We start from the raw sequence: 57,671 nt of genomic DNA, 5'->3' as shown, positions 1-57,671 counted from the left end.
GGGTTGCATTTCCTCGAAAGGAGCCGCGTCGGAGGCCTGTATTCCACCCCCGGCCAACACGTGTGCCACCGGGTTGGTGATGTACAACGGGATATCATTCCCGACTTTACTCCACGCACCACGCAATTTCCCGAAGTTTACCCACCCCGGCAGTTTAAACAACTGATCTATCAACAGGGATACCCCGAAAGAGGGATAGAAAAAACCAGTTGATTCATGCGAGGTGAAAGCCAACGTCGAACTCCAGTCATTCCGGGCCGAAACATCCAGAAACAGGAATTTCCGGAACCCGAACTGAGCCGTGCCGAACACGGACTGTATCTGACGAGTAGCATCAATTCGCTGCGTGATGTACGCCGATGTCGTCATGTTGATGTTGGCAATATTAAACACGTTCGCGTATTTCAACGACGCTGTTTTCGAATCATACCTCAATTCGTTTACCTTGTTATTGTTTATGCTGGCCCCCAAAGAAACATTCAACGAGAAATCATTCCATTTTTTCTTATACGTACCGATCACGTCCCCGTAAGTCAACTCCTGCTCGTAATCCGATTCGATATACCGGCCATTACTCCCGGCAAGAGCGGGAGCCGTGGAGGCATAAAATTTCTGACGGAATTTATCAGTCACGTAATCCATGCTCCCCCGTGCCTGCACAGCGAGATCCTCCGTGATCCTCAGGTTCAGCCCCACGGAAACAATCGCCCGAACACGCTTGGCCCGACTCGTGATTCGATTGAGTATCCAGTAAGGATTTTGCTCGAAATCCTCGGTTGGGGCATGCCAGTTCTGCACGTCAAGATGACGTGTCTCATCCCGCACCTCAAAATGTTCCTTGTACTCGGAAATATCCTTCCCCCGGGGAAAACGATACAACCCCACCAATGGATTCATGTAAAAACCACCCGGCACAGGACTATTTTTTGTCACCTGACTCAACAGGTTCACGTTCCCGTCCACGTTCAGGCGTCCCTCGAAGAAACTCGCCGTTTCCCGAAGGTTTATATTATGTCGTGTCAAACGATGTGTCTCCAGAATTCCTTTTCCGGTCGTGTTCCCGTAAGAGAAATAGGTCTGCACCCGCTCATTTCCGGTAGTCAGCGCCAAAGTATTAATTGCCATCACTCCTGTCTTGAAAAAAGAGGTAATCGGATTACTCCCGCGTATATCTTCCCGTTCGCCCCAGCTCTCGACGACATCACTTTCCCCGTAATGATTTTGCAATTCAGGCAAACACATCGCCTTATCAAACGTCAGGTTGGAAGAGAACACCACTTCCTGTTTTCCGGCAAGTCCTCGTTTCGTGGTAATCAATATCACCCCGTTAGCCGCCTGCGTCCCGTAAAGAGCGGCAGCCGGAGCCCCTTTTAGTATGCTGATACTCTCGATATCTTCCGGGTTCAAATTAGAAATACCATCCCCCGCATCCCGGTTTCCGGCATCGGCCGTACCCCCGATAGCCGTGTTGGGCTGTTCACTGCTTTCATTCAACATCGGCACGCCGTCAATCACGTACAATGGCTGATTGTTCCCGGCAACCGAACGATTACCCCGCATGATCACTTTCGCGGAACCGCCTATTCCCGAAGCACTCTTGTTTACCTGCATCCCCGCAATCTTTCCCATCAGTGCCACGATCATGTTCGGGTCCTTCACCCGCACCAGTTCATCCTTGTTTACCCGAGCCGTAGCATACGCCAACGAGGTTTCCTGTTTACGGATTCCCAACGCCGTCACGATCACGTCATCCAATAACACGTACTCCTGCTCCAAAATGATTTGAAGCTTATCCCTCCCGTCATAAGAGACAAATTTTGTTTTATAGCCGACAAAAGAGACGAGTAATGTTCCTTTCGGATTCACCCGTATCGAGAATCTTCCGTCCCGATCCGTGATTACCCCATTAGTCGTCCCTCGTTCAAGAATATTGACCCCGACCATCGTCTCCCCTTCCGTGTCATAAACAACACCTTCCACGACAATTCTTTCCGGTTGCCCGTCTACCGAATCTATCAGATAAACAGCCTTTCCCGCATACTTTTCAGAAGAATAAAGCGTTTTCCCGAACAACAGGATCACACAAACAATAAGTCCACATACACCCAAACTTCTCATACAAACCCACTTAAACAAATAAATGAGGACATGTCAAAAGTCCGTTTTCTTTTCTAAAAACTCCAGTGTCAACTCCGCTGCCAACTTCTCCACTAATTACGAGACCGCTGAAAAAGTCCCATAACCTTGAACTACCACCCCTGGCCCCCTCCTTACACAGGCGGGGAAACCGCTTGGTAATCAACTCTCCCCCTGTGTAAGGGGGAGCCGGAAGGGGTAGTTGGTTCTCTCAAAACTGACTTTTTCAGCGGCCTCGTAACCAGCAGAAAAGCTGGTACCTCTAGTCAAAGACAGAGAGCAACTTAGCTCTCCCTCTATTTATAGAGGTAACACGGCGAAGCCGGGAGGGAGTTACAGAAAAACACTTTTGACACGCCCTCATCTATAAAAATTATTTCAACCCTCTCTTCATCAACAAAGGATCTTCCGTCGGATGCTGCCCACGGAATTTAATGTATTGCTTCATCGGATCATCATACCCTCCTTCCGACAAAACATACTTTCTAAATTTAGCCGCCAAATCTTTATTATAGATATCCCCGGAAGACTTGAATGCCTGGAACGCATCCGCATCCAAGACCTCTGCCCAAAGATACACGTAGTACCCGGCACAATATCCCCCATCAAATATATGAGAGAAATACGTGGAACGATAACGCGGTAAAATCTCCTTGATCAAACCGTATTTATCCATGGAAGCTTTCTCGAAAGCGTTTACATCAAAATCTTTTACCTCTGACTGGGAATACCAATCCATATCCAGCAAAGAAGCCGCGATATATTCCACGGTTGCAAACCCCTGGTTAAAATGACCGCTCTCCTGTATCTTCTGAATCAAGACATCCGGCATCGGTTCACCCGTCTGGTAATGTTTAGCATACATTTTCAATACTTCAGGTTCACTCGCCCAGTTTTCCATTACCTGCGAGGGCAATTCGATCATATCCTGAGGAATAGTCCCGGCAATCCGCTTGTAATCCCCCCGGATAAAGAACCCGTGTAGGGCATGTCCGAATTCATGGAACATGGTTTCCGTGTCATCCCAACTCAACAACACGGGAGCATCGCCCACGGCCGGGGAGAAATTGTACACCACGGATACTAGTGGCATCTCCTCCTTCCCGTCCACTTTCGTGTAATGACGGAATTCAGTCATCCAAGCTCCTGCCGATTTGCTGGCGCGAGTGAAATAATCCAAGTACAAAATCCCCAAAGAAGAACCGTCAACATCCTTCACCTCGTAAGTTTCAACCTCCGATTGGTACAAGGGAATATCGGTTCTCTTTTCCAAAGTAATCCCATACAACTTATTGGCAACCTGGAACATCCCGTCCCGTACATTCTCCAACTTCAAGTAAGGAGCCATTTCCGATTCATCCAAATCGTATTTCTGTTTCCGCAATTTCTCGGCATAATACCACCAATCCCAACTTTCCAACTTGGCTTTCAACCCTTCTTTATTAGCAATCGCCTGCATTTCTGCTAACTCTTGTTTGGCAACCTTCAAAGCGGGAGTCCACACCCGTCCCAAGAAATCATAAACCTCTTTCGGGGTCTTCGCCATGTTCACGTCAATCACGTAATCGGCATAGGTGTCGAAACCTAACAACTTCGCCTTCTCGGTTCTCAAATTCACCATTTTAGCCAATACCGCCTTGTTATCATTAGCATTGTTATTATTTCCCCGCATGTAGTATCCCTTGTACAACTTTTCACGCAAATCCCGATTCTTGGCATAGGTAAGGAACGGAAGCATGCTCGGTTTCTGAACCGTGAATACCCATTTACCTTCCATACCCCGGTTCTTGGCCTCGGCAGCAGCAGCGGCAATAGCGGTTTCCGGAAGTCCGACCAAATCGTTCTCGTTATCTACCACCAGCGTAAAAGCATTCGTCTCCTTCAAAAGATTGTCCCCGAACTGCAAACTCAACTTGGCCAGTTCACCATTGAGCTGCATCATTTTAGCCTTGTCAGCCTCGTTCAGATTAGCACCACCCCGCACGAAATCATCATAATACAATTCTAACGTGCGCAAGGCCAACGAATCCAATCCTAGCGTTTCCCGTTTGTCATACAACGTCTTGATCCGAGCAAATAATTTCGGATTCATGTTGATCTCATCCCCGTGAGCCGTAACCGCAGGACTAAGCTCCATGGCCAATTGTTGCATTTCCTCGTTCGTCATGGCAGCATACAAATTGAAGAAAATCGACGAAGCCTGATTCAACAACTCCCCGGACTTGTCAAGAGCGACGATCGTGTTCTCGAAAGTCGGTTCTTCCGGGTTGTTCACGATAGCCTCGATCTCGGCCTTGTGTTGTTTCATTCCTTCCTCGAAAGCCGGCTTATAATCAGCCAGCTTGATCTTATCAAAAGGAGGTGTCTGAAACGGAGTTTCAAATTTCTGCATCAGCGGGTTTCCCGGCTGTTTTGCACTTTCCTTGCAAGATGTCGCCAAAACGGTGACACTCAAAAGTAATATAACACTCTTTTTCATGAATAAATGATTTATATTTAAATGTATTTTTTCCTCGCTCACAAAAACAAGGTAAAGATATAGATTATTTTGATTACCTTCGTCGCCAACGTAAAAATACTAAAAATAACTCAGATATGATTAGAAATTTATCGCTATGCGTCGTGATTTTGCTCTCGGCAATCAGCACGACCTTATTCGCCCAAAAGGGAGGCCCCCGTTCCGGTTACAATTTTACCACGGTAGCCGATTTGAAAACAACCCCAGTCAAGAACCAGCAAAGCGTGGGTACATGCTGGGATTACGCGGCAATCTCGTTCCTTGAAACGGAACTCCTACGCAAAGGGAAACCCGTGTATGATCTGGCCGAACTGTTCGTGGCGAAAAATGCTTATTACGAAAAAGGATTACGTTACATCCAATTCCACGGGAAGACCAATTTCAGTGAAGGCGGACAGGCCCATGACGTGCTGGCCATGATAAAGAAATATGGTATCGTGCCCGAAAACGTGTACACCGGATTGCAATACGGACGGGATTTCCACATTCATTCAGAAATGGTGGCTGCCCTGCAAGGTATCCTCGACGCAGTAAACAAGAACCCGAACAGACAAATTACTCCCGTGTGGACGAAAGGTTTCATGAGATACATCGAGGCTTATCTCGGTGATGCTCCGGAAACGTTCACTTACGAGGGAAAAGAATATACCCCGCAAACATTCGCTCAATCCCTGGATCTGAACTTGGATGATTACGTGGAACTTACCTCGTATCAGATGTATCCTTTCTACGAAGAAGTGGAACTTACCATTCCCGACAACTGGATGCATGCCCGCTATTACAATCTCCCGATAGACGAGCTTATGGAAGTCATGAACAACGCCCTCAAAAACGGTTATTCCGTGTGCTGGGACGGGGATGTAAGCCATAGCGGATTCAGCCACCCGAACGGTCTGGCTATTCTCCCGACAAACAACCCGGAAGAAATGATTAATGCCGAAATCGACAAGTGGACCACCCTTAGCCAAAAAGACAGGGAACGCAAAATGCAATCCTTCGAATCTCCCATCCCGGAAATGAAAGTGGACGATGCCAAACGTCAATTCACCTTCAACAACCGTCAAACAACAGACGATCACTTGATGCACATTACCGGAATGTTGAAAGACCAGAACGGAACAATATACTATAAAACCAAGAATTCATGGGGAGAAGATCGTAACCCGTTCGGCGGTTACCTCTACATGTCCGAACCTTTCTGCCGCCTGCAAACCGTGGCTATCCTGGTTCACAAAGACGCCATCCCCAAAGCAATACGCAAGAAACTGGGGTTATAAAAATCAAAAACAGCATCGGAAACGGTGCTGTTTTTGATTTTAAAACGAATTATCATCCGCCAGCGACATGAATTTCTTACGAATCCACTGGGAGATTTTGGTCGTGATTTCAGGTCCGGAATACGGGATAAACTCCTCGTACATATCCGCCTGATCAAAATTATCAATCCCGACGGACAAGACTTCTATTCCTCTCTTTTTCCCTTCCCGCACGACTTCCCACACGTGTTCCCGAGCATCTTCCCCGTCGTATCCCGTGGCCGAAGGAGCCCCGTCGGAAATCATAAAAAACAACTTGTTCTTGGCGTCTGACTTAAACTTATCGAAACAGTACAGCATGGCATACCCGTCCGCATTGGCATTCAACGCTTGTTGGGAAAACAATTTCCCTAACTGCAATTTCTCTCCCCGTTCATGAAAGCGAATCACCTCGATTCCCTCGTCCCCGCACCGATGCCCGTAGATCGAATAATACACCACGTTCGGGTATTTATTAAAAGCTAACGCCAGTGCCGACGAGATCACGATCTGCGTGGGAATCTTATCCCCCGTACACATGGAACCCGAAAGGTCCAGAAGTATCACGACCTCCAATATCGCCGAAGGAGCCGTCACCTCCTCGAAGAATATATTCCGGTTATAGCGGGACTGGTACAACTCATCCTCATCCAGTTCCCCGGAATCCTGCTCGTAAATCACCCGAGTCCGATCCATCTTTCCCGAAAACATCGCCAGACTCAACTGTATCTTGGCAGCCAACTCCTTTGCCCGGTTCAACAAATCATCGGAAATCTCGGCCACATCCGCCTCGAACTCCTCAATCCGGTCACAGACGCCCAACGTCCCCTTCCATTCCAACTTGGAACGTTCCGAGCTCACGTACAACTGGGGGGAATAAACCGGTTCCGTGTTCAACGTCTTCCGTAAATCCCGGATAACCGACTCGGCCATTTTTATCTGTCGGTCCGCCTTGAAATCCTCGATCCCCTTCATCGCTTTCTTCATTTCCTGCAAAAAGAAATTATCCGGACAATACTCTTTTTGCACGAATAATTCCGTCAACAAAGCAGCATACCAAACAACCTCCTTGTAAGTCAGCTCCGCGTAATCCTTGATCGACTTCAATATAGCATTTACCTGTCGCACCTTCCCGTCATTCCCCGGAAAAGACAACACCTCCCGCATATAACTACTTTCATCCAACAGATTAGGATACAATATCTTGGAACAGATATAATCATACAAAGCCTCCGAACCGTCAACACCCCGGTGTATCCCATCCTCGCTTTGCCCGCCATAAAATCCCATGTAATTCTCCACGGCATTCAATCCCATCGCCAGCCCCATTTTACGAGCCGCGTACAGGTAATAGTGGTAACCGGGAAAATCCCGCACCAACTTGGACTCCACCCGTCGATCCTCGATAAAATGGATCATATCATAGTGCATCGGGGTATACCGTAACTCCTCTTCGGTCAATTCCGCCACCTCTTTCCCGGTATAAATCAAATGTCCCAACTCGTGTACGAAATAACCGAAGAAAACGAACACCCTTGTCTCATCCGACACCCCCAAACGCAACAACTTCAAGTTTAAAGCTATATACTTGGGATTCATCGACAAACTGGGCACTTTATTTGAAAGTACCAATTTGGGAATTTCCCCCGTCACGTGAAAAGCAATCTTCGCGCACACCGGGATCAATTTCAACAAATCCGTCGTCCCCAAATCCCGATCCAGCAAATTCCGAGCCGTCGGGAAATTCCCCCACCAATCCCGGTCTATAAACTGCTCTTCGTATATCTCTTCTATTCGTCGAAAATCCATGATCGTGCTTTCAAAGTGTCTGTATCAACGAACGAGCCACCGTCTCCTCTCCCGTGATCACGTAATTCGTGAGGATCACCCGCTCGATCACCTCGCCCAACATGTATCCTAACGGGATATAAGCCGCCGCATCCAGTACCTGACGGGTAGAAAGCGAAACAGACAAGGTCTCTTTCTGCTCGGCCAAACGCAAAACTTCAGCTACCTTTGCCAACTGTATAGCCGCATCTCGCGTCACCTTTGGGAAACGAGCCCGGATCAGGGCCGCCTCCTCTGCCGCTGTCAGGTAATTCAACCGAACCTTGATAAACCGATCTTCAAAAGCCGTATCCAAACGTTGCGTCGACACGTAAGCAAAACCCACGTTTCCCGCCGCCACGAAAAGCACGTTCGCACCCTTATTATAACGTTTCCCGGAATCCTCATCGTAAATATAAGACTGTTGCCGATCCAGTATCGTCATCAGGAAATTCGCCGCCACCATAGGCGTACGGGTCAACTCGTCCAGGAAGATCAATGTCGGCTTCGTCGACACGAAAGCCTTGAAGAACTCCGAACGTACGGCCTTCGTCTTCCCGTCATCCCCGATAATCAAACCGCCCACGAACATCTTCTTCGGCTTGAACGCCTGTCCCATATCAAAAGCAAAATACTCCATCCCCATCGCATCTGCCAACTCCTTGGCAATCGACGACTTCCCGCATCCCTTTGGACCGAGCAAAAAAGGATACCGCTTCAAATACAACGTGTGGCACAAAAACTCCCACGTCTGAACCGGAATACACAAATCATCCGAATGCTTCGGGGGAGTGAAAGGAAAAAGTGTAGCTTGTCCCGCTACAGGTGTGTTATTTATCATTAATATCTTTTCTATTCAAATTTCTGGTACGTGTACTCAAACTCCGACATCAAATTTCCCGCAGCATCATAGGCTTTCGAAGACAACTTATTTCCGGCTTCATCATAACGGTAATCTTTAGTTTCCCCGTCATATTTTCCATTAGAATAAGTCTTCATGGAAGCAACTCTTCCGGAAGAATCATAAGTATATTCATACACGGAACTCCATTCAATAATTTTCATCACAATTTCACTTTTTAAAAGCCGACCCGACGGATCATAAGTGTCACGATAAGTAGCCCTTAAATTTCCATTCTTGTCAAATTCATCAAAAGCTAACAACTGCCCGGCAACATTATATTGATAATTATCACGTTTATAATTCAACTCGTCATTCATATAGGCAAAAACACAATTCTCCAAATCCTGCCCGTTGTAGCTATATTCCGTCTTGTAAATCAACGGCTCTTTCTCCATACCACCCTCTTCTATCGTGAAATAAACTTTACGTTCTACCGACAATTTCCCGGAAGGAGTATAAGAATAATCCCAAAAGAATCCCTTCGTACCATCGGTTAATGCTGTTTCCCAATACACAACTCGTCCCAGTTCGTCATGCCGATAATTCCCACGTTCTTCCACCTTCACCCCGTCCTCGTAAAAAGCACAACCATTCTCGTATCCATAAGAATTATACGAATATACCTCTTTATACTCTTTCATTTCAGTCGAACCGTTACCTAACATATTGAAATGTCGGGAGACCTGTGTCAATACCACGTATCTCGGTTCCGAAGGTTTATCCTCCTCTTTCTTATCACATGCCCACACAACACATAACAAGATAAACAAAATACCCCATTTATTCATATTCCTATCTTTTTACAAAAAAGCACCTAGACGACAATTGTCCCTAGGTGCTTTTCCGGTATCTAAAAAATTATTCTGCCCAAAGTTGAATCAGGTTCAAAATGGTCTGCTCTGCACGTTTCATCGTGTCCAAAGAACAATACTCGAATTTACCGTGGAAATTCATACCGCCCGTGAACAAGTTCGGGCAAGGCAATCCCATGTATGAAAGACGGGCACCATCGGTTCCCCCGCGAATCGGGCGAACGATCGGGGTTACCCCGGCTTGTTGCATGGCCTTGAAAGCCTTGTCGATCACTTCCGGATGCGGTTCCACCATCTCACGCATGTTATAATACTGATCCTTCAAGGTCAGGGTTAACACACCCTCGCCATATTTCTCGGTCAAAAGCTCTACCACCTTTGTCATGAATTGTTTCTTGGCCTCGAACTTCTCCCGATTATGATCTCGGATAATATAACTGATCTCCGCGTTCTCCACCGAACCGCTCAAACCTACCAGATGATAGAAACCCTCATAGCCGTCAGTATGTTCCGGACGTTCCCAAGCGGGCAACAAGCTATTCACGTCAGCAGCCACCTGCAAAGCGTTAATCATCTTATCCTTGGCATATCCCGGATGCACGTTACGTCCCTGAATAGTCACCTTAGCACTGGCAGCGTTGAAATTCTCGAACTCCAATTCTCCCTCGAAACCGCCGTCTATCGTGTAAGCAAACTTGGCCCCGAATTTCTCCACGTTGAAATAATCCACCCCACGACCGACTTCCTCGTCCGGCGTGAACCCGATGCGAATCTTCCCGTGCTTGATCTCCGGGTGAGTCATCAAATACTCGGCAGCTGTCATGATCTCGGCAACACCGGCCTTATCATCAGCCCCCAACAAAGTAGTCCCGTCCGTGGTAATCAACGTGTGTCCCTTGAAAGCGGTCAATTCCGGGAAATCCTTCACCGTCATCATCAGGTTCTCGTTCAAACGGATATCCATCCCGTCATAATTCTCGATAATTTGCGGTTTGATATTCGCCCCACTCATATCCGGGCTCGTGTCCACGTGAGAAATGAAACCGATCACCGGACGATTCTCGTAACCGGGTGTAGCCGGAATGGTTCCCATAGCATAACTATGCTCATCCATTTCCACCTCGGTCAACCCTAGAGATTTCATCTCCTCAACCAGATATTTTAACAACACCTTTTGCTTTTCCGTGGACGGGAAAGTCTCGCTCATCTCGTCACTCTGCGTGTCGAAACTCACGTATTTCAAAAAACGATCTTTCAAATCCATCTTTATTATATTTTAGATTTATGATTTCATGATTCTGTGATTTCCGATTCAATGATTCAGTGATACAACTATTAGATTCATTAATCTCTGAATCATCAATCACGAAATCACTCAATATTCTTAGCCTTCATCGAGTCGTAAATAAAATAAAGGATGATCAGGATATACATCACGACAGCCAATATCTCTGCACCACTCCAAGTCATAAACCAATCGGCACCGCAATATTTCAGTATCGCGCTGATTACACCCATCAAAGCACCACCGGCAATAAACCCGGAAGCGATCAACGTACCGCGTTCGCGACGAGCCTTATTCACGTTCTCATCTTTACTACGAGTTCCTACATACCAGCTAACCAAACCTCCGATCAACAACGGGGTGTTCAAATCCAAGGGAATAAACATACCCAGAGCGAACGCCAAGGCCGGAACCCCGATCATCGTCAGAATCAATGCCAAGGCCGCCCCGGCAAAGTATAACAACCAAGGTGTTGCTCCACCTTCCATCAACGGCTTGATCACCGCAGCCATAGCGTTTGCCTGCGGGGCCACCAGCGCATTTTCTCCAACGAAACCGTAAGTCTGGTTCAACACCATCATCACCCCGGCAATCGTGGCAGCAGAAACAGCCGTACCCAAGAACTTCCAACCTTCCTGTTTAGCAGGAGTCGTTCCCAACCAATAACCGATTTTCAAGTCAGTAATAAAACCTCCGGCCATAGACAACGCCGTACAAACCACACCACCGATAATCATGGCCGCCATCATACCGCTTGTCCCGCTCAACCCGGCACTCACTAACACCAACGAACTCAAGATCAAGGTCATCAACGTCATACCTGATACCGGGTTCGAACCCACGATAGCAATAGCGTTAGCCGCAACCGTCGTAAACAAAAACGAAATGATAAACACGATCAAAGTAGCGATAATCGTGTGCGTCAAGTTTCCTAACACGCCGAATTGGAAAAACACGAAAGTAGCGATCAACACGGAAATAATTCCCGAAAGAATAAATTTCATTGAGATATCCCGTTGCGTGCGCTCCACGTTTCTTTCCACGTTTTTCTTACCACCCAGTTCACTGACAGCCAATCCCAACGCTTGTTTAATAATCCCAGAAGAACGGATAATACCGATAACCCCGGCCATGGCGATACCGCCAATACCGATGTGACGAGCATAATTAGAGAAAATCTGTTCCGGGGTCATATCCCTCAAAAGTATAGAGATTCCCTCTCCGACAGCCAACGTCTGCCCATCGGCAAAGTGACTGATAAAGGGTATCAACACGAACCACACCGTGAACGAACCGGCACAAATAATCGCCGCGTATTTCAACCCGATAATATATCCTAAACCGAGTACAGCCGCACCCGTGTTAATCTTAAATACCACTTTCACCTTATCGGCAAGCATTTCACCCCAACCCATGATACGGGTAGAGATTCCTTCCGCCCACCAACCGAAAGTACTCACGCAGAAATCATACAATCCTCCGATCAGACCGCTCACGGCCAATAATTTCGCCTGGTTACCTTTCTTCTCACCGGATACCAGCACTTCCGTCGTTGCCGTGGCCTCCGGGAAGGGGTATTTACCGTGCATATCCTTCACGAAATACTTCCGGAAAGGGATCAACAACAAGATACCCAAAATACCTCCGAACAAAGAGGAAAGGAATATCTGGTAGAATTGAGCCTCCAGTCCTAAAATATAAAGAGCCGGAAGCGTAAAAATTGCCCCGGCCACGATCACCCCGGAACTAGCCCCGATAGACTGGATAATCACGTTCTGTCCCAACATATTTTTCTTCCCCAGCATATTGCCCACGCCGACGGCAATAATAGCGATCGGGATAGCAGCCTCGAACACCTGTCCTACTTTCAAACCCAGGTAAGCCGCCGCCGCGGAAAAGATGATCGCCATGATAATACCGAATGTTACCGAATACGGCGTAACCTCCTTGGGTTTCGTGTTCGCCGGCATCATCGGCTTGTACTCCTCGCCGGGGGCGAGTTCCCGGTACGCATTATCCGGGAGTGAATTCAATTGTTTGTTTTCCTGCTCCATTGTTTCTTTATAGTAAGTGATTTATTTTTAACAGTCCCCCAAAGATAAACATTTTAACGAAAAACGACAGATTTCATCAATAACTATTTTAATCATTGAATAACATACTCATTTCTAAATCGTCACTTGACTTGTTTATGATCCCCAATATAACAGAAAAGAGATAACGACTAAATAAAATCGCTATCTCTTTTTATACTTTAGAAAGATAAAGATTATTTCTTCATCCCGATCTTCTCCAGCCACTTCAGGATTCCGTCTTTTGAATCAGCCACACGGTCACGGGAAACGGCATACCCGTCAAGCACCGTTGCCCCTTTTTCCAGTTCACGGATAGTCTTGATTGCCCCGGAGAAACGACTGCCACCATGCGTACAGAACGGCACGATGGTTTTCCCGCTAAAATCGTACTCATCAAAGAACGTGTAGAGCGGCATCGGCATATCATACCACCAATTGGGGAAGCCGATGAAGATAACATCGTAGTCTTTCAGATTCTCAATACGCGTGGCCAGTTTGGGACGGGCCCCGCTATCAATTTCTTCTTTGGCGGCATCAATCAGAGCCTTGTGCGAACCGGGATAAGTCCGGACGGTCTTGATCTCGAACAAGTCACCTCCCGTTGCTTCGCGGATAACGGTGGCAACGTATTGCGTGTTACCCAACACCTTGCCGTCAGAAACCACTCGACTGGCACCGGAGGAGGCGTCTACACCATCCGTCTCTGGAACAGAGAAGTAGGCAACAAGCACTCTCCCGTCAGCACGGGCAGAAACAGATGACTCCCCCTGCACCCCACTTAACACGTCTTCCGCAACAGTAATCGTATCTTCATGGCTACCAGCGAAACAATAGAAAGTAGCACTGAGAACGATTAACAACATTCCGATAATATATAATTTCTTTTTCATATTCTTCTATTTAAGAGTTATTCAATGATCCCGATTCTACGAAGCCATGCTTCCGTACCGCTAGCCCGGCCCGGCATGTCGATACCGCTGTCATCGGGACGTCCCGGCGTGGTGATATCATCCGCGTCCAGATCTTCGGGAAGCGTGGCAGGAATATGTTTAGAATCTGGGGTAAGCTTATAAATTTTCTGCATGGACTCGTTCAAATAAGTCGTGGAGCCGTAAGTGAAAAACGGGATAATAACCTTATCTTCCAGATCATAAGCATCCAAGAACGTGCAAACAACCATGGCCGGCTGGTGCCACCAGATGGGCGAACCGACGAAAATAGTGTCATACCCGGCTATCACGTCCGCATCCGGCAGGTTGGCAATAGCAGGACGACGGTCGTTGTAAGCTTCATCCTGAATCTTGTCCGAATCATCATAAGGATCGGAAGCATAGGCCGTGGCTGGCTCTATGCGATACACATCGGCTCCGGTTAGCTCCACGATGCGCTTTGCCACACCCAACGTGGTTCCGGTAGCGGAAAAATAAGTCACGAGGGTTTTGCTTTTACCTGAAAGCTGGTTGGGCATCTCTATCTCTTCTCTGGATTCATCATCCTTTGAACAAGCAGCTATTGCCGTCAAATAAAAAAATAAAACCGAAATGATTAATAATCTTTTCATACGCTTTATCTATTTATTATAATACTCTTCATCCGTTACCGGCTCATACCATCGTGCCGGACCTTTAGACACTTGCGTGCCAATGGCCACGTGCGTAAACTCTTTGTCGGGGGCCGCCCCGTGCCAATGCACCACATCGGGAGCAATCTTCACCACATCACCGGGCTTGAGAACCTGCACGGGTTTGCCTTTTTCCTGGTAACGCCCCTCCCCGGAAGTGCAGAGCAAAATTTGACCTCCCGGATGAGAATGCCAACTATTACGCACACCTGGAGCAAAGGTCACGTTACCTACCGTACAGTCGGTCGAATCAGCTTTCGTCACGAACATTTCAAGCCACGCATCCCCCGTGAAATTCGGGTTGTTTACCATCAATTCGCCTTTTGGGAAAACATCATGTCGTCTATCATTCTCCACGGATTGATTATTGCAACAAGCACCCATCAAGATCGTTACCGTGATAACACATAATTTATTCATATCATCTATCGTTTTTTATTTGAGATATTGTTTGAAAAAACGGTCCAATTTGGGCAAGGTGATTTCCAAATATTCCGGTCGGTCATACAAATCAACATGCGTGGCACCAGGCACGACGAAAAGTTCCTTTGGTTCAGCAGCTTTCGCGTAAGCATCCTCCGAGAAATACGCGGAAACGGCGTTCTCCCCCACGATAAACAACAACGGGCGCGGAGAAATCGTTTCAATCTGTGCGAAAGGGAAGAAATTCATCATCGGAGCGAGACTCGTGTAGGAATAGTAACCCGTTGAATTAGGATGCTGGCCACGTTGCGGATTATCGTAATAATCCAGAAAGTCGATGGCGTATTTCGGCGTATGCTCGTCCACCTTCTCAGGCAAGGCACGAATATCCTTGCGAGCCGCACCACCGTATTCCGCCGTGCGTTGCTCCCCGATGGCATCAAGCGACTGCATCCGCTGCTCGTAGGTCATCACGTCTCCTACCCCCTGACGGCGAGCACGTCCCATGTCGTACATGCTGATCGTGGCAAGAGCCTTAATACGGTGGTCTATTTGCGCCGCACTAACAGAATAGCAACCACCGCCACAAATGCCGATAACACCGATTCGCCCCGCATCCACCGCCGGGTGATTGCTCATAAAATCAACAGCCGCACTGAAATCCTCCACCCGAGTTTCGGGAGACTCGATACGACGAGGATAACCGCCACTCTCCCCGTAATAGGAAGCATCGAAAGCCAGCGTCACGTAGCCCAATTCCGCCAGCTTACGCGCATGTAATCCCGAAGTCTGCTCCTTCACCCCGCCAAAAGGGTGCCCCACGATAATAGCAGCATACTTTTTAGTCCCGTCATAATCCTCGGGCAAATAAAGATCGCCCACCACGTCTATCAAGAAACGATTGCGGAAGGTCACTTTTTGCATCTTCACACCGTTCTCCAACGTGTTGACCGGTGCGTCGGAGTAGGTAGCCAGCCCTTTACCTTGCAACAACTCGTTCAACACTTGCCGTCCACCGTCAGCCTCCCCTCGTCCAACATTTTTCTCGATCAAGGCAAGCAAATTATATAATTGATCGGGCGTAACTCCCACGTTCATAGCGATGCCCATGTGTCCGCAAAGCATCGGTTCCACGCCCTTGCCCAGGGCGGCAATCACGGCAACAGTAGCCAATTCCCTTTCCACATAAGTCAACACGTCCCGTTCAAAGAGGTCTGCAAAGAGATGTTCTTTGAGAAAAACCTCGATTTCAGGCGCTAACACGGCATAATCGGCTTTCGGTGCGTCAGCAGGCACCCCGGAGATTTTCGCAAGAATATCCCTCCCGCGTTCATACTTACCACGGGCGTCTGTGATCGGGGAAGCCTCACGTCCCCGGTTGTCCGTGATACCTTTTGCCTCACGCTCGTCCAACACGGTAACGAGGGTCTGCAGGCCACGCAGTGAACGCGGAAAACCGCAATAAGCATAGGTATGCACCAGTACTTCTTTCACCTCGTTAACGGTCATGCCGTCCGTGAGGCTCGTGCCTAACGCGACTTTCAGCCCGTCAAGATCTCCCACCGCCGTCAACGCGGCAAGCGTCACGATGTTCTGTTGTTTTTTATCCATCATTCGTTCCATTCTTGGAGTCTGTGCCACGACCTCTCCTGCCGGTGAAACCAAGCAAAGCAACAAGGCGGCAAATTTGTTTTTTAGTTTCATATTATTCTCTTTTTTAATTCATTACTTTATCCTGTACAAAATTACACCATGTGATTTAACAAGAGACTACCCAAATTACGGATTGATGTATAACTTTTACTGGTAACCTATATCCCCTTTCTATGTCCCGAATATTTTGTCCCTCGATAAGTGCTTGCAGCAACCGAACATGATAAAACTATAATGGTACTCTTAAATTCTATGAAATTTATAATGAAGCTTTACCACTCCATTTTCCAACACGGATGCATCCAACAGTTCCAACGCCTGCCCGGAAGCGGGAAATTCCTCTTCTCCACCCAAATATTCAAAGATGGAAGGAACACCCGCCAACCCGTCGATACCCGGATAAACAAGCAGGCTTAATTCATCCAGCAAGCCCGCTTTCAGAAAAGAGCCGTTTATCATTCCACCGCCTTGCAGCGTAAGTGATCTGATACCGAATTCCGCACGCAACTTATGCATGGCAAGCGGCAAATCACAACCGTCCGTCCCTGCAAACAGGTATGAAATGCCCATATCGCGCAAGTGCTTTAAATAGCTCCCAGACACCTGTTCGCCAAGGATAGTAACGATATTGTCACCGCGCACCGTATCGGACGTATAGGTAATTTCTCCGGTCGGGTCGGCCACGACAAAAAGCCTTTCAGATGCACGATGTCCTAAATAAGTTGTAACATCTCGCGTCTCGTCTTTTTCCGCATGAATGAACACCTCCGGGAAGTAGAGTTGTTGCAGGGTGTTCTTACCGAACATCCATGCTTGCGTCCTCAACTCTTTACCAACTTCGGCATACACGCCACAAATTTCGCCGGGAGCTTTCCCGTCATAAGGCCGCGTCCAGCGTTCGTTCAACAGTCGTCCATCCACGGACGAGAAAATATGACAAATAATTTTTGGTTTCATATTATCGTATTTTAGTTTGACTACAAAAGCGCGTGCAATAATTTAATAACAACTCGATGTGCGACACGATGATCGTGCTGCTGTGCCGGTCGATAGCATGGTGCAGCTCCTTACCTATCTCCCGCAAACATCCGGCGATAATCTGCTGTTCTCGTTCGGACAGGGTGCCACGGCAGCGACAACGACAAGGATAATTCCCGATATTCCGTTCCAACGGGGTGTCACAAAGCAGGTCCGGATGAAAGAGCACGCCCGTGTATCCCCGTGCCTGCCGATGTCCGGCGGAAGGGATCTCGAATATTTCTCCCGGATTGACCAGCCACAGCAATGTTCGCGACGGGGTAATCGTTTCCCCGTTGCCCTGCCGACAAACCAGCGCATAGAAATTGCACGGCATACGCAAGTCATCTTGCAATTCATCACCGGACAAGTCTGCAAGGCTAACCAATGGATGCAGCGTATCCTGTCCCGTGAGCTTGTTAAACAGGTCGATCGTGATAACATCATTCATGTTCTATTCCTCTTAAAAATTCATCTACGTTAATTTTACAACACAAAATTATCTCGTTCCACACGGAAAAATAGTATCCAAATTACGGATTGAAGTATAACTTTTACTGATTACAAGGGTTTGTTCGAGAAATATGTTATTTTTGTATTCAGACAAAAGACAAATATCTGGTATGGAAAAGATTGTAAATATAGAAACGGTCAAGGACTACAACGATCACTGGGGGATTGAAACCCGCCATCCTTTAGTCAACGTGCTCGAAGGTTCACAAATCGCAACTCCCGTACGCCACTGCCGGAAGAATTTCGGGCTGTACGTGATCTTCCTGAAAGACATCATGTGTGCCGATAGTTTGAAATACGGACGTCAGGAGTATGACTACCAGGAAAACACGCTTGTTTTCGTGTCTCCGGGGCAGGTCCTCGGAAATCCAGAGGACGGGTCGACATACAAGGCAAAAGGATGGTGCTTATATTTCAGTCCCGAATTACTGCACGGCACCCAGCTCGGACGACATATAAAAGATTATACCTTCTTTTCTTACGCGGTCAATGAAGCGTTACACTTGTCAAAACAGGAACGCCAGACCATCATAGACTGCATGATGAAAATTGACGAGGAGATAAAAGGGGGAACCGACAAACACAGCAATCTCATCATCGCCTCGGCCATCGAATTGCTACTTAACTACTGTACCCGTTTCTACGACCGCCAATTCATTACCCGGAAAAAGGCAAACAAGGATATACTCGGTACTTTCGAGGAGATGCTGGACAATTACTTTACCTCGGAGAACCCGAAACGCCTCGGGACTCCCACCGTTGCCTATTGCGCGGAGCAGTTGCACCTCTCTTCAAACTATTTCGGAGACTTGATCAAAAAGGAAACGGGCAAATCTGCACAAGAGTATATCCAGCAGAAAACGATGAACACGGCAAAAACCATGCTCGCGGATTCAAACAAAACAATCAGCGAGATAGCTTACGATTTAGGCTACCAGTACCCGCAGTATTTCAGCAGGGCTTTCAAAAAAATCGTCGGATATACACCTAACGAGTATCGCTTCTTGGAATAACCTACGGGGAATCAATCGGATTATACTCACAAGTTCTATCTTTTAGGACAAGTCAAGTAATTAGCACGAAGCATTATAGACAAACACGACAACATGAAAATTATGCAATATCTTGAAATTTTATCCACCGGAATAAGCATCATCAGCCTCATCATTGTTATCTACGGGGCAATCATCGCTTTCTGTGCATTTTTACGCAATGAAACCCGAAGAATCACGGGGCGCTATTCTTTCACCGCGACACGTGAGCTCCGGGCGGACTTGGGTACCTATCTTTTACTAGGGCTCGAATTTCTTATCGCTTCCGACATTCTCAAAACGGTTCTCGAACCCAGCTTGAATGAACTGGCGATCCTTGGCGGGGTGGTTATCCTACGAACCGTTCTATCCATATTCCTCAACAAAGAAATCAAAGAATTGCAGGCTCAAAAAGACCCGGGATAAAAGGATTCCCCGTTTACGAAGAAGATAAAACAAGTTGGGATCAAGCGTAGAATAAAACAAACGTTTTCCCGGCGATTTACTTAATCCAATGTCTGCACCCCACCCCCGTTCACGAACAGTACCTGTCCCGTAACCCAACTGGAAATCGGGGCCGCAAAGAAAAGAACCGCTCCGGCAATATCCTCGATCACCCCCAATCGCTTGATCGGCGTGTGGGCCAACATCTTGCGCTCGATCTCTGGAGTCATTACAGATTCCAACGCACGAGTCTTCACGGCCCCGGGACCGACGGCATTAATCCGGACATCCGGTCCGAAATCCATCGCCAAATTTGCCGTCATGTGATTCAACGCCGCTTTCGAAGAGGCATAAGCACTCATGTTCGGGCTCCGGTTGATACTTCCCATGGAAGTAATGTTCACGATCGAACCGTATCCCGCCTGTTTCATGTAAGGCACGACCAACTGGCACAAGCGCCATGAACTGAAAACATTCACCTTAAAAATATGTTCAAAATAATCCACGGTCACCCGGAAAGGATTCTCCCGGCCACCGCCACCAACTCCCACGTTATTCACGAGGATATTCAACTTTCCGAAGTCCACGATCGTGCGCTCCACGAGATTCATCAAATCCATATCTTTCGTCACGTCACATTTCAACGCCAAGGCCCGACGCCCCATATTCCGTATATCTTCAGCCACTTCCTCTGCATCTGCCAAGTTCACGTCACCAATCACCACGTCGGCTCCCGCTTCCGCCAAGATTCGCGCACTTCCGCAACCGATCCCATTGCCGCCTCCCGTCACAAGAGCGACCATCCCGGTCAAATTCAACATTTTATTCAAATCCATAATCTCTATTATTTAATTTTTACACCTTACGCTTTTTCCCTCCCAAGGGTTACCCCGGATCAAAAAAAATCGGGAAACGCGCAGCGAAAAATAGCATTATTACATAAAGACAAATATTTTACTCATATTTAACTTTTCAATCTACACGATCAAAGCCAGTCTTCCTCCAGTGTTCCTTCGATCAGAAAGGGGAAACCATTTTTCCTCGAAGAAATTAGGATTCCTCACCTTACATTTTGTAATTTTATCCAAGATCGAGGTGAGATCAAATCGTGATAAGGCAAAGTTCAGGCATCAAAGACGAGATATAGACAAGATAAAGACGAGACATAGACTAGTTAAGTCGTCTTTATTCCTATCATAAATCAGAAAAGAATATTCTCTTGGCCCCCAACATACCCCATTCACGCCCTGATCTAATCCTAAACAGGTAAATAAATTATTCATTTAAAAATCAAAAACATGGCAAAATGCAAATCGCCTCTTGGCAAACTTCAGGGAAAATACGGGAATCTTATCACTTACGATGTAAAAGGGCAAACTCGGGTTCGCTCGACACCCCTCGAATATCATGATGCAAACACGGAAGCACAACAAAAATCACGCCGCAGATTGACGATCATTGTCCGGTTTTATTCCCACCTAAAAGAAACTCCCATTATCGAAATCTGGCGGGTAGCGGCAATCCCCACCCCGTATGACCGGTATAGCTTATTCCGGAAATTGAATATGAACGTGTTCCTCCCGAACGGTAAAATCGGGGATTTCTCGAAACTACAAATGACACACGGAGAACTTCCCCAAGCACTCAACATGCAAGCAGAAATCGACCTGGAGGATCGTGTCACACTCACGTGGACAAATCACCTGGAACACACCACGTCCCATGACAATGACACGCTAGGAGTTATCGCCATTTACAACAATAACTCTTTCAGCCCGGCTCTCTTGGAAGGCATTTCCGCAACCCGAAAAGACGAAAAAGCAGTTTTCCACGTGGACCGGAAATCGGGCAAACCTTTACACCTCTACGTCTTTTTCGCCTCGCCCGGAAAAGATGCCTACTCGAACGACCAGTATTTCAAACTAACATTTAAATAACGCCTTTCTTCACGAGGGGATGTTAAAAATCTTTTTTAACTCCCTCCCCCTTCGGGGTACTCCCTCTATAAACAGAGGGCATGGAAAAAGTCGGATTCGCGAGCAACGACTACCCCCTCCGGCTCCCCCCTTACACAGGGGAAGAGCTGATTACCAAGCGATTTCCCCGCCTGTGTAAGGAGGGGACAGGGGTGGTAGTTCAAATAATTCTTTGAGTCATGAAGCATATTATTTTTATCTGCGTTATTTCATTCCTGATACCCGTTTACCTCCCGGCCCAGACCAAGGCAAACAAAGGGGACCGTGATCTCAAAACTGAAAAAAGTTTACTACAAAAGCACTTTTCAGACAAGACCAAATACAACTATCTGAAAAAATCACCACGCGTAACATTACGCGATAGCTTTTCTCTTGATAAAACCTTCCGGATGCAATTCAGTGCGGCGGACTCCATGCATTTAAACAAGTTAGCCCGCCACAAATTTGACATCGACTTGAACCGTGTCAACCCGAAAGTAGATTTCAGTTTCAAGTTACCCCCGAAACCCGTGTACTATTTTTCAGTATATGACTACACTCCCAGTTACACATTTAAACGGTATTCACCCTCGGATTACCCCCTAGACAGAAGTCCGAGAGATTTATATTTTTCGTGTTCGGGCGACATGATACATTTCACGAGAATCGGCTATTCGGGTGCGTACATCGGAAATTCCACCCCGGCATATTTCATCCAATTTTTCAGGAAAGATAAACGAATCGTAGGGTTTGACATTATTCGAGCGGATTAAAAGGGGATTTACTTGAAACGCATACGCTATATTGAAATTACATGAATTTTATTTTATATTTGTTATCATTAAAATAAGAAAATCATGCGTTTCAAATTACATCACTTCACTGAAAAACTAAAGAATGCTATCACGCAAGCTCCGGTGGAGATTGTCGTATCCATGTTTTACTGGATCATTATCTGGTTGGATATCGCGAAAATAACAGATATCCGCGAATTCGGGTGGACGTTTCCCATCTGTTTTTGCATGATCTATGCCATAAACCATTGGACACATCAAAGAGTTTATCGCTGGATTTATTTCGCCAGCATCATCATCGTACCTCTCTTCTGGTTGTGGCAACCGGCCCCGATGCATTCCTCGTACAACGTGGCTCTGATTATCAGTCAACTGATGATATTCCTTCACCGGGGATGTTTCAGGGATGAACCTTACGTCCGGAATGTCATAAACTATATCGGGGATGTCCTATTCGCACTACTCATCGCCACTCTTGCCTGGCTATTGTCGCTAGCCATATTTTTCTCGATCACGTATATTTTCGAAATCTGGGGAGATCTCGAACGTTATTTCACCGAGTATTCTTCCACGGTTGCTTTTGTATTTATATGCCCGTTACTATTTATCGCGTTCAATATCACGGGAACACGAGAACACGCGATTATCCGGTTCGTTGATCTCGTCGTGAACTACATCCTCACCCCGGCTCTACTGATCTACACGGCCATCTTGTATATCTATTTCGTGAAAATAATCGTACTCTGGTCCTTACCCAAAGGAGGATTATCGTACATGGGTATCAGTTTCATTACCGTTCTGCTTATCGGCAAAAGCATACAACCGTTATTACAAAAAAGAATATATAACTGGTTTTACGGTCACTACAGTTGGTGGACGCTACCGGCTTTAGTCATGTTATGGATCAGTATCGTTTACAGGGTATCAGAATACGGACTGACAGAAGCCCGCATCTATCTGGTACTGACGGCCATACTCATCACCCTATCCACCATGCTATTCTTCGCCCGCCACAATCGGAATTACACGATATTAACGATCGCCGCCATCGGGGCGCTAGCTCTTTTCACGTACATTCCCGGCCTCTCGGCGGATGATTTAGGTATAAACTCGCAAGTCAAGAGATTCAAAACGGCCGAAAAGCGTTTAATGACACTCTCCCCGAAAGAGGATTCCCTGAGAATCGTTGAAGGACGTGTGATGTATCACAGTATCACGTACGTTAATCATGCAAAAATATATCGTTACCAAGAGTCTGACAGTCTGACGAAAGAAATACTAGGCTTCTCGAACTCGCAAGCCATGCTCGACTCTCTCTTCACTCCTGCCGAACAAAACAAAATAGTAGAAGGAATATACTATAACAACACGATTTATTGCAGCTTTAATCCTATTGACTCCTTAAACATACAGGACTACCGCATACTCCGAAAAATATACCAATACACAAAGACCCCCATGCATTATGAATATTGGAACGACAGCGGGGTATTACGAATTTACCAGAATGACTCTCTCCTCGTGGAATTCGACGTGATGGAATGGTTTAAACAACAAATACCTCTCGACACGAACCTGATGGAAGAAGCCTTTGAAAAAAATAAAAAGCGTCTTGCATTTTTTGACACCGGGGATATCCGGGTCATACTAAGTAGCCTACGCTACAATAAAGATACAAAAAAGGTGGATGACGTGAATATCGACTTCATCCTGATCAAATAAAATAATAAAGCGGGTAATATTCTCCCTCGTGGACTCTATTACTCGCTTATTCCTTACAAGATCAAAACACAATGACTACACATCCCCCTCTTCCTGAGAACGCCACGTCCAGTCGTTGATGTCGATTCTTACCGCTATCCATGAAGCGTTAAGATAGAAAACGACATGCCACGCATCCTGACGGTCAAAATATTCCTGCGTCCCCCAAGTACTACCAGGATCCTGTGTTTTGGCGAAATAATCGGAAAGACTGACATTAAATACTTTCTTTCCCGTTGATTTTTCTGTCACGACAAAGCGATTTTGCCGATCATTCATCAAACGCATCGTGTTCAATCCTAATCTCACGGCCGAAGTACTCATTTGCTCCTTGTAATAAGGATAATAGCTAAGCACATCGTCATCCTTCAATTGATTCTGATGATTCATGTACCCGTTCGATTCTATAATCTCGTACTTGTAATCTTCCAAGTTCAACGGTTCGTCATCCGCAAGGAACTGGAAAATGAATGTCACTTTATTCGTATCTTTTATCAAATTGATTGTTTCCACCTGATTCGTTGTTCCCGTGAAATTAACATCCAAGATTTCCCCGTACCATAGTGGTTCCAATTCTTTATCCACAACGAGAGAGATCTCCCGTTTCAATTTTAATTCCAAGGCCGAGATCGGATCTCCCGGAGTCAAGACGGGAATATCGTATGAATCGTGAGCACCGGCCCAAGCCATCAATTTGTATTCACCGACAGGCAATTCCAAATTCATCAAATAGCTACCCGTTGTCAATGGCTCCCCTTCCTCCGCTTGTTGAAAAAGGAATTTACCATCCTTGTCAAAAACGTAAAGCTCCACTTTATCTACTTGCACGTGAAAAGAGCAAACAGATTGCATGTTGTAGTCATATTTGAACTTGACGAACAAGCGACATTCCGGCAAATCTTCATTGAAGGCATCGCAGGACAGGAATATCCCTGAACTAATCATAAGGATTCCGAGAATTAATAAATTTATATGACTTCTGAGCTTCATATCTTTCTTTTTTGACATTTCAATTTACTAATGATGAACAACGTGTTTCCCCCTATTTTAAAAGGAATAAATTTGTGGGGAACAGGGATTGCTCCCCACAAATAATAAGTCATCAGATTTATTATAACTGTTCAACTTGAGAATACCAAGTCCAAGGATTGATATCAATTCTAACAGCCAAGTAGATGTTTCCAGTTTCATCCGGAATGTTCGGATTCGGATCTGGAATTGTCGGGTAACCCGGGTTAAATACCTTGGTTATTCTTATATCGTAAACAGAATTACGAACAACACCGAATTCTCCAAATTCATTGTCAACCTCTTCCGTATCATCATGCTTGATCATGATCGGATAATAGTTCACACCACCCTTGTAGTAAGTTACAACACCATGACGGTCTGCCCCGTGAGTCTTAACATTACCTTTTAGAGCAACGAAATCATCCATAACTCCCGCAATTTGATCAGCAGGATCAACATGTTCGTCGAACGCAGGAATATCTACTTCCGCCAGACCAATAGCTTTCAAATAAACATTCAATGCTTTAGCGATAGGCGTGTTAACTTCATCAGCATCCTGATCGTAATATCTACTTTCCATCTCAACCTCGATATACTTCATCAGCAAATCCCACGTGTAGTAACCTCCGTCAAGCATGATCCAATCCTCGCCAAAAGCTAGTTCTCCATTATCTACATTATCTGCCGCATTATCGTAATACTCATCACTATTAGGCAATTTCAATTCATTCGGCATGAAAACAACCTTAAACAATACTTGGGTTGTATAAGCCCAGTCGTTATGCTCCTCTGTCTGGGTATTCTCCAAACAATACTCCGCTGCCGTGTTATTAGCTTTTGCCGATTTCCAAGGAATTTTATTCGCAATCGCTGCATCCGCATCATAAAAATAATGATATTGCGCATCATATCCTGCTTTATTCACTTCCGGATCAATCTGAGTGTCATAATTGGGATCTATTCTGTAAGAACCAAGATCATATTGATCAAAAGGAGACTCACATCCATATTTATTTTCTACCCAAGAATAAACACGTTCCGACACGGGGAAATACCATTTATTTCTCACGTTCAATGTCCACTCCGGATCATAGATAGTGGCACCATTACCAACATTAGGTATTGCATCACCAGCACGATCTGCCAACTGTTCAGCTTCCAAATATACTCTCACTTTTGCCACAACCCGGTCTACACGAATCGCTAAAGGCTTCGCTTGTGCTTTCTCGGCCGAATTATAGAGACGCAGGTCTTCATAATGAGGCTCCAAACCACCTTTGGCATTCGTCATCATAAACTTATTGGCAGTAGAAACCTTCGAAACATCGAGCTCATTAATAGCCTTATTGAAGGCTGTGAAGTTAGCAAAAGATCCTTTTGCAGGCAAATTGTCAACAGGATTCGTGATGATCAAAATACTTTTGGATTTTGCCGGAACCTGGAATGCTTTTCCCGTACTACCTGTTGCCTGCCCCGGAGTGCCAGCCTCGTCGGTAGACAATATTTTATCTTCCGTCACCGCTTCATTCTCATCAAAGAATATCGCCCGGACTTCTCCCACAGTTGTTTCAGCCGGAGTTCCCATTTGATAATTCGGGTCATGCAACGCTCTTCCCTGCGATTTGTTCGAAACATTTATCGACACCCAAGCATCACCGGTCAAACTTGTCACGAGACCATCGTCATCGTCAAGATTAACATGATCCTTACTACATGCAGCAAACAACAAGACTAATAGTGCCGCTGCTAAAAAATACATCTTCTTCATAGTTACAAAATTTAATTATTACTGATTGGTTTGTTTATTATTCACTCTTGAATTTATCTCAATAGCATTTATTCTTTTCTTTTCAAGTTCTTCCATATTTTTACCTGCTACTTCGAGCCCGGCATTCATGGCTGCTTGAAGGAATCGCGCGGCTGTATCGTAATCGCCCTTGAGAAGAGCCAACACTCCCGCCGCATTAGCGTACTCCGGCAATCCTTTCTGTTTCACCAGTCCCAGGTAACGCTCCGCCGTTATCGTATCTCTACGAGAAAGGGCTGCCGCCGCTGCGTTGAGTCGGGCCACATCGTCCTCCGGGAACAATCGTACCGCCGTCTCGAACACGTCGATAAACTCCTGCGATCCGTTCGAGTAGGTGTTCGCCACCAAGTACATTTCATTTAGACTCAAGTTTTGCGGACGTATCTTGATCACCTCACGAGCCTCTTCCACGTTGAAGTTCTTCACCTGATACTCGGCCTTACCAATAGCCACACGCAATGTCGGGTAGATATTCCGGAGCAAGTAACGGTAAGGCTCCCCGCCACGCAAGCTCATCAAACGGATTTTCCTCTCCTGTCCGTCATAGAAATTAATCACGGCTTCGACTTCACTCTTGTATTCTATATCCAGATTCACCAACGCTTTTCTCAACCCTTCCCAGTTCTCACCACCGAAAACGATATGGTAAAGAGAAGGTGCAAACGTGTAGCGACTTGACAGATAATTTTTCAGCGCTAAAGCCCGTCCCTCGGACAAACGTTTATTATTGGCCAGCGAACCTTCCGGTGAAGCGTAACCGATGATATTCAATCGTTTGATCGTGATATCCTTGTCGACACGCAATTCGTCGATCATGGCATGAATTTTTGCCAACTCCCTGGGATTATTCATGTATTCCGGACGAATAACTGTCTGGTTCACCACGAAATCAAGGAACATTTCCACTTGTTTCTCACGGTTTTTCACGGGTTCCGGAACAGGTTGCACGTATGCCAGGTAAGGAATCACCTGATAAGGAACGGGAATCACGTCCAGAGTCACCGTATCCACTTTCACCACGTCCATCCACGCAATTTCGCCACAACCGCACTCGTCACGTTGAACTTCCAAGCGAGCCCCAGCCATCCACGACTCGTAAGGCAACGTGTGCCTGTACTCGATCGTCCGGCTCTCGGTCCTAACGCTTTTATCCACGCGGTAAGGAACAAGATAGGTGGCATCCTCGGCTCTACTCATCAGGGATCGCACACGCTCGTAATTTGCATACTCGTTACGCCCTTTTAGAGAAACGCGGGGAAGCTCCAGCGTGTCGGTTGACGACACCAGACGCGGGATCAAATCCACGGCCCCAGCCGACCGGACCTTTACGTGATCCAGGATAAAATCCATTTCCACGTGCAGCGTTTCTCCGGCCTGTAACACCCGAACCGGGGTAATGCCAATCGTCCCGTTATAGGAAGATTTTGACTGGGCAACGGTAGTTAAAGTCCCCAACAGAAGAACTACCCATGCTAAAGTTATATATCGTGTCATCATTCTCATGCTTTATTTTATTAAGTAGATTAATGAAATGCCAACCTTCGTGGGTCCGAAATAGTCTTTATTGCTTGACTTGATCATGGAACCACATTCCGTACAAGGATATTTGTCATAGACAATGCGAGCATACCCGAACCCGACGGTGGCCTCGATTCCCCAGCGTTTTTTCAGAATCCACGCGTGACCGACCGAGACTCCGGCCCCGTAAAGATGCCCCTCGTATCTATTCTCCTGCATATTCTTGCTGATAAAAGACCAATCGGGGAAACCTCCTACATTGAAGTCCGCGTAATGCCCGTGCAACCCGACAAACGTACGCCGGAATCGCTCGCAGAACCAGTAACGGATTTCCGGTTGAATGCCCCAATGCCGCAAGCGCGCACCATCACTAAATTTCCACGGGTTGTAGTTCACCGGTATATCCAGTGTCCATTTCCGGGCTAACCCGAGTTCTAACCCGAGATTAAAGGTCGTGGTCGCGTCGTATAGCAAGTTGCTTTTTATCCCGATTTTCTGTGCTTGAACTTTCGGTAGCACGCAGCAAGCCAGCAAAACAATAAGTATTAGTTGTATCTTTTTCATTATTCTCTTTTTATCATTAATCTATATCAAGACCTAACTCGGTGGTACCTCCGTTTGACTTATATGAACTTTTATCCTTTGGGTGTTGTTGTCTTTCCTCGCCGAAACATATATCGTTCCACTCCTCACACTTGACGAACCCCTCCCGACGTTCAAGGTAATCTTCCCGTCATCCACGTATATAAAATCCGGATCATTACGGACAATCCCGTCTCCTGGAGCCAGTTGTAGCCATTTATGATTATTATAATCCTCCACGTGGGCAGAAATATAATATCCATTCTCTATAAACTCTGTAATCGTCGTCCCCCTGTATCCAACCCGATCTTTCCTCGTAACAGTTATAATCTTTCTCAAATTTCCAAGGTACACCTCAATCTCCCCGGATGTAAATCCCACCGCCATCTTTATCTCCACGTTACAAGGAGCCGTGGTGTTAACCGGAATGATTCCTCCAACCGGAGAAATAATATCCAAACCACTTTCCGACGAGGTGATAAGCATATGTCGGTCCGGGAATTCGGTTTTACAATCTGTTATAAGAGTAAATGCCGTATAAACATCTTTCGAATTCGCAAGAGTGTACACCTCGAAATGAGAGTTTGAAACACCCAGATAGTACTCGTTATTACTCATCATCTCGTAGCTCGAATCATCCCTCACCAGAACCGAGAAATCCAAGTTGGTATTCGATGCCAAAGATTCCATGGCATCTAACGCCGTGGCGAAACCTTCTCCCCGAACGGAGGTAATCGTGAACACGTACTCGGTGTTTCGCAAAATACTTAACACGTTAAGATCATCATCAACAAATGCCATCTTGTAGAAATAAGTTCCTCCCTTGTAAGTTCCCCGAATAATTAAATACGTATCATTCGTTTGTGTATGCGATTCATATAGATAAAGCGGGGATGCATCCGTACCCTGTCCCCCGACGATATTTTCAGCCTTCACGATATCAGCATCATACATATCATCACCCTCTCTGTATTCGACCAAATTCCCCGTACCCAGATTTTGCTGCAGGATTCCAGTCAAATTATAGAACATTCCCTGTTTGGGCGCGTTCATCACCGATGCAATTCCTTTCAGAATAAAATCGGGGTCCGTGTTCCTCACGATTATTTTCCCAACAACACGTTCCAAGTTTATCTGGGGGATCGTTACACTAACATCTATCTTGGGGACATTAACCAAATCACTCATTGGCAATTTTTGTCCGACGTATGGAACAGTATTCCGCGGATTACTCAACGCTTCCGAGAGTAAATTCTGACAAGCGTATTCAAGATCACGACCACCCAATACATTCGCAAAATTATCTGACGTGTAAGCATATCCTGTACCATTCACGTAAAATTGACTCGGAGGATTCGCCAATATCAATAGTTGACAAGTACCAGCCTGTTTTTCCAAGTATACATACGTTTTATTATTATATAGCTCTGCCCGAACCGCCTCTACGAAATTAGCCGTCCCTCCCGTTCCCTGAAAAACAAGAACCCAAGGTTGTCTATCAACCGTGCTCTCCTCCGCCCCGGCACGAGAAACAGGAAGCCCATAAGTCCCGGCTTTCGTGAAAAGCTCGAACCGGACTTTCGTATCCGCAACCGTGGGAGGTTCATTCGTTACATCCTCGCGTATCGAACAAGCCGATAGCAAAGCCAGTAACGCGAACAAGCCAAAGATATATTTATTTACCAGTTTCATTCCTTCATTCATTATCTTACGTAAATCACTTCATCCTTCACACAACGAATAGAATAACCATAAGTTGTCATCGTATACACATGACCGGGACCGCTATAGTTCAACTCAATCGACCAAGCTGCTTGATTATCCCGACCTGTTCCCGTGGGAGGTGTCGGAGCCATGGTTGAAGTCCAATAATACGCCGTACCACTGGGAGATTCCAACTTCCCGTTATCATTATTCTTTCTTCGACCCGCTCCCGGAAAAAACACCGAAGCATCTGTCTCCGGATTATAAACCACGGACCCGCGATAGGCAACACTGGGACTATTCACAGATACAGCCAAACGGGTGTTAGCCGTAGTTGTAGAGGGTTGAACCTTCATCGGGCGTCGGTCATAATAACCATCGGCATAAAATCCATATAATAAATATATATCTTTATTTTCCACGTACGCCGGGGAAGTTCTTTCCCGTACTACCGTTTTCTCGTTGGGAGTATCTTTACCCACGGTAGCAGTTCCCGTTCCAGACACGCTCTCTCCCGCCCAAGGATTTTTCCATAAAGAATGCCTCCATTCGGAAGTTGCGATTTGACCGGAATAATCAACTTGTGTAATCACGAGGCCTTCAAAATCCACATACACGATATCCGTGGGACTATATGGAGGCTGAGGACTCGTCCATCTGAAATTAGAATATTTACCATTATACGCGGTTTGATCAATATACCCGTCCGACGGACGATGATACCCCGTTGGGCAAATTTCAAATTCACTTCCGTACCCGTATTCGTATGCGGTCGTCGCTCCTGGTCCGGAGGAAGCCCACATCGGAATTTTCGACACATAATTCTGTGACCAATATCCCGTTGAAGGATAACCGGTTGCAGCCGGTTGCGCCGGATGATAAGCCCGACGGAAATAACCCGTCAGCGAATTATCAGTTTTAGGCAATCCCCACTGGTAGAAAGCTCCCGCTTGAGTCGGATAATCTACAAAAACGCCCTGCCTTTTCGGTGTTTGCGCGTATAATAACGAATAACTATCATCTTCATTTTTCATATCCGGATCCGTCAGGTTGAACGCGGAGAACTTTCTCGCATAATTACGTGACTGATCTTTTAATGGTCCGTCAGCTATCGTTGTCTCCGGTTTCATGATATAATCATCGGCCTCTCCCTGACGGAGATATATTTTGTAGGAAGGACGCCAACCACCCGCGGCAGTCCCCGCTTGCGTGAAAGTGACCGTGATCGTTGCATATCTCGGAAGTTTCTGCCCCGCACCTCCCGAATTGGGATTCGGTCCTCTCCAGCCAACCCGGAAATAGATTCGCCCTTTTCCTGTTATTTTAGTTCCATCGTTATCCACTTCTACCCTCTTGTATTCATTCGGACGAACAGAGTAATCCTCCGGTTCCCCGGGAGTATCCGTTCCGGCATAAGGATCAAAACTTGGAGTCGTACTCAATATAATCTGACTCTTGTAAGGATCATCCACCACGACATCCCAATATCCTATAGCATTACCCTGATTGGTTAACCTAGGGACCTGCGTGGAAATGATCCGCTCACCCACTTCATTCTCCCGGTGGAAAGTACCTACATACGCCAGCCCGGTCCATTGATTTCCCACTACACGAACACCATATTGGCTTGTATTAACTTTTATTTCCCGCTGCAATTGATTCCCTCCATTTTCATCTTCCGCGGACAGAACAAGTCCAAAAATAGTATGTCGCCCGTTTTGATTCGCGAGGAAAGTTCCAATATCCATATTATATTCATCCAACAAGATATCCATGTATCCGGATCCTTCTCCACGAACGGCATCATACGTGTATGCAAAACGCGTCGTGGACGTTTCCCCGGCTGCAAGGATCAAATCATTAAATACCTTCCCCGTTTCCAGCGTTTGCAAACTATTATTGACAAACACATCAGGTAATACCTTTACCACGGGCATATTCGAAGAGAACGTAATTCGAGCAGCATTATAATCCGTGATGTTCACGTTAATCTCGGAAACATTCAAATAACGATCGCCCACTTGCCAGTTATGTTGTTCCTCCCCCCAAGGAGTTATTTTCACGTTAAGTTCCAAAGGCACCTTGACCACTCCCGTAAGAAGAAGGGCCGAATTAAAAGGTAACGTGTAGTTATCTTTCGAGGCACCATCCACGCCGTTCGTCGCGATCTTCAATTTACAGGAAGGACTATACCGGTTGACCATATCCACGGTCAACTCAAAAGCTTTGTCCGCGTTATCTACCGGAGTGAAGTTATTGAAAGGCATGATAAATCGGGTAATCTTCCGAACCCATACAATCCCCCGACTTTGTTGTTCCGCGTTCGGAGTTGCACTAGAAAAATAATCAGCATCATCCGTCAATGTATATTTACGGGTTATATTTCTATCAAATGCACTATTATCAGCAGACATCAACTTAATTCCATCCGGTATACCGGAAAAAGTAACACCCGTGAAATAAGCCGTCAAATCTTCCTCGGCTTCCAACACGATATCCACTCGTGAAGCAAGTCGCTCCAATTTAAGCAAAAGCGGATTCACTATCGGCCCGTCACCCACTTGCGCTCCTCCAGTGGAAAGAACGTTTACATCCTTTACCTCTTGAAACATCGGAATCGCCACATCCGAATCAAAACACGACTCGGTATACTTGATATTACCCAGATCGGAATATCGAGCCACGGCATTCAACGCATTTTGAATAGCATACGAATCCGGTTCATTGGCTAAAAACACGAAATCATAATTTCCTTCATCAATGGGATGTTGTATCGTTTCGTTCAAAGTTGCATTATACAACGCGTTACTCACGCAACGTCCCGTCACGCTGAAGGCAAGTATTCTAAGTGTATTGATTTCGTTGTCACGGGAATCTGTCGAACTTAGCAAATTACCACTCCGTACAAGCAAATATGCTGTTGCTCCATCCGTCTCTTCAGACTTCAAGGGCTCCTCTATGCAAGAGGCAAGCAAGCATACCATGCTAACAAAAATGATATGTATTCTTTTATTCATTTGCTCTATATAAGTTTGTTCGACATCCAAATTAATCCATTCATAATAAAGCTTTTCGCTCTATATTTGATATTACAAAAATATCATCTGTCATACAAGTATTTGTGCTTTTTAAAGTGTATTTGTCACTCGAAACGTTTCTAATGAAGTAAGTAAAAACAATGTTTTACTTGAATTTAGAGATTTCAATATTCCAATCTTGGAAAGGTTTCATATTCCGCAACTATTTGAAATAGAAACTCTGATTAAAGAAAAAACATTTACTTTTTTAATATGATGAACAAATCGATAAAAAAATATGGAATACGCTCTCCGAAAATATAAATCTCCATATCCCGATTTCATAAAAAACGAAATTAGATCTTCCATGACCTCATCTTTCATGCATCGAATAAATAGATAATATGTATTTATGTATCCCATATATCCTTTTGTTCAATTATCCCGGAAACACCTGATTAAATTACCTGTTGAAACCGAGGTTGATACACTCCCCACGAAACTTCCGCGACTCTCTTGAGCCCATGCATTGTAGAAAGAGTTCGGGAATATCGGTGATGCTGAAGAAGTCCAGTAATAACCAGTCTCTCCGGCATACATCAATCGACCTCCTGCAGATTCCCTACGTCCACCTGCAGGCAAGAACACGGAGGCTCCTGTCGTTGGATTATAGAACACGCATCCCCGGTAAGCAACCTGGGAGGTCTTGACACTAACCCCGTAACGATCAGTTCCATCCGCTATCCTCTGTTTCTGGATCGGACGACGATCGAAATAACCATCCGCGTAGAAACCATCTTTGGCTTTTATATTTTTTTCCTGTGATTCATCCTCGTTAAATACCGGAGAGGTCGGGTAACGATAAATTTTCCACCCTTCCCGTCCTCCATATTGAACATCAAGCTCGGCCTCAAACCCGTACAATAATTCTCCTACAACGGGATTAAGTGCCAACGACTGCCTCCATTCCGATTTCTCGATCTGCTTTGAATATACCTGATCATTGCTACCATCAGCAGCATCACCAGCATGAGTGGTACGTTCCATTACCGGTGTCGGCCAGAAACGTTTGAAGTTCGGATACGGCCCGTTATACGAAACTTGGTCCGTGTACCCATCATTCGGGCGATGATACCCCGGGGGACAAACCTCGGATACAGCCTTTTGATTCCACATATACTCGGTTCCCGTGCCATTATCCCATATCGGTTGAACCTCTAGGGTTCCATCCCAATCATTCGTGGAAAAATAATCGACAACAGGATTCGTGGGATGATATGCCCTGCGCGGATGACTCGCTGACGTCCACTGAAAGAATGCCCCTGCCTGGCTCGGGAATTTCACGAATTCGGCACTCTTTACCTGTGACAGATCATAATAATTAGCTTCACCACCATTTTTATATCCAGGAGCCGTTAAATTGAAAACCGATATTTTACTCGCTTCAGTCCGGGATTTACCGGCCAAGGGGCCAAGCGCAATATTTTCCTCACGAGTCATCAAATAATCGGCAGCTTCACCTTGTCGTATATAAATACGTGTAGAAGGTTCCCAGCCGGCCGACCACCTATGAGACAAACATATCACGGCATATCTCGGTTGTCTGAGCCCGTTGTCGATCACTGGATTAGGATTCTTGTCTTTCCACGCGACACGAAAATAAACCCGGCCTCTTCCCGTGACATAACTTCCGGCTTCATGCGATTTGAACTCGTTAGGACGAACCGGGTAATTCTCTGCATCACCGGGCATATCCGTACCGACAGACGGATCAAAACTAGGGGTGGTACTCAAGACAATATCTCCCGCTCCCCGCTCTACCCACACCTGCCACTCGCCCAAGTCCGTCGTATTTTCGAGCCTTGGTTTTTGTCCCGTGATAATACGTTCACCTGTTTCATTATCCCTAGAAAAAGCCCCGACATAATATCCAGCCCAATAAATTGCATCAAAACGATAACCTTCCTGCCGGGTATGCACCTTGATTTCCCGTTGTAATTTTCCTCCTCCATCGACTTCACCGGACAGAATAAGCCGGAATGTTTTATCATGTATTTCATTATATTCATCCAACAAGATGTCCATGTACCCCGTACCTGTTTTCGATTCGGTATCATATACATAACTAAAACGAGACGTTTCGTATCTCATTATTTTCCCGTCGAACATCGGGGTTCCATATTGTGGAAACCAAGGGTTGTTCACCACGGGCGTAAAAACCAAATCATTGAATACCTTTTCAGTAAGCATCGTTCCGCTCTCCCCAACATACAAGTTCGGTAAAACATGCACTTTCGGCATATTAGATGAAAAAGTTATTCGCGCACCATTGAAATCCGTGATACTCACGTTGACCTCGGAAACATTCAAGTAATAATTTCCCATCTGCCAATCATGTTCTTCTTCTCCCCAAGGAGTTACCTTTACATTAAGCTCCATTGGAATTTGAATAATCCCCGTGAGAAGAAGAGCCGAATTAAAAGGTAACGTGTAATTATCTTTCGTGGCCCCATCCACACCGTTCGTCGCGATCTTCAGCTTACAGGAAGGACTATACCGATCCTTCATATCCACGGTTAACTCGAAAGCCTTGTCCGCATCATCTACCGGGGAGAAATTATTGAAAGGAAGGATAAAACGGGTAATCTTTCTAACCCATACTATCCCTCGCCCCTGTTGTTCGGCATTCGGAATTACACTAGTGAAATAACCAGCATCATCCGTCAATGTATATTTACGGGTTACATTTCTATCAAAAGTCCCGTTATCATTCAAAGTCAGTTTGATTCCATCCGGTATACCTGAAAAAGTGACACCCGTGAAATAAGCCGTCAAATCCTCCTCGGCTTCCAACACGATATCTACTCGTGAAGCTAGTCTTTCCAACTTAAGCACAAGCGGGTTCACGACCGGTCCGTCACCAACCTGCGCTCCCCCACCACCACGAATAATGTTCACATCTTTTATCTCCTGGTACATCGGAATCGCCACGTCCGAATCAAAACACGATTCGGGATACTTGATATTACGCAAATCGGCATATCGAGTCACCGAGTTCAACGCATTTTGAATAGCATACGAATCCGGTTCATTGGCTAAAAACACGAAATCATAATTCCCTTCATTAATGGGATGTTGTATCGTTTCGTTCAATGTTGCATGATACAATACATTACTCACGCAACGTCCCGTCACGCTGAAGGCAAGTATTCTAAGTGTATTGATTTCGTTATCACGAGAATCCGTCGAACTTAGCAAATTACCACCTCGCACAAGCATATACGCTGTTGCCCCATCCGTCTCTTCTGACGTCAAAGGCTCCTCTATGCAAGAGGCAAACAAGCATACCATGCTAATAAAAATGATATATATTTTTATATTCACTTACTCTATATACGTTTATTCTACATCTAAATTAATCCATTCAAAATAAAGCTTTTCGCCTTATACTTTGATATCACAAATATACAATCTGTCGTTCGAGTATTTGTATTATTTAAGGTGTATTCATTTTCAAAACGTTTCTGATAGAGCAAGATAAAACGATATTTTGCTTGATTTTAGAGATTCAAATATCCTAATCATTGAATTATTGCATATTCCGCAACAATTCGAAACAAAAACTCTGATTATATAAAGATAGACCTCCTTTATGCCATAAAGGATAATCTTAGAAAAAGAAAAAGGCATTCCACAAAAACAATATAATTTATCAATCTTCAATTTCCCCATCTTTCACTCGCCGAATGGATTCCGCGAAAGTCGACATTACCCATAACTTGCATTTAGTCATTTTTATAAAATAGAGTTATAATATTTGTCAATTATCAGAACAAACGAAAAAAGATTCTCGAATAATGCAAATCGTTCTATTCATAGCCAGAAAGGAATATTCTCGAAAAAAAGAAGATCGCCCGAAAATACTTTCGAGCGATCTCTTCTCAATTATAATATTGTGAATATTATTCGCCGTATTTCATTTCAGCACGACGTTTGTAACCTTCGTAACGCCATTTTGCGTCAGCCTCGGTCTTGGCAAACAACTTCTCGGCTTCTTCCGGAGCAGCTTTTACCAACGAGTTGAAACGAACTTCACCCATCAAATAGTCACGGAATTTGCTATAATCCGGTTCCTTGGAATCCAATTGGAACGGATTCTTGCCTTCTTCCTCCAACATCGGGTTGTAACGATATAACTGCCAGTATCCGCATTCTACAGCCTTCTTCTCTTCAGCCTGAGATTTACCCATGCTAGCCTTCAATCCATGGTTAATACACGGAGCGTAAGCAATAATCAAAGACGGTCCGTTGTAAGCCTCTGCCTCTTTCAACGCTTTCAAATACTGAGCTTGGTTAGATCCCATGGCAACCTGAGCAACGTAAACATAACCGTATGACATAGCCATAGCACCCAAATCTTTCTTGCGTACACGTTTACCGCTAGCAGCAAATTTAGCCACGGCTCCCACGGGTGTTGATTTAGAAGATTGACCTCCGGTATTAGAATAAACCTCGGTATCTACAACCAACACGTTTACATTGTGACCGCTAGCCAACACGTGATCCAAACCACCGTAACCGATATCGTATGCCCAACCGTCACCACCGAAGATCCATTGAGATTTCTTCGTGAAGTAAGGTTTCAACACCATGATTTGTTTAGCGGCAGCTGAAGTTTCTTTAGCCAAAGCAGCAGACATGTTATCGCTGGTAACTAAAGTCTTATCGCCATCCTCGTAAGCAGCAAGCCACTCGTTAACTGCAGCCTGAGTTTCTGCCGAGAAGGTTGACAGGTTTTCTTCCAACAATCTCTTCGCACGCTCACGCAAACGGTTGGCACCTTCGGCCATACCGAAACCGTACTCGGCGTTATCCTCGAACAAGGAGTTAGCCCAAGCCACACCACGTCCTGAAACGTAATTCGTGCAATACGGGGTTGAAGGAGCGGATCCACCATAGATTGAGGTACATCCGGTAGCGTTAGCCACCATCATTCTCTCTCCGAACAATTGGGTGATCAATTTGATATAGGGAGTCTCACCACAACCGGCACAAGCTCCGGAGAACTCGAATAACGGTTGTTGGAACTGAGAATTCTTCACGTTGTTAGGTTCAACCAATTTCTTGTAACCTACTTTCTTGTCCATATACTCGAAGCGAGCGATCTCAGCCTGTTGGCTTTCAAGAGGCTTCATGATCAACGCTTTCTCCTTAGCAGGACACACGTCAGCACAGTTACCGCAACCGGTACAGTCTAACGGAGATACCTGAATCTTGAACTTGTATCCTGCAAATTCTTTACCGATAGCCGGTTTGGTTTCTGTTCCGGCAGGAGCAGCAGCCAATTCAGCATCCGACAACAAGAACGGACGAATAGCAGCGTGAGGACAAACGTAAGCACATTGGTTACATTGGATACAGTTGTTCACTTGCCATTCCGGTACGTTGATAGCGATACCGCGTTTCTCGAATTTAGAAGTCCCGGCAGGGAAAGTTCCGTCTTCACGTCCGGCAAAAGCACTAACAGGAAGATCGTCACCTTTTTGCGCGTTCATCACGTCAACCACGTTGCGGATAAATTCCGGACGGTTTTCATCGTGAGCGCAATTCTCATCTTTCAGGTTTTTCCATTCAGCAGGAACGGCAACTTTCACCACGTTCTCATCCAAACCTCCGGCATCAACAGCGGCATAGTTCATTTTAAGAACAGCCTCACCCTTGGTTCCGTATGATTTGTCGATTGCTTTCTTCATCTCCTTCACGGCTAATTCGTAAGGAATTACGTTCGTGATCTTGAAGAAAGCAGACTGCATGATCGTGTTAGTACGGTTACCCAAGCCTAATTGTTGACCAATCTTCGTACCGTTAATAATATAGAAATTAATTTCGTTTTCAGCCAAGTAACGTTTCATGGCATTCGGAAGGTGATTTCCTACTTCTTTCTCATCCCACAAAGAGTTTAACAAGAAAGAACCGCCTCTCTTCAAACCTTTCAACACATCATACATGTGGATGTATGCAGGCACGTGACAAGCCACGAAGTCAGGAGTGGTTATCAAATAAGTCGAACGGATAGGCTCATCCCCGAAACGAAGGTGAGAAGCCGTGAAACCTCCTGATTTTTTTGAGTCATAGGCAAAATAAGCCTGACAATATTTATTAGTTGCACCTCCGATAATCTTGATAGAGTTTTTGTTTGCTCCTACCGTACCGTCTGAACCTAAACCGTAGAATTTAGCCTCGTACATATTATCCGAATTCACCTTTACTTCGGCCTCCATAGGAAGAGAATGGAAGGTTACATCATCCACGATACCTACCGTGAATTGATTTTTCGGCTCGTTCATCTCCAAATTCTTGTAGATAGCAATGATTTGCGCCGGAGTCACGTCTTTAGAACCTAAACCGTAACGTCCGCCAACGATTACCGGGGCATTCTTCTGTCCGTAGAATACCTCTTTCACGTCAAGGTACAAAGGATCACCGGCAGCTCCCGGCTCTTTCGTACGGTCAAGCACGGCAATGCGTTTTACCGTGGCAGGAACGGCTTCCATGAAATATTTAGCAGAGAAGGGACGATACAAGTGAACGGCAATCATACCCACTTTCTCGCCTTTTGCTACCTTATAATCAATCACTTCACGGATAGTTTCAGTCACTGAACCCATCGCGATGATGATATTCTCGGCATCTTTAGACCCGTAATAAGTAAACGGACGATAAGTACGACCCGTGATTTTAGACATTTCATCCATGTAGTAAGCCACCATATCAGGCACTGCATCATAGAACTTGTTAGCAGCCTCTCTACCTTGGAAATAAACGTCAGGATTCTGTGCAGTTCCTTTGGTTACAGGGTTCTCAGAATTTTGAGCCCGGTCACGGAATTCCTGCAAAGCCTTCATATCAACCAAACCGCGAATATCTTCCATATCCAATTCCTCGATCTTCTGAATCTCGTGAGAGGTACGGAAACCATCAAAGAAATTAACGAAAGGTACTCTTGACTTGATAGCGGTCAAATGAGACACGGCAGAAAGGTCCATAACTTCTTGTACAGAACCGGAAGCCAACATCGCGAAACCGGTTTGACGAGCAGCGTAAACGTCTGCGTGATCACCGAAAATAGAAAGAGCATGAGCAGCCAAAGCACGAGCACTCACGTGGAAAACGCAAGGAAGTAACTCTCCTGCAATCTTGTACATATTCGGGATCATTAATAATAATCCTTGAGAAGCCGTGTAAGTCGTGGTTAAAGCACCAGCTTGAAGAGAACCGTGAACGGCCCCGGCAGCACCTGCCTCTGATTGCATTTCCATCACTTTTACAGTCTCCCCGAACAGGTTCTTTCTACCTTTAGCAGCCCATTCGTCAACATACTCTGCCATCGGAGACGACGGAGTAATAGGGTAGATGCACGATACCTCGCTGAACATGTAAGCTACATGAGCAGCGGCAGCGTTACCATCACATGTGATAAATTTCTTTTCTTTTGCCATTTTTTTAAACATTAACTAACAATAGTTGATCACTCTATTTAAGATTTTATTTCTCTCAATACACAAAACCGGCGAGCCACAAAGGAATTACATTCTTCTTTCCCCGTTCGATCATATCGGTCATCAGAATTACTGAATCCCGGACCCGCCCTTTATCTCCTTGTTGCCGTACGGAAACCTCGTACTTCTGGTTCACTAGCAAATCCTCGTTTCCCGAATAATTCAATTTCGCCACGGCACACAATTGGCTTATCAAAAAAGATTTCCGGACCATCGTCGAATCCGTCTTATCCAAACAAACCGCGTTCAGCAAGTTCGGGTTGTGCAGAAACACTTGGTTCGGTTTCAATCCATTCTCGTCATCACTCTCCCGGTCAAACAACAAGGTCAACAACCTCGCATTCTTCATGTAATGCAGGTAATTCAACACCGTTGCACGGGAAACACCAATCTGGGTACTCAACTTACTGATATTAATATTACTGTTACCGTTCGCCACGATAAAAAGCAATTGTTTCAATTTCGTCAAGTACTTCAGTTCAATCTGATTATTGTACGGTATATCAAACTCTAATGTTAAGTTGATATTTTTCAGCAAATAATCAATATGTGATTTCTCTTCCAAATATATGGGATAATAACCATATTTCAAATAGTTATTAAAAAAAGCTAACGGACGTACCTTTCCCAATATATCATCCACGATCTCCTCGTGACTCTCCACGATCTCCTCGAACGAATAGACTGGGAACTTGTATCCCGTCTCCAATTCTAGAAATTCCCGAAACGATAAACCACTCAGGTTATACATTTCCACGATCCCATGCAAATACTTGTTGGATTTGATACGCAATATCGAAGAGGCCGTGAACACGATCTGCAAATCAGGGAAACGGTCATAAGCATCGCGCAACTCTTTATCCCAGTTCGGATATTTGTGAATTTGGTCCAGTAATAAAACTTTTCCACCCAACTTGTAAAAACGCTCCACAAAATTAAATAATCCCTCCATCGCAAAAAACAAATTATTGATATTCACGTAAAGACAGGAAGGATCGTTCATATAATACTCTTTGCAAAAAGCCAAAAGAAAATTCGTTTTTCCCACACCCCGACTCCCTTTAATCGCAATCAAACGGGCACGGGTATCAATCGTGTCGAGCAATCCCCGCCGGATAGCAGAAGTACGTTCCTTTAACAGTATCTTATATGTGTTACGTAAACTCTCCATTCTTTTTATTTTGCCATGCAAAGGTAATAAAAAAGCCACATTTTGCAATGTAGATGTTGCAAAACATACTTTTCATGGCAATTTAAAACCAATCAACACTATGCCCACCCCCAAACACTATATAAAGTATCTACTATGTCATTAGTAAATAAATACCTACCTATCATTCAAGCATATTTCTACAGATAGCCAATATACGTCAAAAAGAACCCAATATACAAACAGGGTTGATCCAAAAATCAATTTTATCGAGGATGAATGCTAGGGGGATGCAAGATGAATGCTTGATGATGATAATGAACTCCCTATCGGACATAAATAAGATCATAATTAAGACTGGATTTTCCCCGGCGGAATACAAGCTTTGCAGCATCGCTTCCGGGAAAATCACACTTCCCTTCTCCTTGAAGAGAAGATGTAAAAAAAGAGGCTATCTGAAAAGTCTCTTCCCTATAAAATCACTACCCCCTCCGGCTCCCCCTTACACAGGGGGAGGGGTGATTACCAAGCGGGTTCCCCTCCTGTGTAAGGAGGGGCTAGGGGTGGTAGTTCTACGTAAATTGACTTTTCAGACAGCCTCTTTTCTATATCTAAACCGATAAACTATTTATCATTCATAGAAATCAAAAACTCTTCATTGGATTTCGTTTTTTCCAACCGATCCTTCACGAACTGCATAGCTTCCACGGAATTCATATCCGTCAGATAATTACGCAATATCCAGATGCGATTCAACGTGTAATCCTCCAACAGCAAATCATCACGACGCGTACTGGATGCTGTAATATCCACGGCCGGGTAAATACGACGGTTGGACAATTTGCGATCCAATTGCAACTCCATGTTTCCCGTTCCCTTGAACTCCTCGAAGATCACATCATCCATCTTGGAACCGGTCTCGGTCAAGGCCGTCGCCAGAATCGTCAAAGAGCCTCCGTTCTCGATGTTACGGGCAGCCCCGAAGAAACGTTTCGGTTTGTGTAACGCGTTAGCATCCACTCCACCGGAAAGAACCTTACCGGATGCCGGAGATACCGTGTTATACGCACGAGCCAGACGAGTGATTGAATCCAACAGGATCACCACGTCGTGACCGCACTCAACCATACGTTTCGCTTTCTCCAACACGATATTAGCCACCTTCACATGACGTTCAGCCGGTTCGTCGAAAGTCGAAGCAATCACCTCTGCATTCACGCTACGGGCCATGTCGGTTACCTCCTCCGGGCGCTCGTCAATCAACAATATAATCAGATATACTTCGGGATGATTAGCCGAAATAGCATTTGCGATCTCTTTCAGCAACATGGTCTTACCTGTTTTCGGCTGTGCAACGATCAAACCACGTTGTCCTTTACCGATCGGAGCGAACATATCAACCACGCGAGTTGAAATCGTTGCTCTTCCGCTTCCGGTCAAATTAAACTTCTCATTCGGGAAAAGCGGGGTTAAATGATCGAAAGGAATACGGTCACGCACGGCTTCCGGTGATTTACCATTAATCTTTGAAACTTTAATCAACGGGAAATATTTCTCTCCTTCTTTCGGGGGACGTACTGTTCCTTCCACGGTATCACCGGTTGACAAACCAAACAACTTGATTTGACTTTGAGACACATATATATCATCCGGAGAATTTAAGTAATTGTAGTCTGACGATCTCAGGAATCCATACCCGTCAGGCATTATTTCCAACACGCCCGAGTTCAAAATAATTCCTTCGAACTCGTAATATTTATCGCGCTTGTCAAAACGCATTTTATTGGGACTCTCTCTTCTTTCTTCGGATTCAGACGAAACAGTTTCATAATTTTCTCCTTCAGTTTCATCTTTAACAGCAGGAACATCTTCTGTATCATCAAATGCTTCCTCTTCCACATCTTGACGAATCGTATCCTCGTCTCTCTCTACACGTTTGTTACGTTTGATAAATTTCGGACGATTCATTCTTTCAACTGGTTGTTCCGCCTTTTGCTGCTCTTCAGCCACATTCTCCTCCTTCGTCTCTTCTTTCACTTCTTCGACCTTGGCAACATCCTGGTTTTCTTGTTTCCGGCTACGCTTATCAAAGAATTTACGCTCTTTTTTAGGAGCGGCTGGTTCTCGTTGTGGTTGCTCGGTCTCCTCCTCTTTTTTCTCTGTTTCTTTTGATTTTTCAGAAACCGCATCAGCCTTCTTCTCTACAATAATTCCATTCTCCGTGCGACTGAATACCAAATCCTTATCCAAAATATCACTATGTACAACATTAATAGGCTGAGCTTCTTCAACCGGCAATTGGGTCTCTTTCTTCTCGACAATTTCCTTAGCTACTTCGGGTTTAGGCTGTTCGGGTTTTACCTCAGCTTTTTTATCTTTATTCCGGTTGAATTTAGGCAGACCGCCTTTCGAATCTCCGACTTTCTCGGCCCCTCCTCTTATCACTCTCACACGAGGTTTCTTCTCCTTGGGTTCAACAGGCGCGGTCTCTTCGGTAGCTATCATGGCCTGTTGATCTAAAATTTTGTATATTAATTCTTTCTTTTTAAAGGATTCGATCCTTTTAACATTCAGTTCTTTTGCAATTTGACGCAAATCTGAAAGTAACTTTTCATTCAGTTCTAAAATATCGTACATACAGTCACGTTATATTTGGATAATTCTCATTACGTAAGTAAAATCACCCGGCATGAACCAGGTGGAAATGTAAACTGGGACAAATTTAATAAGAATTATTCTTATTCCCAAATCGTTAGTAGAAAAATTATTTAATATGCTTCATGAAAATTAATTTTTTTGTCTCGAAAAACTCTTCTTCAAAAAAATCAGGAATATTATAAATAGAAATTTTGTCTTTAAAATTCTTCACTTCTTCTTCAAAATCCCCACCTTTCAAATACAGGATTCCATTAGGCAAATCATTAAAACCGCCCTCCCGAATCCGCTTCCGAGTCAACGCGACGAAGGCAGGAAAAGCCGTCACGGCACGACTCACGATAAAGTCAAACTTTTCCTTCATTGTCTCCACCCGCAATTGTTTCGCCGTCACGTTCTTCAATCCTAACGCCGCGGCAACTCCCTCCACTACCTTAATCTTCTTCCCGATAGAATCCACCAGAAAAAAGTCGACTTCAGGAAACATGATCGCCAAGGGAATTCCGGGAAAACCTCCCCCTGTACCGACATCCAACACTTTAGTCCCCGCCTTGAAGGTGATGACTTTCGCTATCGCCAAAGAATGCAAAACGTGATGCACGCTTAATTCATCTATATCCTTCCTAGAAATCACGTTAATTTTCTCGTTCCATTCCCGGTAAAGCCCGTTCAACAGCCGGAACTGTTCTATCTGCGTTTCACTCAACCCGGTAAAATACCTTTCAACAATATCCATAAAACTGAAATTTATTTACGATTATATATCGGTAAGAACAACAAGCACAACACGCCGACCACGATATATAACAAGGTCATTGTTCCATGCGTCAGCAAAGCAAAAGTTTTTGCAAGGCTGGTAATCTCTTCCGTGTGTGGCAAATAGATCAACAACGCGGCAATCACCATAAAATGCCATGCACCTACCCCACCTTGCACGGGAGCCACCATTCCATAACTGGAAAGTACAAAGACGGTCAATCCCACCATGGGACCCAAATGTGATGTAAACTGAAAACAGAAGAAACAAACATACAACATCAAGTAGTACATCAGCCAAATGAAAATCGTATGCCCGATAAACAACCATTTATGTTCCACGTCTTTCACCGTCAACAATCCCTCCTTCATTCCCGATAAAAAATGATGTAACCGGGTGAAAAAAGAACCTTTTCGCACGAACCAGAAAAAACCGGCAATTCCCAAGACGAACACGATCAACACGACTAACGTCCAAGGCGAATGAAGCATCGCATATAATTTCTGCTTGATCTCTTCATTATTATCCAAAAAAATCCCCACTTGCTTGAACTGAGTGAGCACGACGATCAACGTCAATGCCAACAACATGAGCATATCAAACACCCGCTCGGTTACCACCGTCCCCAACAGCTTCGAAAAAGGCACATTTTCATATTTACTCACGACCCCGCATCGGGTAAATTCTCCCATACGCGGGATAGCCATATTCGCGAAATAGCCGATCATCACCCCCATAAAACTATTCATGAACGAAATCTGGTATCCCATGGATTTCGTCAACATTTGCCAACGCATGGACCGGCTCACGTGACTGAGTAGTCCTAAAACTATAGCTACCCATATCCACGTGTAATCAACATCATCACGCAACACTTTCATCAAATCGTCAAAATTCTGATCCCGATACACCAGCCAGAACAAAAAAATTGTTACCAGCAAAAAGGCAAAAAACTTGATAGTCTGTTTATAAAATGGCTTCATCCGCAAATTTTGTCAAGATTGACACTCCAATAATTTTCACAAATCAAAATAAAATCATTATTTTGTAAGTCGATTGCAAAAGTATATAAATAATTGGAAGTTTAACCCATAACACCCTGATTTCATTCTATGAGTATAGTTAGAGCCAAAAAACATTTGGGCCAACATTTCTTGAAAGACCAGAACATCGCCTACAAAATTACGGCTAGTTTGCTACCCGTCACGAAAGGAGTTCTGGAAATTGGTCCGGGAATGGGTGTATTGACACGCCATTTATTTAATAACACTAAATTCTCGGTACTCGCTATCGACATTGATCAAGAATCCATTGATTACCTGCACGAAGAACTACCGGAACACAAACAACAGATCATATATGGAGATTTCTTGAAATCGGACATTCGAAAATTTTACACGGACCCCTTCTCCATTATCGGAAATCTTCCTTATAATATCTCGTCGCAAATCTTTTTCCGCGTACTGGAAAACCGGGACTTGATCCCCCAAGTCGTGTGCATGATTCAAAAAGAAGTAGCGGAACGAATAAGCGCTCCCCATGGGAACAAGACATACGGGATATTAAGCGTGTTTTTGCAAACATTTTACGACATAGAATATCTATTCACTGTCGGAGAACAAGTTTTTGACCCACCCCCAAAAGTGAAATCCGCCGTAATCCGGCTCATCCGCAACAAACGGGAAAAACTCGATTGCGACGAAAAACTTTTTTTCAATGTCGTGAAATCAGGTTTCAACCAACGCCGGAAAACATTGAGAAACTCTTTAAAATCAATTATCCCGCCGGATTTTGCGTCAGAAACATTATCTTTGCGACCGGAACAATTAAGCGTCGAAGATTTCATCACGTTATGTCAAGAAATTGGAAATGCCAAAAAGAACGAACTCGGAAAGGTGTAGTTTCAGAATTTTAAATTTTATAGTCTATGCAACAGTTTGAACTCTCTGAAGAACTAGTTTCCCACATTGAGGAACTAATCAAAGCGAATAATAAAGAAGATGTTTCCAAACTGGTAGAGCCTCTTCATCCGGCAGATATTGCCGAAATCATGAATGAATTGGACACCGAGGAAGCTCAGTTTTTATTCCTGCTGCTGGACGAAGAAAAAGCCGGAGATGTTCTGGCCGAAATTGAAGAAGACGAAAGAAAACGTTTCATTGACTCGTTTCCCCCGGAAATTATAGCTAAACGTTTCGTGGACAACATGGACACGGATGATGCTGCCGACCTTGTTGGTAGTATGCCCAATGAACAACAGCAAGAAGTCCTTTCGCACATGGATGACTTGGAACAAGCCGGGGATATTGTCGACCTACTACATTATGACGAAGACTCAGCCGGAGGACTTATGGCGAAAGAACTTGTAAAAGTCAACGAGAACTGGACGGTGCTCACCTGCCTCCGCGAGCTCAGTCGACAAGCCGAAAATCTGGATGAAATATTCTATATCTACGTCGTGGACGATGACAATATCTTAAAAGGAAGATTATCTTTAAAAAAGATGATTCTCTCCCCTACCTCGACTAAAATCAAAAATATATACAATCCGGAAGTCACATACGTGAACACGGATGAATCAGCGGAATCCGTGGGACGCATCATGCAAAAGTATGACTTGGTTGCCATTCCGGTCGTCGACTCGATCGGACGCCTTGTCGGGCGTATCACCATTGATGACGTTGTCGACGTTATCCGGGAAGAAGCAGAAAAAGACTACCAGATGATGTCCGGTATCTCTCAAGACGTGGAGTCATCCGATACAATCTGGGAACAAACAAAAGCACGTCTCCCGTGGTTGATCATCGGATTGTTCGGGGGGATGCTGGCAGCTTACATGATTTCTTTTTACGAGGCGGACATCGCCCTGTTTCCCGCCACGGCCATGTTCATCCCCGTGATCACCGCCATGGGAGGAAACGTGGGCATCCAATCTTCGGCAATCGTGGTAAAAGGACTTGCTTCCAACTCTCTAAGTTCTAAAAACATTCTTCAGAGTATATCCAAAGAATTATCGTGTGCAACTATAAATGCCTGTATCTGCTCATCTATTATTTTCATCCTGTCCCTCTGCTTCAATCTCACGTCTCTCGCCATGCCAATCACGGTGACATTATCCCTGTTCATCGTGATCATGTTCGCTTCCATGTTCGGAACGGCATTTCCTTTGTTACTCAATAAATTTAAAATAGACCCGGCCCTCGCAACCGGTCCCTTTATTACCCTCACGAATGACATTATCGGCTTAAACATTTACCTGTTCACCGGAAAAGCTATTTTAGGTTGGCTCATGTGAAGTAATAGTGTTTTATAGCATATCCCCAACAGACATATTTACTAAAAATAAAAACTCTCAAGCCCCAGCTTTATGGCCGAAATTTACAAGCGTTCATCCAGCTTGTACTCGTTGCCTGTAATAATTACGGAAAAAATTGTTTAATTAAAAGAGTGTTGCTAACTTGCAGCCCGTTTTAAGAGGTATGCTAATAATAACATCATAAGAAATTTAAAACAAAATAACTTGCTATGTATCAAGGAATAAAAACAGTATCATTTGAAGAGGCTGTAAAAGTTGTAAAATCCGGAGACCGGATTCATATTCACAGCGTGGCCTGCGCCCCTCAAGGTCTAATTCAAGCCCTTTGTAATAGAGGACGTGCCGGAGAATTGAAAGACGTGAAGTTACAACACCTGCACACGGAAGGAAGCGCTCCTTACTCGGAAGCTGAATTCGAAGGAATCTTCTCTTTGGAATCCTATTTCGTGGGAAGTAATGTTCGTAAACAAACACAAGCTGGTTACGCCGACTATGTTCCCGTTCATTTGAGCGAGACTCAAAAACTCATCAGAAGCGGAATTCACCCGATTGATGTTGCCATGATTCAGGTTTGTCCTCCTGACAAACACGGGTTTGTTTCCATGGGTACTTCTGTTGATGCCACGTTGGCTGCCGTGCAAAATGCAAAAACAGTAATCGGAGTCATCAACCCGAACGTGCCGAGAGCATGGGGTGATGCCATTATCAAATTATCGGATATCGATATCTTCTGCGAAGATAACACCCCGTTAATCGAGGCTCATCCGGCAAGCTTAACCGAACAGGATATCGCTATCGGCCGCAATGCCGCTTCTTTGATCGAGGACGGTGCCACCCTTCAAATGGGTATCGGTGCAATCCCGAATGCCGTACTCTCTCAATTAGGGAACCACAAAAACTTAGGTATCCACACCGAGATGTTCGCTGACGGCGTATTACCTTTGTATGAAAAAGGAGTTATCAACAACATGAACAAAAAATTCGATAAGGGTAAAATCGTTTCTACCTTCTTGATGGGTTCCAAACGAGTATATGACTTTATCGATGATAATCCAGGTGTTGCCATGATGGACGTCGGCTACACGAACGATCCGTTCATTATCGCTCAACAACCTAAAATGACTGCTATCAACTCGGCGTTATCAGTAGATATCACCGGACAGGTAAATGCCGATTCTCTTGGTATCAAATTCTACAGCGGTTGCGGTGGGCAATTAGATTTTATCCGCGGAGCTGCTGCCAGTGAAGGCGGAAAACCGATTATCGCTTTACCCGCTGTAACCAATAAAGGTGTTAGCAAAATCACCCCGACCTTATTAGATGGTGCTGGTGTTGTAACTACCCGTTTTGACGTGCACTATATCGTTACGGAATTCGGTGTTGCCAACCTTTACGGGAAAACGCTTCAGGATAGAGCTAAAGAGATCATCAAAATTGCTCATCCAGATCATCGGGAAGCTCTTGATCAAGCCGCTTTTGAAAGATTTGGTAGTCACTATCATTTCATTAAAAAATAAAATCCTCATAAACGTCACAAGTTTACGGATAAAAAAAGTAACCAAAATATTTGGTTACTTTTTTTTATCAGGTAATAGGCAGGTTTCCCGTTTACCCCATAAGCGATATCTTAAACGAGCAACGAAATTATATATAGGGTCACGCACGAAAGAAGGAACGATAATCAAACAATAATAAAATATCTGCCATCCCTTCCCGATATCTTTCAAAATATGTAGTATAGCATCTGACCGGATAAAATAATAATTATCTTTCACATAGACAACAGAATCATTCCCATTCGTTACAATTCCCAATCTCTTCATCAGGCATTTACCTGTTTCCGATTGCAAGGGAATAAAACAAAATCGCACAGAAGAGGATTTCCGGAGAATAAACTTCACCGTTGAGCTACATAAATTACAATATCCATCAAATAACACGATCTGCATACAAAAAATTTAAACAGTCCCCCGAAAAATTCTCCCGTAATCTATTCTCCACGGGGAACCACTCGTAATATTATACAAATTCTTTTTTCAATTGTCCGGTCCATGCCTTGACACGTTTATCCGTCTTATCTGGTTGGTTTTCCAGATCAATAGCAAGCCCTAACAAACGATCGTTCTTTAACGCTCGCGATTGATTGAATTGATAACCCTCCGATGATGTATAGCCTACTATCATAGCACCTGCCTGTTCGAGTACTTCAGCAAGGATTCCGATACCATCAACGAAGTTATCGGGATAATTCACCTGATCTCCCAAACCGAATATCGCTATTTTCTTGTTTTTCAGATTCAAAGTTTTCAATTCGGGAATCAATTCATCCCAATAAGTCGGTAACTCTCCATCGAACCAAGTTGAAGAACCTATAATAATATTATCATAGGACTCAAATTCTTTTTTCCAGACATTGTCAACGGGAATAACATCAACATCATTCATGAATTCATGTTTGATTTTTTCCGCCACCAGAGCTGTATTGAAAGAATCTGTCTTATAAAATAATCCTATCTTTTTCATCATGCCATTTCTATATATAATTAATACTCCAGTAACTCCTTGGCTGCTTTAAAAATTTTATCTTCACCGGGAAGAATTGCCCGCTCCAGCACCAAGTTAAAACCCACGGGGGTAAAAATCGAACCCACGCGTTGCACCGGGGCATCTAAATAACGGAACATCTCAGTCCCGATAGTTGCAGCCAACTCTGCCCCGAAACCAGAAAATACCTTATCCTCATGCACGACAAGTACTTTGCTTGTTTTCCGAACAGACGCAAATATAGTCTCTTTATCCAGCGGGATCAAGGAACGAATATCAACAACTTCAACATTTCCCCGGCCTTCTTTTGCCAAACGATCGGCCACCTTCAAACAAAGGTGAGTCGTATTCCCGTACGTGATAATACTCAGATCACCTCCTTCCCTACGTACACGAGCCTTACCAAAAGGGACTTCGAAATCATCAGGAACAACGGTTGCCGCATCCACTGAATTATACAAGGCTTTAGGCTCCAAAAACAAAGTAAAACCTTTAGAACGTATGCTTGTACGTAATAATCCAGCCGCATCATCCGCAAAAGAAGGACACACGATACGAGCTCCCGGAAGCGTAGTCAATGCACCCTCCACATTTTGAGAATGATACAAACCACCACCGATATATCCCCCGGAAGCTAAACGAAGCGTGATATTAGGTGTAAACTTTCCGTTACTACGCCAGTACTCGTGAGTACATTCCACGTATTGCTCAACAGCCGGCCAGAAATAGTCTGCAAACTCGGCTCCTTCAATAACAATATGTATTTTCGAATCAAAACGACACATCCCGTTAGCTGTCCCGACAATATAATCTTCGGCAATCGGGGCACTGAATACCCTAGCCTCCCCGAATTCCTGTTGCATACCTTTAGTGACATTAAAAACACCCCCCTTTTCCTTATTGGCAACATCTTGTCCCCAGATAAACGTATCCGGGTTATAACGGAATTCCGCTTTTAACGTTTCGTTCAAAGCGACAACCATCGTTTTTTTTTCTCCCTCTTGATCCTGAATACCATCCTTATACTTTTCAGGCTGGTATGGTTCTGGCAAAACAAACTTCAACACACTATCAGGTGTCGGGTCCGGAGCTGCTAAAGCCTTACGATGAGCCAAATTTTGCTCTTTTTTCACCTCGTCCTCAATCTGCAGTAACTCTTCCTCTGTGAATCGCTTGTAACGAATTAACATCCGGCGGAATTTGTACAACGGATCAGCCGCTTTCACGTAGGCTAATTCATTCTCATCCCGGTACAACGTATGCTTATCCGAGTTGGAATGTGAACCGATACGTACACAATTGGCCTGTACAATAACCGGATTACTCGTGGTGATAGCATATTCCCTAGCTTCCGCCATAGCATTCATCGAATCAAATACATCTTTTCCATTACAATGAATGATTTTCAGGTTTTTAAAGCCTGAAAAATTATCGGCCACCTTACGATTCGCCGTCTGTTTATTTTTAGGAACAGAAATTCCATACCCGTTATCCTGAATAACAAAAATAACAGGTAAACATTCAGTACTAGCCCCATTAATAGCCTCGTAAACAAATCCTTCTGACGTGGCGGACTCCCCGTGAGACGTTATAGCTACCCCCTTGTGTCCATAATATACCATAGACCTGGCCACACCGACAGCGTGCAAATCATGAGTTCCCGTGGCAGAAGATATATTTTCAATATGCCATTCCGGTTTAGCAAAATGATTCGACATATGCCGCCCACCGCTTCCTGGATCAGTCGCTTTGGAAATACCGTTCAATATAATTTCCTCCGCAGTCATTCCAGCCGAGAGAGTCGTAAGCAAATCCCGGTAATAAGGGAACAAAAAATCCTCGCCTCTTTTAAACACCTGCCCTATAGCCAACTGGATTCCGTCATGCCCGGCATAGGGAGCGTGAAATGACCAACCTAACGACTGTAACAGATACACCGGAGCCTTCTCATCCAAAGCCCGCCCCAAGGTCATAAGATGAAACCATTTCTTCAGGGTTTCCTTATCTGTATTCTTTATATCATATTTTTTCATACATCCTTATCCTATTAAATTAATTCCAATTTTCAAGAATATCCCCCACTCTTCTCAGAAATTGTCCGCCGAGAGCCCCGTCTATCACACGATGATCATAAGAAAGAGACAAATACATTTTGTGTCTGATAGCGATAACGTCACCATCCGGAGTTTCTATCACGGCAGGTTTCTTTTCAATATAGCCAACGCCTAGAATAGCAACTTGGGGTTGATTAATAATAGGTGTGCCAAAAAGACTTTTAAAAGTCCCGAAATTAGTAATCGTGAATGTTCCTCCTTCAATATCACCCGGTTGTAATTTATTTTCCCTGGCTTTGGTTGCCAACATATCAATAGTAACGGCCAACCCGTTCAGATTAAGATGATCCACATCATGTACCACTGGTACAATCAAATTCCCATCATGAAGTGAAACGGCGATACCAATATTAACACGTTTCTTCAATATGATATTATAACCATCCACGGAAGAATTTACCAAAGGATATTCGGCAAGAGCTTTTGCTGCGGCTTCAACAATTACCGGCATAAACGTAAGTTTAACATTCTCTTTCCGGAAGAACGCCTCTTTGTTTTTCTCCCGCCATTGGACCAATTTTGTGACATCTATTTCTATAACACTGGTTACATGCGGCGACACCTTCTTAGACATCACCATGTGATCGGCGATAAGCCGACGAACATAATCCATCGGACGTACTTCATCCTCGGAACTGACAAGCACGGGTGTTTGTTTTTGTTCTGCAACATTCTCCCGTATTTCTGTTTTTGCCTCTATGGCAGGAGCAGATTCGGAAACACCTTTTCTCTTCCGTTCTATATACTCGTTGATATCCTTTTTACTCAACCGTCCCAGATATCCGGTTCCTTTGATACGATTCAATTCATCATTCGGAATTTTAGCTTCTTGAGCTATCTGAAGCACGACAGGAGAATACCATCTTGAATCTTCTACTTCTTTACGAGAATTTTCGCTCAAAACATTCGTCGATTCCGAACCAGATACTTCCTCTTCTTTCAAATCCACATGTTCGGATTCTCCCGCTAAATTTTCTCCATCCATATCCACGGTTGCAACAACCGTACCGATAGGCACCACATCCCCTTCCTTAAAAAAGACCCGAACAATTTTCCCGGAAACAGGAGAAGGTATCTCTGCACTCACTTTTGCCGTGTTGACTTCAAATAACACGTCGTCTTCTTTTATGGTATCACCAACTTTTACGGACCAAGAAACGATAGTTCCTTCCGTGATACTCTCGCCCAACTTAGGCATCTTTATTTCAAATATAGTCATATCATCATTACTTTATAGCATTATTATTAAACATGAATTCTATACAATTCTGTTTTAAATGAATTATTTATTAAACGGATATGAATGTTCAAATGTTTAGCTATAAAGTCTTTTAAAAAGCCCTGTCAAATATCCATCGTGACGTGGCATATTTCTCTTTCTGAAGTTGCTCGATATCTGCTATCTCATCCGAACCCAAGTCATAAACTTGCCCATGTATATCAGCATGAAGAAAAAATTCAAAAACTCGTTTCCTAAAATCCTGAACACTTGAAGGAGCATCTAAATACGTAATAACATTGGCTACCGGACTCTTAACAGAAGGTATGGCAAATCTCCCGGAAGTACCTCTACACAAACCACTACCCGCAAGCGATGCCCTAAGAACGTCAAGATCCGTATTATAAAGTAACGTGCAATGATACATCACCCTGGTTTTGTAAATACATTGGGCACTTCCTGAAATTTTAAATTCATCAATATTTATTCCCAACCGAGAGTCCGGCTGGGCTCTGATACCGATCGAATTTAGAAATTGTAGAATCTGCCGGGTATATTTTCCAAAATCCGGAGTTTTCGTATTCTCTATAAATGTCAGATTGAGATTACCCAAATCGTGATAAACAGTTCCTCCCCCGGAATATCTTCGGGCGACACAAATAGATTTCTCTTTTGCAAAATCCATATTGACCTCCATATCCACGCATTGGTGTTTTCCCAAAACAACTGATGGCGTATTTTGCCATAACATAAAAATCGGTTCGGAATGATTCTTTAAAAGGAACTCTTCTGCCGCCAAATTGAAATAAATATTCGTAAAAAAATTATTTATATATAGTGTCCTCATAACGTCGTATAATAAAACATAGTTACATTTACGTGCACGCTCGTATTTAGGTTATTTGCAAAAAAATAAAGCTCAGTTGCTTCCTCTTCTTTTTATTACTACTTTTGTACAAACGGTTACAAGTTGAGCTTTTCGGCTCTTCAAGTGATAAATTCACTTCTAATTTTCAACTTGTAGCCTGTAACTTGTAATCTGCAACTATTTATGATGGACTGGAATAAATTATTATCATCAAGACGTTATCAACCGGGAAGTACTATAACCATGTTTCGTTCTCATGATCGTTCACAATTTCAAAGAGATTATGATCGACTGATTTTCTCTTCACCGTTCCGTCGTTTACAGAACAAAACACAAGTATTTCCTCTACCCGGAAACATCTTCGTGCATAATCGGTTAACCCATAGCCTAGAGGTGGCCAGCGTGGGGCGTTCCTTGGGAAATAAAATTGCCCAGTTTGTCAGAACAAAAGAAACAATGGAGCATCCCGAAATCTTGGAAGAAATCGGAACTATCGTCAGCACGGCTTGTCTCGCTCACGACTTAGGCAACCCTCCATTCGGTCATTCCGGGGAAGAAGCCATTTCCTATTTTTTCACGGAAGGAGAAGGACAATATTTAAAGAAACTTCTAACCGACGAAGAGTGGGCTGATATCAGCCATTTCGAAGGCAATGCGAATGCTTTTCGATTATTAACGCATAGTTTCAACGGACGACGTCCGGGAGGCTACACGATGACATTTACCACACTAGCCTCTATCGTGAAATATCCGTTTGAATCAAAAGCATCTCTTAAAGGCCATAAATACGGTTTTTTCCAAAGTGAAAAAGAAATCTACCAGGAAGTAGCTAAAGAACTCGGAATCATCCAGCTAAATGCGAAACCACTTCAATACGTTCGACACCCTCTCGTGTATCTTGTAGAAGCTGCTGATGATATCTGTTATCAGATCATGGATATCGAAGATTCGCACAAATTAAAAATTTTATCTTATGACGAAACAACACGAATTCTTCTTAATTTCTATGATAAAGACACGGATAAAGAAGATTTGAAAACAATTGCCAGAACGTTTAAAATCGTCACTGATAAAAACGAATATATCGCTTTTCTACGTGCAGGTATTATTAACAAACTAATCAACGCCTGTACAGACATATTCTGCGAGAATTACGATGCGATCATGAACGGTACATTCCAAGGTAGTTTAATTCAACACTTATCCGGGACTAACAAACAAGCTTACGACACTTGTACCGAATTAGCCTATTCTCGGATTTATCACACGAACATCGTTACCCAGATTCAAATTGCAGGTTTCAAAATTCTTGCCACCATACTAAAAGAATATATTGATGCTGTTTTAAAACCGGAAACTTACTATGCTCGAAACATCTTATCCGTTATGCCGGAACAATACAAAGTTCATCAAGACGACTCCATTTATACCAAAATACAGACGGTAACAGACTACGTATCGGGTATGACCGACTCCTATGCTCTAAGTTTGTACCGAAAAATCAAAGGTATCGAATTACCAGAAATTAGATAACTACGAATTTTCAATTAAAAAATTGGACATTCTAATTATAACTAGCGGTCTTAATTTTCCCTATATATAAAACAAAAAGTCTCCGAAATTTCGGAGACTTTCAGAACCTTTAGTTCTTTTGTAGCGAGAGGCGGGCTTGAACCGCCGACCTCATGATTATGAATCATGCGCTCTAACCAGCTGAGCTACCTCGCCATAAAATTGCTGAATTGCTTCAGCAATTTTCTAAATTCGGCATCGACCTACTCTCCCA

The 57,671-nt window shown here is 44.4% G+C and carries 41 protein-coding genes and 1 tRNA gene (1 of these 42 running past the window's edge); 10 read left to right on the top strand and 32 right to left on the bottom strand.

Translation table 11 applies throughout. The features are described 5' to 3' along the window. A protein-coding gene (locus tag DWW52_RS14445) for a SusC/RagA family TonB-linked outer membrane protein (protein WP_118716217.1) crosses the window boundary here: on the bottom strand, positions 1–2,118 show its 5' portion. The gene continues 996 nt to the left of window position 1, outside the view; only the first 2,118 of its 3,114 coding nucleotides appear in the window; the start codon lies at positions 2,116–2,118; its stop codon lies off the left edge, out of view. A gap of 391 nt (positions 2,119–2,509) precedes the next feature. Next, positions 2,510–4,615 carry a M3 family metallopeptidase gene (locus DWW52_RS14440; RefSeq protein WP_118716216.1) on the bottom strand — a complete coding sequence of 702 codons (2,106 nt, stop codon included), beginning with the start codon at positions 4,613–4,615 and terminating at the stop codon, positions 2,510–2,512. Between the two features lie 116 nt (positions 4,616–4,731). On the opposite strand from DWW52_RS14440, the gene DWW52_RS14435 reads away from it, so the two are divergent. Further along, positions 4,732–5,931, top strand: coding sequence for an aminopeptidase C (locus DWW52_RS14435; RefSeq protein ID WP_118716215.1), 1,200 nt, complete (start codon positions 4,732–4,734; stop codon positions 5,929–5,931). Positions 5,932–5,970: 39 nt separating this feature from the next. Here the strand turns inward: DWW52_RS14435 and DWW52_RS14430 are convergent, their stop codons facing one another. The 11 genes from DWW52_RS14430 to DWW52_RS14380 all read right to left on the bottom strand — a co-directional run bounded on the left by DWW52_RS14430 (position 5,971) and on the right by DWW52_RS14380 (position 18,017). Continuing rightward, entirely contained in the window at positions 5,971–7,758 is a 1,788-nt protein-coding gene (locus DWW52_RS14430) for a hypothetical protein (RefSeq protein WP_118716214.1), read from the bottom strand. Positions 7,759–7,768: 10 nt separating this feature from the next. Continuing rightward, a complete protein-coding gene (locus DWW52_RS14425) occupies positions 7,769–8,617 on the bottom strand; it encodes an AAA family ATPase (RefSeq protein WP_118716213.1) in 849 nt (282 codons plus the stop codon). Between the two features lie 11 nt (positions 8,618–8,628). Beyond that, a complete protein-coding gene (locus DWW52_RS14420; RefSeq protein WP_118716212.1) occupies positions 8,629–9,468 on the bottom strand; it encodes a hypothetical protein in 840 nt (279 codons plus the stop codon). 70 nt (positions 9,469–9,538) lie between these two features. Beyond that, positions 9,539–10,756, bottom strand: a complete 1,218-nt coding sequence (gene pepT / locus DWW52_RS14415; protein ID WP_118716211.1) for a peptidase T — start codon at positions 10,754–10,756, stop codon at positions 9,539–9,541. A 107-nt stretch (positions 10,757–10,863) separates the two neighbouring features. Then, complete coding sequence (locus DWW52_RS14410) at positions 10,864–12,831, bottom strand: OPT family oligopeptide transporter (RefSeq protein ID WP_118716210.1); 1,968 nt, start codon at positions 12,829–12,831, stop codon at positions 10,864–10,866. Between the two features lie 215 nt (positions 12,832–13,046). After that, a complete protein-coding gene (locus DWW52_RS14405; RefSeq protein ID WP_118716209.1) occupies positions 13,047–13,742 on the bottom strand; it encodes a flavodoxin in 696 nt (231 codons plus the stop codon). Positions 13,743–13,759: 17 nt separating this feature from the next. Next, complete coding sequence (locus DWW52_RS14400; protein ID WP_118716208.1) at positions 13,760–14,413, bottom strand: flavodoxin; 654 nt, start codon at positions 14,411–14,413, stop codon at positions 13,760–13,762. Between the two features lie 9 nt (positions 14,414–14,422). Continuing rightward, complete coding sequence (locus tag DWW52_RS14395) at positions 14,423–14,893, bottom strand: cupin domain-containing protein (protein ID WP_118716207.1); 471 nt, start codon at positions 14,891–14,893, stop codon at positions 14,423–14,425. Between the two features lie 15 nt (positions 14,894–14,908). Beyond that, entirely contained in the window at positions 14,909–16,600 is a 1,692-nt protein-coding gene (locus DWW52_RS14390; RefSeq protein WP_118716206.1) for an alpha/beta fold hydrolase, read from the bottom strand. 192 nt (positions 16,601–16,792) lie between these two features. Beyond that, a complete protein-coding gene (locus DWW52_RS14385; protein WP_118716205.1) occupies positions 16,793–17,506 on the bottom strand; it encodes a dihydrofolate reductase family protein in 714 nt (237 codons plus the stop codon). Position 17,507: 1 nt separating this feature from the next. Then, a complete protein-coding gene (locus DWW52_RS14380; protein WP_118716204.1) occupies positions 17,508–18,017 on the bottom strand; it encodes a transcriptional regulator in 510 nt (169 codons plus the stop codon). Positions 18,018–18,189: 172 nt separating this feature from the next. Between DWW52_RS14380 and DWW52_RS14375 the strand changes: the two genes are divergently transcribed. Then, on the top strand, positions 18,190–19,092 hold the full coding sequence (locus DWW52_RS14375) for an AraC family transcriptional regulator (RefSeq protein WP_118716203.1): 903 nt from the start codon (positions 18,190–18,192) through the stop codon (positions 19,090–19,092). Between the two features lie 93 nt (positions 19,093–19,185). Next, a complete protein-coding gene (locus tag DWW52_RS14370) occupies positions 19,186–19,536 on the top strand; it encodes a DUF1622 domain-containing protein (RefSeq protein ID WP_118716202.1) in 351 nt (116 codons plus the stop codon). Positions 19,537–19,616: 80 nt separating this feature from the next. Here DWW52_RS14370 and DWW52_RS14365 read toward each other — a convergent pair whose 3' ends face one another. After that, positions 19,617–20,390, bottom strand: a complete 774-nt coding sequence (locus tag DWW52_RS14365) for a glucose 1-dehydrogenase (protein ID WP_118716201.1) — start codon at positions 20,388–20,390, stop codon at positions 19,617–19,619. A gap of 462 nt (positions 20,391–20,852) precedes the next feature. Here DWW52_RS14365 and DWW52_RS14360 point away from each other — a divergent pair, with 462 nt between their 5' ends. From DWW52_RS14360 to DWW52_RS14350, 3 genes are all read left to right on the top strand, one after another. Beyond that, positions 20,853–21,491, top strand: coding sequence for a DUF6266 family protein (locus DWW52_RS14360; protein ID WP_118716200.1), 639 nt, complete (start codon positions 20,853–20,855; stop codon positions 21,489–21,491). Between the two features lie 218 nt (positions 21,492–21,709). Next, entirely contained in the window at positions 21,710–22,282 is a 573-nt protein-coding gene (locus DWW52_RS14355) for a hypothetical protein (protein ID WP_118716199.1), read from the top strand. Between the two features lie 84 nt (positions 22,283–22,366). Next, positions 22,367–24,025: a DUF4153 domain-containing protein gene (locus DWW52_RS14350; RefSeq protein WP_118716198.1), complete on the top strand. Its 1,659-nt coding sequence runs from the start codon at positions 22,367–22,369 to the stop codon at positions 24,023–24,025. A gap of 75 nt (positions 24,026–24,100) precedes the next feature. Here DWW52_RS14350 and DWW52_RS14345 read toward each other — a convergent pair whose 3' ends face one another. The 12 genes from DWW52_RS14345 to DWW52_RS14285 all read right to left on the bottom strand — a co-directional run bounded on the left by DWW52_RS14345 (position 24,101) and on the right by DWW52_RS14285 (position 46,807). Beyond that, positions 24,101–25,054, bottom strand: coding sequence for a FimB/Mfa2 family fimbrial subunit (locus DWW52_RS14345; RefSeq protein ID WP_118716197.1), 954 nt, complete (start codon positions 25,052–25,054; stop codon positions 24,101–24,103). Between the two features lie 121 nt (positions 25,055–25,175). Beyond that, positions 25,176–26,843, bottom strand: coding sequence for an Mfa1 family fimbria major subunit (locus DWW52_RS14340; RefSeq protein ID WP_118716196.1), 1,668 nt, complete (start codon positions 26,841–26,843; stop codon positions 25,176–25,178). Positions 26,844–26,861: 18 nt separating this feature from the next. Then, positions 26,862–28,385 (bottom strand): DUF3868 domain-containing protein, encoded by a 1,524-nt coding sequence (locus DWW52_RS14335; protein WP_118716195.1) that lies wholly within the window; start codon positions 28,383–28,385, stop codon positions 26,862–26,864. 3 nt (positions 28,386–28,388) lie between these two features. Then, positions 28,389–28,964, bottom strand: coding sequence for a DUF3575 domain-containing protein (locus tag DWW52_RS14330; protein WP_118716194.1), 576 nt, complete (start codon positions 28,962–28,964; stop codon positions 28,389–28,391). Between the two features lie 33 nt (positions 28,965–28,997). Then, the gene (locus DWW52_RS14325) at positions 28,998–30,674 is read right to left on the bottom strand and encodes a hypothetical protein (protein WP_148315378.1); all 1,677 of its coding nucleotides are present in this window, start codon (positions 30,672–30,674) and stop codon (positions 28,998–29,000) included. 11 nt (positions 30,675–30,685) lie between these two features. Next, complete coding sequence (locus DWW52_RS14320; protein WP_148315377.1) at positions 30,686–33,703, bottom strand: hypothetical protein; 3,018 nt, start codon at positions 33,701–33,703, stop codon at positions 30,686–30,688. A gap of 435 nt (positions 33,704–34,138) precedes the next feature. Beyond that, the gene (locus tag DWW52_RS14315) at positions 34,139–37,054 is read right to left on the bottom strand and encodes a FimB/Mfa2 family fimbrial subunit (RefSeq protein WP_118716191.1); all 2,916 of its coding nucleotides are present in this window, start codon (positions 37,052–37,054) and stop codon (positions 34,139–34,141) included. A 611-nt stretch (positions 37,055–37,665) separates the two neighbouring features. Next, entirely contained in the window at positions 37,666–41,202 is a 3,537-nt protein-coding gene (gene nifJ, locus DWW52_RS14310; protein ID WP_118716349.1) for a pyruvate:ferredoxin (flavodoxin) oxidoreductase, read from the bottom strand. Positions 41,203–41,257: 55 nt separating this feature from the next. After that, on the bottom strand, positions 41,258–42,433 hold the full coding sequence (locus tag DWW52_RS14305) for an AAA family ATPase (RefSeq protein WP_118716190.1): 1,176 nt from the start codon (positions 42,431–42,433) through the stop codon (positions 41,258–41,260). Positions 42,434–43,036: 603 nt separating this feature from the next. Then, positions 43,037–45,049, bottom strand: a complete 2,013-nt coding sequence (gene rho / locus DWW52_RS14295; protein ID WP_118716188.1) for a transcription termination factor Rho — start codon at positions 45,047–45,049, stop codon at positions 43,037–43,039. A gap of 127 nt (positions 45,050–45,176) precedes the next feature. Next, positions 45,177–45,803 carry a 16S rRNA (guanine(527)-N(7))-methyltransferase RsmG gene (gene rsmG, locus DWW52_RS14290; protein ID WP_118716187.1) on the bottom strand — a complete coding sequence of 209 codons (627 nt, stop codon included), beginning with the start codon at positions 45,801–45,803 and terminating at the stop codon, positions 45,177–45,179. Between the two features lie 11 nt (positions 45,804–45,814). Then, positions 45,815–46,807 carry a lysylphosphatidylglycerol synthase transmembrane domain-containing protein gene (locus DWW52_RS14285; RefSeq protein WP_118716186.1) on the bottom strand — a complete coding sequence of 331 codons (993 nt, stop codon included), beginning with the start codon at positions 46,805–46,807 and terminating at the stop codon, positions 45,815–45,817. 129 nt (positions 46,808–46,936) lie between these two features. Here DWW52_RS14285 and rsmA point away from each other — a divergent pair, with 129 nt between their 5' ends. The 3 genes from rsmA to DWW52_RS14270 all read left to right on the top strand — a co-directional run bounded on the left by rsmA (position 46,937) and on the right by DWW52_RS14270 (position 50,657). Next, entirely contained in the window at positions 46,937–47,725 is a 789-nt protein-coding gene (rsmA, locus tag DWW52_RS14280; protein WP_118716185.1) for a 16S rRNA (adenine(1518)-N(6)/adenine(1519)-N(6))-dimethyltransferase RsmA, read from the top strand. 26 nt (positions 47,726–47,751) lie between these two features. Then, complete coding sequence (mgtE, locus tag DWW52_RS14275; RefSeq protein ID WP_118716184.1) at positions 47,752–49,119, top strand: magnesium transporter; 1,368 nt, start codon at positions 47,752–47,754, stop codon at positions 49,117–49,119. Between the two features lie 230 nt (positions 49,120–49,349). Next, entirely contained in the window at positions 49,350–50,657 is a 1,308-nt protein-coding gene (locus DWW52_RS14270; RefSeq protein WP_118716183.1) for an acetyl-CoA hydrolase/transferase family protein, read from the top strand. Between the two features lie 54 nt (positions 50,658–50,711). On the opposite strand, the gene DWW52_RS14265 is transcribed toward DWW52_RS14270, so the two are convergent. The 5 genes from DWW52_RS14265 to DWW52_RS14245 form a co-directional block, all read right to left on the bottom strand. Next, positions 50,712–51,089, bottom strand: coding sequence for a thiol-disulfide oxidoreductase DCC family protein (locus DWW52_RS14265; RefSeq protein ID WP_118716182.1), 378 nt, complete (start codon positions 51,087–51,089; stop codon positions 50,712–50,714). A gap of 70 nt (positions 51,090–51,159) precedes the next feature. Continuing rightward, positions 51,160–51,663 carry a flavodoxin gene (locus tag DWW52_RS14260; RefSeq protein ID WP_118716348.1) on the bottom strand — a complete coding sequence of 168 codons (504 nt, stop codon included), beginning with the start codon at positions 51,661–51,663 and terminating at the stop codon, positions 51,160–51,162. Positions 51,664–51,683: 20 nt separating this feature from the next. Then, positions 51,684–53,717: a thiamine pyrophosphate-dependent enzyme gene (locus DWW52_RS14255; RefSeq protein WP_118716181.1), complete on the bottom strand. Its 2,034-nt coding sequence runs from the start codon at positions 53,715–53,717 to the stop codon at positions 51,684–51,686. A gap of 19 nt (positions 53,718–53,736) precedes the next feature. Continuing rightward, positions 53,737–55,017, bottom strand: a complete 1,281-nt coding sequence (locus DWW52_RS14250; protein WP_118716180.1) for a dihydrolipoamide acetyltransferase family protein — start codon at positions 55,015–55,017, stop codon at positions 53,737–53,739. 112 nt (positions 55,018–55,129) lie between these two features. Continuing rightward, entirely contained in the window at positions 55,130–55,864 is a 735-nt protein-coding gene (locus DWW52_RS14245; RefSeq protein ID WP_118716179.1) for a lipoate--protein ligase family protein, read from the bottom strand. A gap of 204 nt (positions 55,865–56,068) precedes the next feature. On the opposite strand from DWW52_RS14245, the gene DWW52_RS14240 reads away from it, so the two are divergent. Then, positions 56,069–57,418, top strand: coding sequence for a deoxyguanosinetriphosphate triphosphohydrolase (locus DWW52_RS14240; RefSeq protein WP_199692002.1), 1,350 nt, complete (start codon positions 56,069–56,071; stop codon positions 57,416–57,418). Positions 57,419–57,539: 121 nt separating this feature from the next. On the opposite strand, the gene DWW52_RS14235 is transcribed toward DWW52_RS14240, so the two are convergent. Next, positions 57,540–57,613: transfer RNA gene (locus DWW52_RS14235), tRNA-Met, on the bottom strand. Positions 57,614–57,671: the final 58 nt, after the last annotated feature.

This window comes from Odoribacter sp. AF15-53 (assembly GCF_003479425.1).
GTDB lineage: Bacteria > Bacteroidota > Bacteroidia > Bacteroidales > Marinifilaceae > Butyricimonas.
This window is presented reverse-complemented; position numbering and strand designations above follow the sequence as displayed.

Excerpts from the sequence above, each read along its gene's own strand:
- DWW52_RS14350 (WP_118716198.1), top strand. The coding sequence starts at position 22,367 with ATGCGTTTCAAATTACATCACTTCACTGAAAAACTAAAGAATGCTATC.
- DWW52_RS14270 (WP_118716183.1), top strand. The coding sequence starts at position 49,350 with ATGTATCAAGGAATAAAAACAGTATCATTTGAAGAGGCTGTAAAAGTT.
- DWW52_RS14305 (WP_118716190.1), bottom strand. The coding sequence starts at position 42,433 with ATGGAGAGTTTACGTAACACATATAAGATACTGTTAAAGGAACGTACT.
- pepT (WP_118716211.1), bottom strand. The coding sequence starts at position 10,756 with ATGGATTTGAAAGATCGTTTTTTGAAATACGTGAGTTTCGACACGCAG.
- DWW52_RS14400 (WP_118716208.1), bottom strand. The coding sequence starts at position 14,413 with ATGAAAAGATTATTAATCATTTCGGTTTTATTTTTTTATTTGACGGCA.
- nifJ (WP_118716349.1), bottom strand. The coding sequence starts at position 41,202 with ATGGCAAAAGAAAAGAAATTTATCACATGTGATGGTAACGCTGCCGCT.
- DWW52_RS14410 (WP_118716210.1), bottom strand. The coding sequence starts at position 12,831 with ATGGAGCAGGAAAACAAACAATTGAATTCACTCCCGGATAATGCGTAC.
- DWW52_RS14370 (WP_118716202.1), top strand. The coding sequence starts at position 19,186 with ATGAAAATTATGCAATATCTTGAAATTTTATCCACCGGAATAAGCATC.
- DWW52_RS14395 (WP_118716207.1), bottom strand. The coding sequence starts at position 14,893 with ATGAATAAATTATGTGTTATCACGGTAACGATCTTGATGGGTGCTTGT.
- DWW52_RS14315 (WP_118716191.1), bottom strand. The coding sequence starts at position 37,054 with ATGGTATGCTTGTTTGCCTCTTGCATAGAGGAGCCTTTGACGTCAGAA.
- DWW52_RS14340 (WP_118716196.1), bottom strand. The coding sequence starts at position 26,843 with ATGAAGAAGATGTATTTTTTAGCAGCGGCACTATTAGTCTTGTTGTTT.
- DWW52_RS14345 (WP_118716197.1), bottom strand. The coding sequence starts at position 25,054 with ATGAAGCTCAGAAGTCATATAAATTTATTAATTCTCGGAATCCTTATG.
- DWW52_RS14355 (WP_118716199.1), top strand. The coding sequence starts at position 21,710 with ATGAAGCATATTATTTTTATCTGCGTTATTTCATTCCTGATACCCGTT.
- DWW52_RS14375 (WP_118716203.1), top strand. The coding sequence starts at position 18,190 with ATGGAAAAGATTGTAAATATAGAAACGGTCAAGGACTACAACGATCAC.
- DWW52_RS14385 (WP_118716205.1), bottom strand. The coding sequence starts at position 17,506 with ATGAAACCAAAAATTATTTGTCATATTTTCTCGTCCGTGGATGGACGA.
- DWW52_RS14335 (WP_118716195.1), bottom strand. The coding sequence starts at position 28,385 with ATGAGAATGATGACACGATATATAACTTTAGCATGGGTAGTTCTTCTG.
- DWW52_RS14420 (WP_118716212.1), bottom strand. The coding sequence starts at position 9,468 with ATGAATAAATGGGGTATTTTGTTTATCTTGTTATGTGTTGTGTGGGCA.
- DWW52_RS14380 (WP_118716204.1), bottom strand. The coding sequence starts at position 18,017 with ATGAATGATGTTATCACGATCGACCTGTTTAACAAGCTCACGGGACAG.
- DWW52_RS14285 (WP_118716186.1), bottom strand. The coding sequence starts at position 46,807 with ATGAAGCCATTTTATAAACAGACTATCAAGTTTTTTGCCTTTTTGCTG.
- rho (WP_118716188.1), bottom strand. The coding sequence starts at position 45,049 with ATGTACGATATTTTAGAACTGAATGAAAAGTTACTTTCAGATTTGCGT.
- DWW52_RS14325 (WP_148315378.1), bottom strand. The coding sequence starts at position 30,674 with ATGAAACTGGTAAATAAATATATCTTTGGCTTGTTCGCGTTACTGGCT.
- DWW52_RS14365 (WP_118716201.1), bottom strand. The coding sequence starts at position 20,390 with ATGGATTTGAATAAAATGTTGAATTTGACCGGGATGGTCGCTCTTGTG.
- DWW52_RS14245 (WP_118716179.1), bottom strand. The coding sequence starts at position 55,864 with ATGAGGACACTATATATAAATAATTTTTTTACGAATATTTATTTCAAT.
- DWW52_RS14425 (WP_118716213.1), bottom strand. The coding sequence starts at position 8,617 with ATGATAAATAACACACCTGTAGCGGGACAAGCTACACTTTTTCCTTTC.
- DWW52_RS14440 (WP_118716216.1), bottom strand. The coding sequence starts at position 4,615 with ATGAAAAAGAGTGTTATATTACTTTTGAGTGTCACCGTTTTGGCGACA.
- DWW52_RS14320 (WP_148315377.1), bottom strand. The coding sequence starts at position 33,703 with ATGAATAAAAGAATACATATCATTTTTGTTAGCATGGTATGCTTGCTT.
- DWW52_RS14390 (WP_118716206.1), bottom strand. The coding sequence starts at position 16,600 with ATGAAACTAAAAAACAAATTTGCCGCCTTGTTGCTTTGCTTGGTTTCA.
- DWW52_RS14255 (WP_118716181.1), bottom strand. The coding sequence starts at position 53,717 with ATGAAAAAATATGATATAAAGAATACAGATAAGGAAACCCTGAAGAAA.
- DWW52_RS14360 (WP_118716200.1), top strand. The coding sequence starts at position 20,853 with ATGGCAAAATGCAAATCGCCTCTTGGCAAACTTCAGGGAAAATACGGG.
- DWW52_RS14260 (WP_118716348.1), bottom strand. The coding sequence starts at position 51,663 with ATGAAAAAGATAGGATTATTTTATAAGACAGATTCTTTCAATACAGCT.
- rsmA (WP_118716185.1), top strand. The coding sequence starts at position 46,937 with ATGAGTATAGTTAGAGCCAAAAAACATTTGGGCCAACATTTCTTGAAA.
- DWW52_RS14405 (WP_118716209.1), bottom strand. The coding sequence starts at position 13,742 with ATGAAAAAGAAATTATATATTATCGGAATGTTGTTAATCGTTCTCAGT.
- rsmG (WP_118716187.1), bottom strand. The coding sequence starts at position 45,803 with ATGGATATTGTTGAAAGGTATTTTACCGGGTTGAGTGAAACGCAGATA.
- DWW52_RS14430 (WP_118716214.1), bottom strand. The coding sequence starts at position 7,758 with ATGGATTTTCGACGAATAGAAGAGATATACGAAGAGCAGTTTATAGAC.
- DWW52_RS14250 (WP_118716180.1), bottom strand. The coding sequence starts at position 55,017 with ATGACTATATTTGAAATAAAGATGCCTAAGTTGGGCGAGAGTATCACG.
- DWW52_RS14265 (WP_118716182.1), bottom strand. The coding sequence starts at position 51,089 with ATGCAGATCGTGTTATTTGATGGATATTGTAATTTATGTAGCTCAACG.
- DWW52_RS14240 (WP_199692002.1), top strand. The coding sequence starts at position 56,069 with ATGATGGACTGGAATAAATTATTATCATCAAGACGTTATCAACCGGGA.
- DWW52_RS14330 (WP_118716194.1), bottom strand. The coding sequence starts at position 28,964 with ATGAAAAAGATACAACTAATACTTATTGTTTTGCTGGCTTGCTGCGTG.
- DWW52_RS14435 (WP_118716215.1), top strand. The coding sequence starts at position 4,732 with ATGATTAGAAATTTATCGCTATGCGTCGTGATTTTGCTCTCGGCAATC.
- mgtE (WP_118716184.1), top strand. The coding sequence starts at position 47,752 with ATGCAACAGTTTGAACTCTCTGAAGAACTAGTTTCCCACATTGAGGAA.